The sequence below is a fragment of the Streptosporangiales bacterium genome (genome assembly GCA_009379825.1).
In the GTDB taxonomy this organism is placed as follows: Bacteria; Actinomycetota; Actinomycetes; order Streptosporangiales; family WHST01; genus WHST01.
On sequence record WHTA01000035.1, the window covers coordinates 1 to 54,436 of the forward strand.

The 54,436-nt window shown below is 70.1% G+C and carries 54 protein-coding genes and 1 pseudogene; 23 read left to right on the plus strand and 32 right to left on the minus strand.

Features of this window, described 5'->3' with window-relative positions; translation table 11 throughout:
- Nucleotides 1–406: 406 nt before the first annotated feature.
- Nucleotides 407–1,180, minus strand: a complete 774-nt coding sequence (locus GEV07_17200; protein ID MQA04378.1) for a hypothetical protein — start codon at nucleotides 1,178–1,180, stop codon at nucleotides 407–409.
- Between the two features lie 48 nt (nucleotides 1,181–1,228).
- A complete protein-coding gene (locus GEV07_17205; GenBank protein MQA04379.1) occupies nucleotides 1,229–2,212 on the minus strand; it encodes a hypothetical protein in 984 nt (327 codons plus the stop codon).
- 154 nt (nucleotides 2,213–2,366) lie between these two features.
- Here GEV07_17205 and GEV07_17210 point away from each other — a divergent pair, with 154 nt between their 5' ends.
- Nucleotides 2,367–3,296: a 1,4-dihydroxy-2-naphthoyl-CoA synthase gene (locus GEV07_17210; GenBank protein ID MQA04380.1), complete on the plus strand. Its 930-nt coding sequence runs from the start codon at nucleotides 2,367–2,369 to the stop codon at nucleotides 3,294–3,296.
- A gap of 9 nt (nucleotides 3,297–3,305) precedes the next feature.
- Here the strand turns inward: GEV07_17210 and GEV07_17215 are convergent, their stop codons facing one another.
- The gene (locus GEV07_17215; protein MQA04381.1) at nucleotides 3,306–4,142 is read right to left on the minus strand and encodes a hypothetical protein; all 837 of its coding nucleotides are present in this window, start codon (nucleotides 4,140–4,142) and stop codon (nucleotides 3,306–3,308) included.
- A gap of 21 nt (nucleotides 4,143–4,163) precedes the next feature.
- Here GEV07_17215 and GEV07_17220 point away from each other — a divergent pair, with 21 nt between their 5' ends.
- Nucleotides 4,164–4,529 carry a hypothetical protein gene (locus GEV07_17220; protein MQA04382.1) on the plus strand — a complete coding sequence of 122 codons (366 nt, stop codon included), beginning with the start codon at nucleotides 4,164–4,166 and terminating at the stop codon, nucleotides 4,527–4,529.
- A 254-nt stretch (nucleotides 4,530–4,783) separates the two neighbouring features.
- Here GEV07_17220 and GEV07_17225 read toward each other — a convergent pair whose 3' ends face one another.
- The 4 genes from GEV07_17225 to GEV07_17240 all read right to left on the minus strand — a co-directional run bounded on the left by GEV07_17225 (nucleotide 4,784) and on the right by GEV07_17240 (nucleotide 7,161).
- On the minus strand, nucleotides 4,784–5,056 hold the full coding sequence (locus GEV07_17225) for a DUF4229 domain-containing protein (GenBank protein ID MQA04383.1): 273 nt from the start codon (nucleotides 5,054–5,056) through the stop codon (nucleotides 4,784–4,786).
- A 34-nt stretch (nucleotides 5,057–5,090) separates the two neighbouring features.
- Nucleotides 5,091–5,570 (minus strand): hypothetical protein, encoded by a 480-nt coding sequence (locus GEV07_17230; GenBank protein ID MQA04384.1) that lies wholly within the window; start codon nucleotides 5,568–5,570, stop codon nucleotides 5,091–5,093.
- A 122-nt stretch (nucleotides 5,571–5,692) separates the two neighbouring features.
- Entirely contained in the window at nucleotides 5,693–6,649 is a 957-nt protein-coding gene (locus GEV07_17235; GenBank protein ID MQA04385.1) for a pyridoxal-phosphate dependent enzyme, read from the minus strand.
- A gap of 38 nt (nucleotides 6,650–6,687) precedes the next feature.
- Nucleotides 6,688–7,161 (minus strand): AsnC family transcriptional regulator, encoded by a 474-nt coding sequence (locus tag GEV07_17240; GenBank protein MQA04386.1) that lies wholly within the window; start codon nucleotides 7,159–7,161, stop codon nucleotides 6,688–6,690.
- Nucleotides 7,162–7,473: 312 nt separating this feature from the next.
- Between GEV07_17240 and GEV07_17245 the strand changes: the two genes are divergently transcribed.
- Complete coding sequence (locus tag GEV07_17245; GenBank protein MQA04387.1) at nucleotides 7,474–7,704, plus strand: BldC family transcriptional regulator; 231 nt, start codon at nucleotides 7,474–7,476, stop codon at nucleotides 7,702–7,704.
- A gap of 66 nt (nucleotides 7,705–7,770) precedes the next feature.
- Here the strand turns inward: GEV07_17245 and ccsB are convergent, their stop codons facing one another.
- From ccsB to GEV07_17265, 4 genes are read right to left on the minus strand one after another with little or no spacing between them, the layout of a single operon-like run.
- Nucleotides 7,771–8,778 (minus strand): c-type cytochrome biogenesis protein CcsB, encoded by a 1,008-nt coding sequence (ccsB, locus tag GEV07_17250; GenBank protein MQA04388.1) that lies wholly within the window; start codon nucleotides 8,776–8,778, stop codon nucleotides 7,771–7,773.
- Nucleotides 8,778–10,490 (minus strand): cytochrome c biogenesis protein ResB, encoded by a 1,713-nt coding sequence (locus tag GEV07_17255; GenBank protein MQA04389.1) that lies wholly within the window; start codon nucleotides 10,488–10,490, stop codon nucleotides 8,778–8,780. The genes ccsB and GEV07_17255 overlap by 1 nt, the downstream gene beginning before the upstream one ends.
- Nucleotides 10,491–11,246 (minus strand): cytochrome c biogenesis protein CcdA, encoded by a 756-nt coding sequence (locus tag GEV07_17260; GenBank protein ID MQA04390.1) that lies wholly within the window; start codon nucleotides 11,244–11,246, stop codon nucleotides 10,491–10,493.
- The gene (locus GEV07_17265; GenBank protein MQA04391.1) at nucleotides 11,239–11,952 is read right to left on the minus strand and encodes a redoxin domain-containing protein; all 714 of its coding nucleotides are present in this window, start codon (nucleotides 11,950–11,952) and stop codon (nucleotides 11,239–11,241) included. The genes GEV07_17260 and GEV07_17265 overlap by 8 nt, the downstream gene beginning before the upstream one ends.
- A 430-nt stretch (nucleotides 11,953–12,382) precedes the next feature.
- On the opposite strand from GEV07_17265, the gene GEV07_17270 reads away from it, so the two are divergent.
- The 6 genes from GEV07_17270 to GEV07_17295 all read left to right on the plus strand — a co-directional run bounded on the left by GEV07_17270 (nucleotide 12,383) and on the right by GEV07_17295 (nucleotide 18,930).
- On the plus strand, nucleotides 12,383–13,645 hold the full coding sequence (locus tag GEV07_17270; protein ID MQA04392.1) for a LacI family DNA-binding transcriptional regulator: 1,263 nt from the start codon (nucleotides 12,383–12,385) through the stop codon (nucleotides 13,643–13,645).
- The gene (locus GEV07_17275) at nucleotides 13,627–14,793 is read left to right on the plus strand and encodes a mandelate racemase (protein ID MQA04393.1); all 1,167 of its coding nucleotides are present in this window, start codon (nucleotides 13,627–13,629) and stop codon (nucleotides 14,791–14,793) included. Before GEV07_17270 ends, GEV07_17275 begins: the two co-directional genes overlap by 19 nt.
- The gene (locus tag GEV07_17280) at nucleotides 14,790–15,821 is read left to right on the plus strand and encodes a PhnD/SsuA/transferrin family substrate-binding protein (GenBank protein ID MQA04394.1); all 1,032 of its coding nucleotides are present in this window, start codon (nucleotides 14,790–14,792) and stop codon (nucleotides 15,819–15,821) included. Before GEV07_17275 ends, GEV07_17280 begins: the two co-directional genes overlap by 4 nt.
- 63 nt (nucleotides 15,822–15,884) lie before the next feature.
- Entirely contained in the window at nucleotides 15,885–17,432 is a 1,548-nt protein-coding gene (locus GEV07_17285; protein MQA04395.1) for a C4-dicarboxylate ABC transporter permease, read from the plus strand.
- Entirely contained in the window at nucleotides 17,429–17,875 is a 447-nt protein-coding gene (locus GEV07_17290) for a hypothetical protein (protein MQA04396.1), read from the plus strand. The genes GEV07_17285 and GEV07_17290 overlap by 4 nt, the downstream gene beginning before the upstream one ends.
- Before the next feature lie 8 nt (nucleotides 17,876–17,883).
- Nucleotides 17,884–18,930 (plus strand): tartrate dehydrogenase, encoded by a 1,047-nt coding sequence (locus tag GEV07_17295; protein ID MQA04397.1) that lies wholly within the window; start codon nucleotides 17,884–17,886, stop codon nucleotides 18,928–18,930.
- Nucleotides 18,931–18,932: 2 nt separating this feature from the next.
- Here the strand turns inward: GEV07_17295 and GEV07_17300 are convergent, their stop codons facing one another.
- Both GEV07_17300 and hemL read right to left on the minus strand, forming a co-directional pair.
- A complete protein-coding gene (locus GEV07_17300; GenBank protein MQA04398.1) occupies nucleotides 18,933–19,571 on the minus strand; it encodes a histidine phosphatase family protein in 639 nt (212 codons plus the stop codon).
- Complete coding sequence (gene hemL, locus GEV07_17305) at nucleotides 19,568–20,914, minus strand: glutamate-1-semialdehyde 2,1-aminomutase (protein MQA04399.1); 1,347 nt, start codon at nucleotides 20,912–20,914, stop codon at nucleotides 19,568–19,570. The genes GEV07_17300 and hemL overlap by 4 nt, the downstream gene beginning before the upstream one ends.
- A gap of 157 nt (nucleotides 20,915–21,071) precedes the next feature.
- Between hemL and GEV07_17310 the strand changes: the two are divergent.
- Nucleotides 21,072–21,815, plus strand: a pseudogene (locus GEV07_17310) (lytic murein transglycosylase).
- Between the two features lie 1,329 nt (nucleotides 21,816–23,144).
- Nucleotides 23,145–23,636, plus strand: a complete 492-nt coding sequence (locus tag GEV07_17315) for a DUF4396 domain-containing protein (GenBank protein ID MQA04400.1) — start codon at nucleotides 23,145–23,147, stop codon at nucleotides 23,634–23,636.
- A 14-nt stretch (nucleotides 23,637–23,650) separates the two neighbouring features.
- Here GEV07_17315 and GEV07_17320 read toward each other — a convergent pair whose 3' ends face one another.
- Nucleotides 23,651–24,826 carry a LacI family DNA-binding transcriptional regulator gene (locus tag GEV07_17320; GenBank protein MQA04401.1) on the minus strand — a complete coding sequence of 392 codons (1,176 nt, stop codon included), beginning with the start codon at nucleotides 24,824–24,826 and terminating at the stop codon, nucleotides 23,651–23,653.
- A gap of 17 nt (nucleotides 24,827–24,843) precedes the next feature.
- Here GEV07_17320 and GEV07_17325 point away from each other — a divergent pair, with 17 nt between their 5' ends.
- Nucleotides 24,844–25,959 (plus strand): mandelate racemase/muconate lactonizing enzyme family protein, encoded by a 1,116-nt coding sequence (locus GEV07_17325; protein ID MQA04402.1) that lies wholly within the window; start codon nucleotides 24,844–24,846, stop codon nucleotides 25,957–25,959.
- Between the two features lie 101 nt (nucleotides 25,960–26,060).
- Nucleotides 26,061–27,296, plus strand: a complete 1,236-nt coding sequence (locus tag GEV07_17330; GenBank protein MQA04403.1) for an MFS transporter — start codon at nucleotides 26,061–26,063, stop codon at nucleotides 27,294–27,296.
- 19 nt (nucleotides 27,297–27,315) lie between these two features.
- Here GEV07_17330 and hemB read toward each other — a convergent pair whose 3' ends face one another.
- The 6 genes from hemB to GEV07_17360 all read right to left on the minus strand — a co-directional run bounded on the left by hemB (nucleotide 27,316) and on the right by GEV07_17360 (nucleotide 33,315).
- The gene (gene hemB / locus GEV07_17335) at nucleotides 27,316–28,308 is read right to left on the minus strand and encodes a porphobilinogen synthase (GenBank protein ID MQA04404.1); all 993 of its coding nucleotides are present in this window, start codon (nucleotides 28,306–28,308) and stop codon (nucleotides 27,316–27,318) included.
- A 42-nt stretch (nucleotides 28,309–28,350) separates the two neighbouring features.
- Entirely contained in the window at nucleotides 28,351–29,937 is a 1,587-nt protein-coding gene (locus tag GEV07_17340; GenBank protein ID MQA04405.1) for a bifunctional uroporphyrinogen-III C-methyltransferase/uroporphyrinogen-III synthase, read from the minus strand.
- The gene (gene hemC, locus GEV07_17345; GenBank protein MQA04406.1) at nucleotides 29,937–30,887 is read right to left on the minus strand and encodes a hydroxymethylbilane synthase; all 951 of its coding nucleotides are present in this window, start codon (nucleotides 30,885–30,887) and stop codon (nucleotides 29,937–29,939) included. Before hemC ends, GEV07_17340 begins: the two co-directional genes overlap by 1 nt.
- On the minus strand, nucleotides 30,877–32,184 hold the full coding sequence (locus GEV07_17350; protein ID MQA04407.1) for a glutamyl-tRNA reductase: 1,308 nt from the start codon (nucleotides 32,182–32,184) through the stop codon (nucleotides 30,877–30,879). The genes hemC and GEV07_17350 overlap by 11 nt, the downstream gene beginning before the upstream one ends.
- Nucleotides 32,181–32,912: a redox-sensing transcriptional repressor Rex gene (locus GEV07_17355; protein MQA04408.1), complete on the minus strand. Its 732-nt coding sequence runs from the start codon at nucleotides 32,910–32,912 to the stop codon at nucleotides 32,181–32,183. The genes GEV07_17350 and GEV07_17355 overlap by 4 nt, the downstream gene beginning before the upstream one ends.
- A 151-nt stretch (nucleotides 32,913–33,063) precedes the next feature.
- Nucleotides 33,064–33,315, minus strand: a complete 252-nt coding sequence (locus GEV07_17360; protein MQA04409.1) for a hypothetical protein — start codon at nucleotides 33,313–33,315, stop codon at nucleotides 33,064–33,066.
- A gap of 143 nt (nucleotides 33,316–33,458) precedes the next feature.
- Between GEV07_17360 and GEV07_17365 the strand changes: the two genes are divergently transcribed.
- Nucleotides 33,459–34,703: an MFS transporter gene (locus GEV07_17365; GenBank protein MQA04410.1), complete on the plus strand. Its 1,245-nt coding sequence runs from the start codon at nucleotides 33,459–33,461 to the stop codon at nucleotides 34,701–34,703.
- A 1-nt stretch (nucleotide 34,704) separates the two neighbouring features.
- On the opposite strand, the gene GEV07_17370 is transcribed toward GEV07_17365, so the two are convergent.
- Together GEV07_17370 and GEV07_17375 are read right to left on the minus strand one after the other, a co-directional pair.
- Nucleotides 34,705–35,133 carry a glyoxalase gene (locus tag GEV07_17370; protein ID MQA04411.1) on the minus strand — a complete coding sequence of 143 codons (429 nt, stop codon included), beginning with the start codon at nucleotides 35,131–35,133 and terminating at the stop codon, nucleotides 34,705–34,707.
- Nucleotides 35,130–35,393 carry a glutaredoxin family protein gene (locus GEV07_17375; GenBank protein ID MQA04412.1) on the minus strand — a complete coding sequence of 88 codons (264 nt, stop codon included), beginning with the start codon at nucleotides 35,391–35,393 and terminating at the stop codon, nucleotides 35,130–35,132. The genes GEV07_17370 and GEV07_17375 overlap by 4 nt, the downstream gene beginning before the upstream one ends.
- 358 nt (nucleotides 35,394–35,751) lie before the next feature.
- Between GEV07_17375 and GEV07_17380 the strand changes: the two genes are divergently transcribed.
- The 3 genes from GEV07_17380 (at nucleotide 35,752) to GEV07_17390 (ending at nucleotide 38,906) form a co-directional block, all read left to right on the plus strand.
- On the plus strand, nucleotides 35,752–36,438 hold the full coding sequence (locus GEV07_17380) for a sigma-70 family RNA polymerase sigma factor (protein MQA04413.1): 687 nt from the start codon (nucleotides 35,752–35,754) through the stop codon (nucleotides 36,436–36,438).
- 216 nt (nucleotides 36,439–36,654) lie between these two features.
- A complete protein-coding gene (locus GEV07_17385; GenBank protein MQA04414.1) occupies nucleotides 36,655–37,914 on the plus strand; it encodes a hypothetical protein in 1,260 nt (419 codons plus the stop codon).
- A 59-nt stretch (nucleotides 37,915–37,973) separates the two neighbouring features.
- Entirely contained in the window at nucleotides 37,974–38,906 is a 933-nt protein-coding gene (locus GEV07_17390; protein MQA04415.1) for an HAD-IB family hydrolase, read from the plus strand.
- A 7-nt stretch (nucleotides 38,907–38,913) separates the two neighbouring features.
- On the opposite strand, the gene GEV07_17395 is transcribed toward GEV07_17390, so the two are convergent.
- The 7 genes from GEV07_17395 to GEV07_17425 all read right to left on the minus strand — a co-directional run bounded on the left by GEV07_17395 (nucleotide 38,914) and on the right by GEV07_17425 (nucleotide 43,904).
- Nucleotides 38,914–39,861 carry a glycerol acyltransferase gene (locus GEV07_17395; GenBank protein ID MQA04416.1) on the minus strand — a complete coding sequence of 316 codons (948 nt, stop codon included), beginning with the start codon at nucleotides 39,859–39,861 and terminating at the stop codon, nucleotides 38,914–38,916.
- Entirely contained in the window at nucleotides 39,854–40,852 is a 999-nt protein-coding gene (locus GEV07_17400; GenBank protein MQA04417.1) for an NAD-dependent epimerase/dehydratase family protein, read from the minus strand. Before GEV07_17400 ends, GEV07_17395 begins: the two co-directional genes overlap by 8 nt.
- A 50-nt stretch (nucleotides 40,853–40,902) precedes the next feature.
- A complete protein-coding gene (locus GEV07_17405) occupies nucleotides 40,903–41,004 on the minus strand; it encodes an AURKAIP1/COX24 domain-containing protein (GenBank protein MQA04418.1) in 102 nt (33 codons plus the stop codon).
- A gap of 168 nt (nucleotides 41,005–41,172) precedes the next feature.
- The gene (locus tag GEV07_17410; GenBank protein MQA04419.1) at nucleotides 41,173–41,391 is read right to left on the minus strand and encodes a helix-turn-helix domain-containing protein; all 219 of its coding nucleotides are present in this window, start codon (nucleotides 41,389–41,391) and stop codon (nucleotides 41,173–41,175) included.
- 252 nt (nucleotides 41,392–41,643) lie between these two features.
- Nucleotides 41,644–42,768 (minus strand): hypothetical protein, encoded by a 1,125-nt coding sequence (locus tag GEV07_17415; GenBank protein ID MQA04420.1) that lies wholly within the window; start codon nucleotides 42,766–42,768, stop codon nucleotides 41,644–41,646.
- Complete coding sequence (locus tag GEV07_17420; GenBank protein ID MQA04421.1) at nucleotides 42,765–43,253, minus strand: hypothetical protein; 489 nt, start codon at nucleotides 43,251–43,253, stop codon at nucleotides 42,765–42,767. The genes GEV07_17415 and GEV07_17420 overlap by 4 nt, the downstream gene beginning before the upstream one ends.
- A gap of 114 nt (nucleotides 43,254–43,367) precedes the next feature.
- The gene (locus GEV07_17425) at nucleotides 43,368–43,904 is read right to left on the minus strand and encodes a GNAT family N-acetyltransferase (GenBank protein ID MQA04422.1); all 537 of its coding nucleotides are present in this window, start codon (nucleotides 43,902–43,904) and stop codon (nucleotides 43,368–43,370) included.
- Between the two features lie 146 nt (nucleotides 43,905–44,050).
- Here GEV07_17425 and trpS point away from each other — a divergent pair, with 146 nt between their 5' ends.
- Nucleotides 44,051–45,067: a tryptophan--tRNA ligase gene (gene trpS / locus GEV07_17430; protein ID MQA04423.1), complete on the plus strand. Its 1,017-nt coding sequence runs from the start codon at nucleotides 44,051–44,053 to the stop codon at nucleotides 45,065–45,067.
- A gap of 33 nt (nucleotides 45,068–45,100) precedes the next feature.
- Here trpS and proC read toward each other — a convergent pair whose 3' ends face one another.
- Nucleotides 45,101–45,907, minus strand: coding sequence for a pyrroline-5-carboxylate reductase (gene proC / locus GEV07_17435; GenBank protein ID MQA04424.1), 807 nt, complete (start codon nucleotides 45,905–45,907; stop codon nucleotides 45,101–45,103).
- Nucleotides 45,908–45,928: 21 nt separating this feature from the next.
- Nucleotides 45,929–46,864: a proline dehydrogenase gene (locus GEV07_17440; protein ID MQA04425.1), complete on the minus strand. Its 936-nt coding sequence runs from the start codon at nucleotides 46,862–46,864 to the stop codon at nucleotides 45,929–45,931.
- Between the two features lie 231 nt (nucleotides 46,865–47,095).
- Between GEV07_17440 and GEV07_17445 the strand changes: the two genes are divergently transcribed.
- The 4 genes from GEV07_17445 to GEV07_17460 all read left to right on the plus strand — a co-directional run bounded on the left by GEV07_17445 (nucleotide 47,096) and on the right by GEV07_17460 (nucleotide 51,797).
- Nucleotides 47,096–47,791: an SDR family NAD(P)-dependent oxidoreductase gene (locus tag GEV07_17445; protein ID MQA04426.1), complete on the plus strand. Its 696-nt coding sequence runs from the start codon at nucleotides 47,096–47,098 to the stop codon at nucleotides 47,789–47,791.
- An 87-nt stretch (nucleotides 47,792–47,878) separates the two neighbouring features.
- Nucleotides 47,879–49,522: a CDP-glycerol glycerophosphotransferase gene (locus tag GEV07_17450; protein MQA04427.1), complete on the plus strand. Its 1,644-nt coding sequence runs from the start codon at nucleotides 47,879–47,881 to the stop codon at nucleotides 49,520–49,522.
- Nucleotides 49,523–49,524: 2 nt separating this feature from the next.
- Entirely contained in the window at nucleotides 49,525–50,130 is a 606-nt protein-coding gene (locus GEV07_17455) for a GNAT family N-acetyltransferase (protein ID MQA04428.1), read from the plus strand.
- Between the two features lie 107 nt (nucleotides 50,131–50,237).
- Nucleotides 50,238–51,797 (plus strand): PrsW family intramembrane metalloprotease, encoded by a 1,560-nt coding sequence (locus tag GEV07_17460; GenBank protein ID MQA04429.1) that lies wholly within the window; start codon nucleotides 50,238–50,240, stop codon nucleotides 51,795–51,797.
- A gap of 52 nt (nucleotides 51,798–51,849) precedes the next feature.
- On the opposite strand, the gene GEV07_17465 is transcribed toward GEV07_17460, so the two are convergent.
- Nucleotides 51,850–52,662 carry a TIM barrel protein gene (locus GEV07_17465; protein ID MQA04430.1) on the minus strand — a complete coding sequence of 271 codons (813 nt, stop codon included), beginning with the start codon at nucleotides 52,660–52,662 and terminating at the stop codon, nucleotides 51,850–51,852.
- A gap of 123 nt (nucleotides 52,663–52,785) precedes the next feature.
- On the opposite strand from GEV07_17465, the gene GEV07_17470 reads away from it, so the two are divergent.
- On the plus strand, nucleotides 52,786–53,571 hold the full coding sequence (locus GEV07_17470) for a hypothetical protein (protein MQA04431.1): 786 nt from the start codon (nucleotides 52,786–52,788) through the stop codon (nucleotides 53,569–53,571).
- The last annotated feature ends 865 nt before the right edge of the window (nucleotides 53,572–54,436 follow it).

A 54,436-nucleotide genomic window follows, 5' to 3' on the forward strand; every position in this document is an offset into this window, starting at 1 on the left:
CAGGACCGAATCCCACAACGTCGGCTGATCATTTACAGTACGAAACACGATGGCCTCGACCCCTTCACACCCAAGGGTTCGAGGCCATCCTCTCGACGAACAAACCCCCACTCAGAGACCGCCACGCCCCGACTTTTTCAGGTCGAAGTAGCTACGACCTATCTGACCGGCCGCAGCGTCACGACGAGTGCGCGGTGGTCGCTGCCGCCTGCGGTGGTGACCGCCGCCCGTTCCGCGCGCCAGCTGCCCGCGTCGGTGAAGACGTGGTCGATGGGGGTGGCCAGTGCCGACGGCACCCGGGTCGGCCAGGTGCCGGCCGCGCCCGCCCCGGCCTCGTTCGCGGCGTCCAGGCAGCGGCCGAGGTCGGCCAGCGGGGCGTGGTCGAGGGTGGCGTTGACGTCCCCGGCTACCAGGTCGGCACGCCCGTTCCTGCACAGGTCGACGGCGCGGTCGGCGCCGGCGTGCCAGCTGTCCGCGCCGAGCCCGAGCGGGGCGGCGGCGAGTGGACGGCCGCGACGACCAGTCCGTCCCCGCGCACCGGTGCCGCGACCACGGCCCCGAGGCCCGTCTGCGGCTGACCGGCCGGCCGGTACCTGCCGAGCGACTCGGCCACGAGCAACGACGTCGCGCCGACGGAGAACGGGCTCTGCGCGCCGCCGAACACCTGCATCGGCCGGTCGCGCCTTGCCGTCGTCGCCGCGACCTGTTCGGCCAGCGGCCGCGGCGTCTCCGGCAACGCCACGACGTCCGCGCCCGTACGGACGACCAGGTCCGCGACGTCGCGCGGCGACGTCGCACCGCCGAGCGTGTTGAGCGTGAGCACCGTGGTGGCGCGACCGGCGGCCGGCAGCTGGTCGGTACCGATACCGCGCAAGGCGACCGTCCCCAGGTTGAGCGCGGCGGCGAGCAGCCCCACGAGCGCGAGCCAGCCGACGTACCTCTGCCGCGTCAACAGCACGAACGGCACCATCGTAACTGCGTAGACCAGCCAGCCGATCCCCATCAGCGCGGGGAACGAGACCAGGTGCAGGAACCCGGGCGTGGCCGACAGGCCCACCCAGCCCGGCTTCGTGACCACGAGGGCCAAAGCGGCTGGCATGAGGTACGCGGCGCCGAGCAGCACCGCGCGGCCCGGCGACCTACGTAGCCGGCCAGGCCTGGTGGAGACCGCAGTCGTCATGGCAGGACAGTAGTGGTCGGGTGCTTGCGGTGAACGGCCGCGAGCCGGCTAGGACTGTTCACGACCACCCTGCTGCGGACGCCGCCCGTCGGTATCGGGCCGATGCCTGCCGCCGGCAGCGCGCCCCTGCTGGCCGCCGGTCCTGCGCTCCCCCGGCCGCTGCCCGACCCCCTGCGGGGGCGTGGGCGCCTGGAACGCCGGCGGCGCCGCGTACGGCTGCGGGGTGGCGTACTGCTCCGCCCATCCGGCGGCCGGGTACGGCACCGGTGGCTGGCCGAGCGACGGCGCGTACGGGCCAGGGGTGGGTGGGTGCTGGCCGAGCGTCGCTCCCATCGCCGGTTCGGGGCGCTGCCGCCTGCTTCGCCACGGCCAGCCCTTCCGCGCACGCGACCCATGCTGCCCCGCGGTGTGGCTCCGCTCCGTACGTACCCAAGCGTCGCGGCTCACCTGCTTGGTATCGAGCACCGGCTTCGCGACCTGACCTGTGCGGCCGTGCCGCTTCGCCACCCAGGCGGCCGCGACCACGACGCCCAGCATCCATGCCGCGCCGAGCGTGCCTATCGCGCCGGTGGCGTAGGCGCCGCCCGTGATCGCTGCGCCGCCAGCCACCACGCCGCGCACCAACCACGCCCGCCGCCGGCCCTCAAGTGGTGAGCGGGGCTGTTCCATCAGCTGCCTGCCCTCGGCCCGTGGGTCCAGACCCTGCTCGCGGCGCCCCTTCCACAACGCCTGGATGGCGGCGAGGGCACCGAACTCGCCCTGGTACTTGGCCAACGCGATCTGCGCCAACTGCGGGAAGGTCAGGGCGACCTCCACCGGGACGATGCCCTTGCTGGCGAGAAAACCTCCGGTCGCCGAACCCGTCATGGCGACGGCCGAGCCACCCCACACGACCTTCTGGATCTTCGGGCCTTCCACCCGAGCGAGCTCGCGCCACTCGGCGCGGAACGCGGGGTCGAACAGCAGCGGCACCATGCCCTGAGGCGGCGGGGTGCTCTCGTCCCTGACCCGGCGCTGACGCCGCCAACTCACGAACGTGCCCCTGACCGAGCCGCACCAGCCATCCGGCGCCTCCACTCCACAGTGCGCAACAGCATAGAAGACCAGGACGCGAATTTGGGCTGCTCAGCAGAGCGCAACCGCGGCCGGCACGCCGTGCTCGGCCGCCGTCGGGCACGATGAGCGAATGGATGCGAATCGAGGTACGCCTGAGCAGATCTCCGCGCTCTTCGACGAGACGGCATGGCACCAGGTGGACGGCTTCACCGACCTCACCGACGTCACCTACCACCGCGCAATACGGCACGGCACCGTACGAATCGCCATCGACCGGCCCGAGGTGCGCAACGCGTTCCGCCCGCACACCGTCGACGAGCTCTACCGCACGCTCGACCACGCCCGCATGTCACCGGACGTCGGCTGCGTACTGCTCACCGGCAACGGGCCGTCGCCGAAGGACGGCGGCTGGGCGTTCTGCTCCGGCGGCGACCAACGCATCCGCGGCCGCGACGGCTACCGCTACGCCGACGGCGACTCCCAGGACACCGTGGACAAGGCACGGGCCGGCCGGCTGCACATCCTCGAGGTGCAGCGGCTGATCCGGTTCATGCCGAAGGTGGTCATCTGCGTCGTTCCCGGCTGGGCCGCCGGCGGCGGGCACAGCCTGCACGTCGTCTGTGACCTGACCCTGGCCAGCCGCGAGCACGCGCGGTTCAAGCAGACCGACGCGGACGTGGCCAGCTTCGACGGCGGCTTCGGCTCTGCGTACCTGGCCCGCCAGGTCGGCCAGAAGCGCGCCAGGGAGATCTTCTTCCTCGGCCGCGCGTACGACGCCGAGGAGGCTGCGGCCATGGGCGCGATCAACGCCGCCGTCCCCCATGCCGAGCTCGAGAGCACCGCGCTCGAGTGGGCGGCCGAGGTGAACGCGAAGAGCCCCACCGCCCAGCGGATGCTGAAGTACGCGTTCAACGCAGCGGACGACGGGCTCGTCGGCCAGCAGCTGTTCGCCGGCGAAGCAACCAGGCTCGCGTACATGACCGACGAGGCGGCGGAGGGCAGGAACGCCTTCCTGGAGAAGCGTGACCCGGACTGGGCGAGCTTCCCCTGGTACTTCTGACCGGTCCGCTCATGCCGGCTGCTGCGCCGGATCGAGCGCCAAGTCGAGCTCCGCGAGGACGCTCTCCACGTACTGGCGGTCGGGGTCGTCGATGCCGAGGTCCTGGTGCTCGTCCAGCCACTGCCGCAGGTTCGAACGGGCCTTGCTCGCCTCTTCCACGTAGTCGTACACCGGGTCCTGCTCGATCGCCCCGAGCCGCTGCGCGCGGGCCAGGTCCGCGGCCGCCAGGGCGAAGCCGGTCGCGCCGGCGATCCGTCCGGGGATCTTCACGAGCTCTGCCGGCGCCTTATCGCCCATCTCGGTGGCCGTCCTGGCGATTGCTCTCGAACGCATGGCGATGCCGCGGGCGAGGAGGTTCCGGTAGTCCAGGTTCATCAGCGTCAACAGGCTGTCCGGACTCGTCGCGCGGGCGGCGTCCTCGGTGAACTGCCGAAGCTTGCTCGAGTGGTCGAGTAGCTGCACCATCGGCTGACCGTGTATCGCTTTCAACTCGCTTGGGCCCACCAACGTGCGGTCGACCGCGAGCCAGCCGGCCGACACCTCGAAGATCCGCTGCCGGCCGTCCAACGCGTCCACGAACAGCCCCTTGTTCGTCCGCAGCGCCTGCTCGGCAGCATCCGCGTTGTCGACCACCTCGGGGGCAGCGTCGTACACGACCTCGAGCGCCGCTTTCGTGCTCCTGTCGAGCAGTGTGGCGGTGCTCAGCGTCAGCTGGATCGCGGCCCCGAGGTTGGCCCGGTCGTTCTCGGCCAGCGTGGCGGGGACGGGGATGTCGCCCTCGTCGATCCAGTCGACGGTGCCGTTGTCGTGCACCAGACAGCCCAGCGACTTCGCGTGTCGCTCCAAGCTGGCAGGTTCACCTGGAGCGTGCTGAACCCGAGCGTGGCCGACTGCATGGCGGCAGCACCGGCCTCCATCATTGCCTGGCCGATGTTGAACGCGAGGACGTTCGTGTGCAGCACCTTCTCCGCGTCCGGCTGCCCGACACCACGCCAGCACCGCTCACTCTGGATCGGCCGCCACACAGGTGTCTCGAACGCGCCGAGCGCCTTGGTGATATGTGACCTCGCTTCGCCGAAGCCGGCCGTCGCGCCACCGCCGCTGTTGATGTGGAGCAGCGTCGACTTCCGCATAAGACTCAACGGTCGCCGTTCAGAACTGGTCGGCGGCGTCGTAGTCACCGCGACTGACCGCAGCCGCGCTCGCATGCGGCCTGTCGCCGATCGTGCGTGACGTGTCGCGGTGATCGCAGAAGGTGAAGACCCACTTCTGCCGGCACAACAGGAGCATGCTGCTGAACTCGGGTTCCTACGTGGGGCTCCAGCCGTTCCCGAGCTGGGTCACGGCAGGCTGCACCAGGTCGGCGCTGCTGCGGCTCTTCGTACCAACGCTACGTACCCCGGCGGGGTCCATGTCGAGGGCCATATCGATCACCCAGACGTGCGGCACTGGCCACCGGTTGCATCGCCGCGGAAACTGCGGTCCGGTCAGCTCTCCGGCTCGGCCGGCTTGGCCGTCGCGTCCGTGGCCGGCTCGTCCGACCTGCTCCGCATCCGCTGCCGCAGGCCGCGCACGCCACCGGAGAGCGCGGCGGCGAACCGGTCCCTGATCCGGTGCAGGACGACGTAGCTGAGCAACCCGCTCACGATGAGCCCGAGCAACACCCCGAGCACGCCCTTGGCGCCGAGCAACCACATCAGTCCCCAGCAACCGAGGAAGAGCGCCACTCTGGCGGACATGTACTTCAGGAACGCACCCATCACGTGGAGCCTACGCGGCCGGCCCTGCCGCGACTCAGGTGCCCCGACCCGCCATCACCGGGTGGAACGCGAACTGCGCGACGAGGGCGGACGCGAGCGCGGCGAGCACGGCCGGCACGCCGACGAGCACCAGCAGGCTGAGGTCGGAGAGGTCGATGCCCCGGCTGGTCATGGTGGCGACCAGTGCCACCAGGAGGAACGCGACGACGACGCCGATCGCCGCGGCGACGGCGGCCGCGACCCGCACGGCGAGGCCGCTGCGGTTGGCCGGTTCGTGCGCAAGCCGCGCGTCGACCGCGAGCGTGATCGCACCGGCGAGACTGGACGCCACCCCGTAGCACAGCCCGAGTGCCGCGCCGGCGAGCGCAGCCTGCCCGGTCGGCAGCTCCGCGTACCAGACCCGCCCGGCAAGACCGGGCAGCAACGAGACGACGGTGCCGTACAGCGCACCGAGGATCGCCCCGAGCACGAGACCGAGCAGCATCGCCTGCCACCAGGTGCGGATCCGCACCACCGACGTTCTCCTCGCCAACGACAACACACACCAACCCACTGCTCTGAAGGTTAGGCCGGCATATGTCACAGTTCGGCCGAGGCCGGATTACGTTAGGTAGCCGAGGTCACGATCCGACGAGGTCAGTTGCTTCGCACCGCATCCGCGAGTACTTGCGGCTCGGCGTTGCCGCCGGACAGCACCGCGACCACGGGCCCTGCCGGCAGGTCGGTGGCGTGGTACAGCGCAGCCGCCGGTGCCACCGCACCGCTTGGCTCGGCGACCACCCGGTAGCTACGTGCGAGCTCGCCGATCGCCGCCGTGATCTCGTCCTCCGTGACGGTCACCACCTGGTGTACGTAGCGCTCGATGTGCGCCCAGGTGAGCTCGCCGACGACCGGCACCCGTACGCCCTCCGCGGCGGTCGCGGCGGTCTGCTCGTCGGTCCAGGCGACGCGGCGGCCGGCGGCGAAGCTGTCCGCGGCATCCGCGGCGAGCTCAGGCTCGACGCCGATCACCGTGGCGGTCTTGGCCAGCTCGGCGAGCACCAGCGAGACGCCTGCGATCAGCCCGCCGCCCCCGATCGGCACGAGCACCGTCGACACCTCCGGCAGGTCGGCCGCGATCTCCAGCCCGACGGTGCCCTGCCCGGCGATGACCCGCGGGTCGTCGTACGGCGGCACCAGCTCGGCGCCGCGCTCGGCCGCGATCCTGCACGCCGCCTCGTGCCGTTCGGCCGCGGGGACGAGCACGACCTCCGCGCCGACCGCGCGCATGCCGGCGATCTTCACCTCGGGGACGTTGTCCGGGCTCACCACGACCGCGGGCACCCCGAACGCGCGCGCGGCCCAGGCGAGCGCACGACCGTGGTTGCCGCTGGAGTGCGTCACCACGCCGGCCGCCCGCCGGTCCGCGGGGATCGTCGCGACGGCGTTGTACGCGCCGCGGAGCTTGAACGCCCCGGTCGGCTGCAGCGACTCGGGTTTGATCAGCACCGGCCCGCGGGCCGGTGGCGTACTGGGGGACAACAGCGGGGTACGTACCGCGACACCGGCCAACCGGTCCCTGGCGGCGTACACGTCGTCGAGCGAAACCAACACGTCAGCAGTCACCAGACGACCTTATGCCCGCGCGGCCGTCAGTCGTCGGTGGCGGCCGGCAGCGGGACGGGGCGGTTCTCCCAGCGCGTGGAGAGCACGACGTTCGTCTTCGTCCGCGAGACGCCCTCGATGCCGCGGACCTGCCAGATCGTCTTCTCCAGCTCGTCCACGTCCGCGCACCGCACCACCACGACGAACGACTCGTCGCCGGCGACGAACCAGCAGTGCTCGATGGCGACACACGCGGCCAGGTGGCTGTCGACCACGTCCTGGTTCGCGGAGTCGGAGAGGTAGACGCCGACCAGCGCACTCACCCCGAGGCCGACCGCCTTCAGGTTGACCTCGGCGCGGTACCCGCTGAGCACCTCGCGCTCCTCCAGCCGGCGCAACCGGTCCTGCACGCCCGGCCCGGAGAGGCCGACCAGCCGGCCCAGCTGCGCGTACGACGACCTGCCGTCCGTCCGCAGCGCGTCGATCAGATGCAGGTCGGTGGCATCGAGAGCATCGGACACGCGGAACCCTCCCGCTTCGATTTGCTTGGTGCCTTAGCGGGCTTTCTTCGATTCCGCACAGGTCTTGGCCATCCATTTGGATCTCGCGAGTTTCGCACGTTTCACCGCCGTTGTGCAGCGGAGGCGCAAATTTGCGGCGTCAACTGCGGAAATGCCTCACCAGGCGACAACAGGACGCAACTTACTCTCTGTGCACAGGTGCCGGATGCCATCTACGTACCGTCAGAGTTGTAGCTGCACTTTGCTGACTGCTATCTGTCAGCTTGTCCGGTGCAGCAGACTGGGAGCGTGAGGTCGGACGTGTCCGGGGGGATGAAAGGACGCGCAGTGAACCCAGATGAACACCGGCTCCTGACCGCGACCGAGGTCGCAGAGCTGTTCCGAGTGGACCCACGAACCGTTACCCGTTGGGCGTTGTCCGGACGGTTGAAGAGTATCCGCACCCCAGGCGGGCACCGTCGGTTCTCCGAGCACTACGTGCAGGCGCTGTTGCGCGGCGAGCACGACGGGTCGGCCGAGCGGTCCACGCGGGTAGCCAGCTGACGGCAACCCCCACGGGCCGTCGCCGGTGCCGTACGGCGCCAGGCGGCCCGTGGTGGGCGTGCCCGGCTACGCGTACGAGTGCAGCCCGACGATCCAGATGTTGACGACGAAGTAGTTGACCAGGATCGCGGCGAAGGCGGCCAGCGCGATGATCGCCGCCCGCCGACCGCGCCAGCCGGCCGTCACCCGCGCGTGCAGGTAGCCCGCGTAGATGACCCAGATGATGAACGTCCAGGTCTCCTTGGGGTCCCAGCCCCAGTAGCGGCCCCACGCCGCCTCCGCCCAGATCGCGCCGGCCACCAGAGCGAACGTCCAGATGGGGAACGCCACGGCGATCACCCGGTACGACAGCTTGTCCAGCGCCTCGGGGGCGGGCACCCGGCGCAGCAGCCCGGCCGAGCTGGTGTCGGCACCCTTGGCGACCTTCGCCTGGTGCCGGTCGGCGAACAGGTACAGCGCAGACACCACCGCGCTCACCGCGAACAGACCGATGGCCAGGATCGCCGCGGTGACGTGGATGGCGATCCAGTACGAGTGCAGCGCCGGCACCAGCGGCCCGGCCGACTTGTACAGCAGCGCGCCGTTCAGGCCGAGGCCGAGCACCACGAGCGCCAGCAGGTAGAGGCCGAGGAAGCGCACGTTGCGCTTGACCAGCAGCGCGAGGAACGCGGTCACCGCGGTGAAGCAGATCGTCGAGGTGAACTCGTACATGTTGCCCCACGGCCACCGGTCGGCGGCCACCCCGCGGCTGACGATCTGCACCAGGTGGCACAGCCACGCGAGCACGGTGATCGCGACCGCGGCCCGGCCGAGGAACACCGACCGGGCCCCCGGGTGCGGCACTGCGGTAGCGTCGTCGTCCGGCTCGGGTGCGTCCGCGTCGCCCGCCGCGCCGGACGAGCCGCCGACCGTTGCCCCCACCAGCTCGGGCTGCTTGGCCTGCGCCCGTTCACGGGCCGGCCGCACCTTCGCGGTCAGCATCTCCATGGCGTAGAGCAGCATCGCCACCGAGTAACCCACGATGGCCACGTCCATCAGCAGGTTGGACAGGCTCGCGAAGTCCGCCTGCGACATCACTTCTCCTCCGTGGCGCCGGGGCGTTCGGCCCGGTTCTTCGCCTTCAACTCGGTACGCAGCTCGTCGGCGAGCTCGGTGAACTCGGTCGTGAAGCCGCCGACGCCGTCGCTCCTGGACAGGCCGCCGAACTCGACCACCGTACGCCCCTCGTCGTCGGTGCCGGCGCGCACCCACACCCGCCGGCGCCGCACGAACAGCGACAGCAACAGCGCACCCATCGCCACCACGGCGCTGCCGAGCGCGAGGCCCTTACCCGGGTCGTGGTTCACCTGCAGCGCCGCGTACTCCTTCAACCCGTCGAACCTGACGGTGCCGCGGTCGCCCGGCAGCTTCACCGTGTCGCCCGGCCGGAGCAGCTGGCTGTTCTGCGGCAACCGCACCTGCTTCATCCGCGACGTGTCGAGCGTGAACACCGACTGCGAGGCGCCCTTGTCCAGCCCCAGGTCACCCTCCCAGGCGACGACGAGCAGCGCCGGGTCGAGCGGTGCGGGGAAGGCCGACGTGGGTCCCTGCTTGCTCATCGCGAACGTGGGCAGGAAGAACATCTGGAAGCCCAGCTGCGGGTCCGCCGACGGCGCCTTCACCACGCCCTGGGAAAGGAACGTCTGGTCGTTCTGCGACACGAACGGCACCGCCGCCGAGTGCACCACCTTGCCGTTGCCGTCGCGCACGGTGATCTGCGGCGAGTAGCCGTGCCCGAGCAGGTAGACCTTCGAGCCGCCGACGGGCAGCGGGTCGTTGACCTTCAGGTGGTAGCGCTCCCGCGCGGCACCTGGCTCCTCGCGGTACCTCAGGTACGCGTCGAACCGTTCCGCCGTACCGCGGTCCGGGCCGCGGGCGACGTACGACGCGCTGAACTTGTCCAGCGTCACGGTGAACGGGCTGAGCCGTTCGTCCGAGAACAGCCGCCCCTTCTGCATCGAGTCGTACGCGATGACCGTGTTGGCGAACCCGTCGCCCTCGGTCACCATGACGTTGCCGCGGTAGCCGAACAGGCCACCGAGTGCGACGGCGAACAGCACGACGAGCAGGGCTACGTGAAAGAGCAGGTTGCCGGTCTCCCGCAGATACCCCTTCTCGCCCGCGACGCTGCCGTTGTCCGCGTCGACGTCCACCCGGAACCGGTGCGACCGCAGCACCCTCGCGGCCTTCTCCACCGCGTGCCGCTCGGCGAGCTTCGCCTCGATCCGTTCTGAGTGCGGCAGCCGGTCGAAGTTGCGCGGCGCACGGGGCGGCCGGGCGCGCATCTGCTTCAGGTGGGCACGGGTGCGCGGCACGATGCACCCGATCAGCGAGATGAACAGCAACAGGTAGATCGCGGCGAACCACGGCGCCGCGAACACGTCGAAGCCGTACAGCTTGTCCAGGACGGGCGCCAACTTCGGGTGCTCGGTGAAGTACTGCGCCACCTGCCCCTCGCTGACGCCGCGTTGCGGCAACAGCGACCCGGGGATCGCGGCGAGCGCGAGCAGGAACAGCAGTACCAGCGCCGTACGCATGGAGGTCAGCTGCCGCCACGCCCAGCGCGCGGTGGCGACGAGGCCGCTGCCGCGCGGCCGGCTCGCCACCGGCTCAGCCGGCGTCGTGCCGAGGTCGGCGCCGGGTTCCACGGCGCCGGTCTGATCGGCTGGCGACTGCGTGGCAACGGCGCTGGTGCTTTCTGACTGCTTCTCGTCGGCCACGGGCTCTTCGCGTTCTCCCTCGTTCACCTACACCACCGTCTGGAATCCCGCGAACAGGTCCCGTATCGCCAGGACCACGTGTGCCCACGCTCCGCTGACCAGCAGCACGCCGAGCAGTACCAACAGGCCGCCACCGAACCGCTTCACGAACAGCTGGTGGCTGCGTAGCCACGACACCGCACCGAGCGCCCGCCGGAACACCAGCGCAAGCACCAGGAACGGCGACCCTAGGCCGAGGCAGTACGCGGTCGCGAGGAGTGCGCCGCGACCGGCACTCGCCTCGCTGAAGGCGAGCGTCTGCACGGCGCCTATGGTCGGACCGAGACACGGCGTCCAGCCGATACCGAACAGGATGCCGAGCAGTGGCGCCCCTGCCATCCCGATGTCGGCGGACCACCTGCCCAACGGCCTGGTGTCGCGCTGCAGCTGCGGGACGAACCCGAGGAAGACCACACCGAGCAGGATGGTCACCACGCCGAGCACCCTGGTGATCGGGTCGGCGTACTCCTGGAACAGGTAGCCGATGCCACCGAACAGGGCACCGGCGCTGACGAACACCGCGCTGAACCCCAGCACGAACAGCGCGGACCCGAGCAGCGTCCGCCCGCGCCTGCCGCCCGCCTGCAGGTCGGCGCCGCTGAGCCCGGTGACGTACGACACGTAACCGGGCGCGAGCGGGAGCACACATGGCGACGCGAACGAGACCACGCCGGCCAGCACGGCGATCGGCAGCGCCAGCAGCAGCGAACCGCCGGTGACCAGGGCGACGAGCTCGTCACTCATCGGCGACCTGCCGTACGACCTTGAACAGCTTCGTGTACGTCGTCTCGCCGATCACGCGGGCGGCGATCCTGCCCTCGCGGTCGATCACGATCGTGCTCGGCACGGCGGCCGGCGGCAGCTGGCCGCGGAACGCCAGCGCCGTCTCGCCCGGCTGGTCGTAGATGCTCGGGTAGGTGAGGCCGAACTCGTCGACGAAGACGCCCGCGTTGGTCTTGTTGTCCTTGAAGTTGATGCCGACGAAGCGCACACCCTGCGGCTTGGTCTCGTCGTAGACGGCCTGCAACGGCTCGGCCTCGGAGCGGCACGGCGCGCACCAGGACGCCCAGAAGTTCAGCACGAGCACCTTGCCGTCGTACGTCTTGCTGTCCACCCGCTCGCCGGTCAGCGACGTGCCACGCACCCTGGGCGCCGGCTCCCGGTCCGCCACCGGGACCACCTGCACCTCACCGGAGCCGGAGATGTACCGCTGGTTGTCGCTGTCGGCGCCGCCGCCACCGGCCCCCTCGCTCGCCGAGCAGGCAGTGAGCAGTGCCAGCGCGGCGCACAACAACACCGCGAGGCTCGTCCGGCCACATCGACCCAGCCACCAGCGGGCCAAGACATCGTCCTCTCTACGTGGGAACTCGGTCCATTCTCGGCACCCCCGGCCAGCACCCCACCGGCGGGGGCCGCAGGTCCCGTAGACGCAACCTGGTCTCGCGACCATTAAGCACAAAACGGCGACGCCCAAGGTGAGGCGTGTCACTCTTCGGACCACTCTCGACGAGAGTCTTGGAGGTAACGATGACGGCGCCGCTCGATGTAGCACAGAAGAGCACACCACGGGCCGACCGGCACACGTACTGTCCGACAGCCCGGCAGGCACACCGCCGGCAGCGGCGCGCCACCTCCGGCGGCGACCGGCTGCACGCAGGCACTGACATCTACGCTCCGTAGTCGCCGGGGCGGCGATGTCCCTGGTCGGGCGGGCGGTGCGCACCTCCGCATAAGCGTGTGCTCATATCACCAGGTCATCTGACCACTTACCACTATACTAAGCCGCACCGCGGAGAAACGGACCGTTGACGCGCCGCCCAAACAGTGCTTGCATGACGCAATCCCTTTACACAAACGTTTTCCTGGGATGGGGCGCATCGATGGGCTCTTCAGGTCGCGCGTCGCGGAAGACCGCGAAGCCGACCGCGACCCCTGCCCGGAAGACCGCAGCGCCCGCCCGTAAGAACACGAAGTCGGCCGCGGCGCCCGCGCGGAAGACCGCAAGCGGGACCACGAAGTCGACCGCAGCGCCCGCCCGGAAAGCCACGAGCGGGACCACGAAGGCCACGAGCAGGGCCACGTCGCCGGCTCGGCGGACGACGCCTCCGCGGATCACCGATCTCGCGGCCGAGCTGGGGTACTCGGCGTCGACGATCTCTCGGGCACTCAACGGTGACCCGATCGTGGGTCCGGAGCTGACTGCGCGCATCCGCGCGCACGCGGCGAAGCGCGGGTACGTCGCCAACCGGCTCGCGCAGTCGCTGACCGGGGCGGGTCGTCGGTTCGTCGGCTTCCTGGTTCCCGATGTGGAGAACCGGCCGTACTCCATCGCGGCCAGTGCGGTGGCCAACAGCCTCGCGGCGGCGCAGCACCAGCTCATCGTGGCGATCTCCGGCGACGACCCGAAGCTGGAACAGGAGGCGCTGCGGTCGCTCGTCGGCGCCCAGGTCGCCGCCGTCATCGTCGCGCCCACCGCACGGATGACGAAGGAGTCCAAGCAGCTGCTCGCCACCTGTCCCGCGGTGCAGTTCAACCGCACGTTGCGGCTCGGCACGGCGTCGGTGCTGTGCCACGACCGCACCGGGCTCGCCGCCGCGACCAGGCACCTGCTCACCCTCGGCCACCGCGACATCGCGTACCTCGGTACGAGCACCCGGCTGAGCAACGGGCGCGACCGGCTGCGCGGGGTGACCGACACGCTCGGCACCGAGCTGCCGGCCGCCAGGCAACGCCTCCTCCCGCCGACCGAGGACGACGGGTACGCGGGCACCCGCGAGCTGCTGGAGAGCCGCACGCCGCCGACGGCGCTCGTGGTCGGCAGCAGCAGCCTGTCGATCGGAGCCGCACGCGCCGTGCACGAGCTGGGCGTCTCGATACCTACCGAGCTCTCCCTCGTCGTCTACGGCGACCCCTCCTGGGGTGAGCTCTACGAACCTCGACTGACGACCGTCTCGGTGCCGTACCGGGCGATGGGCCAGCAGGTCGCCGACACCGTCATGGCCATGCTGAACGGCGGCCAGCAGGCGAGCCGACCGCCACGTCACCGACTGGCCGCCGAGCTCATCGTCAGGGAATCTACCGCCCAGCCGGCGAGACGATCCGACCAACGGAGGAAGAGCACCACATGCGCATCACGAACGTAAGGGTTGCCGAAGCGCCGATCGCGTCGCAGATCAGCAACGCGGTCATCGACTTCTCCAAGATGAACGTCACCGTCGTCGAGGTGACCACCGACCGGCAGGTCGACGGCGAGGCGGTCGTGGGCTACGGCTTCCACTCCAACGGGAGGTACGCGCAGAAGGGTCTGCTCGAAGCCCGGTTGCTGCCTCGCCTGCTCGACGCCGACCCGGAGAAGCTGCTCGACGCGGACGGCATCGTCGACCCGGTGGCGTGCCGCGACACCGTCATGCAGAACGAGAAGCCGGGCGGTCACGGCGATCGCGCGGTTGCCGTCGGCGCGCTTGACATGGCGCTCTGGGACCTCGCGTCGAAGGTCGCGCAGCGCCCCGCGTTCCGACACATGCACCACCGCTTCGGCCTCGCGGGCGCGCCGGCGGAGTCCGCGTGGGTCTACGCGGCGGGCGGGTACTATCACCCGGGCAAGGGCGTCGAAGCGCTCCAGGACGAGATGCGCGGCTACCTCGACATGGGTTACTGCGACGTGAAGATGAAGATCGGCGGCGCAACGCTTGCCGAGGACCTGCGCAGGATCGAGGCCGTGCTCGGCATCCTCCCGAACGGCGTGCGGCTGGCCGTCGACGCGAACGGGCGGTTCGACGTGCGCACGGCGCTCGACTACGCCGCTGCGCTCTCCGACTACGAGCTGCTCTGGTACGAGGAGCCGTGCCCGCCGCTCGACTACCTAGGCCACGCCGTCGTCGCCGACCACTACCCCGGCATCGTGGCGACCGGCGAGAACCTGTTCTCCGTCGACGACGTGCGCAACCTGGTCAGGTACGCCGGCCTGCGCACCGACACCGACGTGCTACAGATGGACCCCACGCTCAGCTACGGCATCCCCGAGTTCGCGGAGATGCTGCAGGTGCTCGAGCGTGCGGGATGGAGCTCGGGGAGGTGCTGCCCGCACGGCGGTCACCAGCTGAACCTCGCCGCCACCGCCGGGTTCCATCTCGGTGGTTGCGAGTCTTACCCAGGCGTCTTCGAGCCGTTCGGTGGTTTTGCTGACTCCACACCGATCGAAGACGGCAGGGTCCGGTTGCCAGAGGTGCCAGGACTGGGCGTCGAGGACAAACCAGCGCTGCACGACCTGCTGCGCAGAACGTTCGCATGAGAGCGCCGCTCTCGAGGAGGAGAGAGATGAGAATACGCACCAGCCAGGCACTCCTGGCCTGCGCGGCGATGTCCGCTGCAGTGCTCAGCGGGTGCGCCGAGAAGGGCGACACGGGCGACAAGGCAGCGGAGGACTACCCGTCGAAGTCCATCAGCTACGTGATCCCGTTCGACCCGGGCGGCGAGTCCGACGTGACCGCCCGCCTGCAGCAGAAGCTGTTGGAGAAGGAGCTCGGCCAGAAGGTCGTGGTGTCGAACAAGGAGGGCGGCGGCGGCGCGGTGGCGTGGTCGGAGCTCGCCAACCAGGCCAAGCCGGACGGCCACACCATCATGGGTGCGAACCTGCCGCACGTCGTGCTGCAGCCGCTCGCACGCAAGGACGCGGGTTACGAGACCGACGACATCAAGTGGGCCTACCTGTTCCAGGAGACACCTGGCGCGCTCATCGTGCCGAAGGACAGCCCGTACAAGACGCTCGACGACTTCGTCCAGGCGGCGAAGAAGAAGAAGATGTCGATCGGCGGGAGCGCGACGTTCTCCGCCAACCACATGGGCACCCTGAAGCTCAACAAGGAAGCCGGCATCAAGAGCACCTACGTGCCGTTCAGCGGTACCGCCGCGGTGACGCCGGCTCTGCTCGGTGGCGACATCGACGCCGCGATGGGGTACAACACCTCGGCGCTCGAGATGGAGGACAAGGGCGTGCGGGTGCTCGGCTTCGCCTCGGACGAGCGGCTCGACGCCTTCCCCGACGTGCCGACGTTCAAGGAAGAGGGATACGACCTCGCGACGGCGAGCGCGTGGCGTGGCGTCGCAGTACCTCCGGACACCCCGGACGCCGTCGTGAACAAGATCGCGAAGGCGTTCGAGAAGGTGAACCAGGATCCCAAGCTCAAGAAGAAGCTGAACGAGCTCGGCTACCTGCCCATGGACATGGGACCGAAGGAAGCGAAGAAGTTCGTCGACGAGCGCAAGGCCCCTGAGCGGGCGTTGCTCAAGGAGTACGGCCTGCTGAACAGCGAGGAATAGCGGAACCTGCGCCGGCCGCTCGCCCTCGTGGCGGCGGCCGGCGCACCAGAATCTGGAGCGTGGATGTTCTCAGGTCTCCTCGAAGGGCTCGGCAACCTGTTCTCGCCGATGACCCTGCTGCTCTGTATCGTCGGCACCGTCGCGGGAATGGTCGTCGGTGCCACACCCGGCCTCAGCGCGACCGTCGGGCTCGCGCTGTTGCTGCCGATCACCTTCACCATGGACCCGACCACCGGCCTGGTCCTGATGGGCGCCTTCTACATGGGCGCGATCTACGGCGGTGCGTTCACCGCCATCCTCGTCAACGCACCCGGTACGCCGTCATCGATCGCCACGACGTTCGACGGCTATCCGATGACGCAACAGGGCCGTAGCGAACAGGCGATCATCGGCATCACGGTCGCCTCGGTCATCGGCGGCGTCATCGGTGTGGTGGGACTGGCGTTGCTGGCCCCGATGTTGGCCCAGGTGGTGCTGAACTTCGGGCCGCAGGAGTACTTCTGGCTCGGCGTCTTCGGTCTGACGATGATCGCGTCGCTGGCCGGCAAGTCGTTGCTCAAGGGCCTGGCGGCAGGAATGATCGGCCTGCTCATCGCGGCCATCGGCATCTCCCCGGTCGGCGGCGAGGTCCGCTTCACCTTCGGCATCTCGGAGATGCAGGGCGGCGTCGAGCTCATCGTCGCGCTGATCGGCTTCTTCACCGTGCCGACGATCATCGACCTGATGACGCACCCGGAGAAGCGGGCCGCCTCGATGCGCAAGGAGGCGGAGGAGCGCCAGCGCTCCGGGGTGCTCGCCTCGACGATCCGGCGGGTGCTCAGCCGGCCGGTCAACCTGGTGCGGTCCGGCGCGATCGGCACCGTGGTGGGCATCCTGCCCGGCGCTGGCGGCAACGTCGCGAACCTGATCGCGTACAACGAGGCACGCCGCACCTCCAAGGAGCGCGACCAGTTCGGCAAGGGGAACATCGACGGCGTCGTCGCGCCGGAAGCCGCGAACAACGCGGTCGTCGGCGGTGGGCTGGTTCCGTTGCTCACCCTCGGCATCCCCGGCGCGCCACCCGACGCGATCATCTACGGCGTCCTCGTGCTGCACGGCCTGCGCCCCGGCGTCGACCTGTTCACCAAGCAGGGCCCGCTGGTCTTCACGTTCATCCTTGCGCTGGCGCTCTCCGCCCTGCTGATGGCGCCCGTCGGCATCTTCGCCGGGCGGGCACTCCAGCGAGCGGTGGTACGTGCCCCGACGCACTACCTGGCGGCGATCATCGCGACGTTCAGCGTGGTCGGCTCGTACGCGGTGCGCAACAGCATCATCGACGTGATCGTCATGGTGGTGCTCGGTGTGTTCGGCTACGGGTTACGCAGGATCGGGCTGCCACCACCGGCCATCGTGCTCGGCGTGGTCCTCGGCCCGATCATCGAGTCGGGACTCGGTCAGGGCCTGCTCGCCGCAAGCGACCAGGCGTTGCCGTGGACGTCGTTCTTCACCCGACCGGTCAGCCTGCTGGTCATCGCGTTCGTCGTCGCCGCTCTGGCCTGGACGTTGGTCACCAGGCACAAGGAACGCAAGCAGGAGCGGGCGGCCGGCTCCGAGCAGGAGGTGGCGTCATGAGACGGAGTGTCCTCGTCGGCGCCGTCTGCCTGGTGCTCGCGGTGGTCTTCTGGCTCGACCTCGATGCCTCCGTCGACCCCGCGGGCATCTACCCGGTCGTCGTACTCATCACCCTCGCCGTGCTCGGCGTCGCGATCGTCGCGCTCGCGCTGCTCGACAAGCTGCCGGACGAGGGCAACGGCGACACGCTGCGGTGGCGGGCGCTCGGCGGTTCCGTCGCCGTGCTCCTTGGATGGGCGGCAACCGTCGGCCTGGTCGGCTTCGCGACCAGCTCGGTCGCGGCCTTCCTCGCCATCACCTGGATCATCCGCAGGGGCAAGCTCACCGTGAAGCGGGTCATCCTCGACATCGGGGTCGCGGTGGTCCTCGTGGTCGCGATCGCCCTGTTGTTCTTGAACGTGTTCGCCGTACCGCTACCCGTATCAACGCTGTTCGGAATCTGAGGAGTCGAATGCCCTACGACATCGCAGTCATCCCAGGCGATGGCATCGGCAACGAGGTGGTGCCCGTCGCGCAACAGGTACTCGAGACCGTCGGCTCGTCGCACGGCATCGACTTCACCTGGCACCCGGTCGACTGGGGGTGCGAGTACTACACCCGCACCGGCGAGATGATGCCCAAGGACGGCATGGCGCAGCTGGCCGAGCGCGACGCGATCTTCCTCGGCGCCGTCGGGTACCCGGGCGTGCCGGACCACGTGTCGCTGTGGGGACTCCTGATCCCGATCAGGCGCACGTTCCGGCAGTCGGTGAACTACCGGCCGATCAAGCTGTTCAACGGCCTGGAGTCGCCGCTGCGCACCGCGGGCGATCTCGACTTCGTGGTGGTACGGGAGAACAACGAGGGCGAGTACTCCGAGATCGGTGGCCGCCTTTACCACGGGCTGGACGAGGAGATCGCGATCCAGGAGTCGGTCTTCACCAGGCGCGGGGTGCAGTCGGTCATGCGGTACGCGTTCGACCTCGCCGCCAACCGTCGCGGCGAGCTGGTCTCGGCGACCAAGTCGAACGGCATCATCCACACCATGCCGTTCTGGGACGAGATGCTCACGGAGGTCAGCGCCGAGTACCCGGACATCTCGACGGCCAAGTACCACATCGACGCGCTGTCGGCGTACTTCGTGCTGCGTCCGGAGACGCTCGACGTGGTGGTGGCGTCGAACCTGTTCGGCGACATCCTGTCCGACCTGGGCGCCGCGGTCGCGGGGAGCATCGGCATCGCGCCGTCCGGCAACATCGACCCGAGCCGCGAGCACCCGTCGATGTTCGAACCCGTGCACGGCTCGGCGCCGGACATCGCCGGCCAGGGCATCGCCAACCCGATCGGGCAGATCTGGTCGGGCGCGCTGATGCTCGAACACCTCGGCCACCCGGAGGCCGCGGCGGCGATCATGACGGCGATGGAGCAGGTGCTCGCCGAGGGCGGCCCACGCACACCCGACCTGGGCGGCAACGCCACCACCCGCGAGGTCACCGACGCCGTCCTCGGCGCCCTCTGACCTCAGGCGCCCGACGGTTGGGGCGTCGTCGGGAGCAGGTCGGTGGCCGGTTCCGCGTAGTCGACGGCGACCACCGTGTCGCCCTCGAACGTCACCGAGGTGATGCTGGCCAGCGAGCAGCGACGCCGGTCCGGACGGTGCCAGAGGTGGTCACCCTGCAGTGCACGCCTGGTGACCTCGATCGGCAGCTGATGGCTGACGCAGACGGCTTCGTGCCCGCTGGCCCGTTCGCGCACCCTGCCGATGGCGGCGCGCATCCGCGCGACCACCTCGCGGTACGGCTCGCCCCACGACGGGCGGAACGGGTTGAGCAGGTACGGCCAGTGCTTGGGGTGCCGCAGCGACCCGTCGCCGAACGTCATGCCCTCGAAGTGGTTCCACGGCTCGATCAGCCTGGTCTCCACGCTCACGTCCAGACCGATGCGCTCCGCGACCGGCGCCATCGTCTCCCTCGCCCGGGTCAGCGGCGAGGAGTACAGCGCGACGACGTCACGGCCGGCGAACCAGTCGGCGGCGCGCTTGGCCATCGCCTTGCCGTTCTCGGACAGGTGGTAGTCGGGCAGCCGCCCGTAGAGCACACCTGCCGGGTTGTGCACCTCGCCGTGCCGCAGCAGGTGCACGACGGTACGCGTGCCCGTCATCGCGTCTCCCCCGGCTCGGCGATGAGCGCGTCGCGGGCGGCGTAGGGCACCGCCTCGGCAAACCGGTCGATGGCGTCCTCGTCGTGCGCGGCCGAGACGAACCACGCCTCGAACGCGCTCGGCGGCAGGTAGACACCGAGCCGCAGCATCTCGTGGAAGAACGCGGCGTACCTGTGCGTCTCCTGCTGCTTCGCCGACGCGAAATCGGTGACCTCGGCGTCGGTGAAGAAGACGCTGAACATGTTGCCCGCGGTGCTGATCCGGTGCGGCACGCTCTCCTCGCTCAGCGCCTCGTGCACCAGCTGCTGCAGCCGCTGCGACGTCGCGTTCACCCGCTCGTAGACCTCGTCGGTGCACGCCTGCAGGGTGGCCAGCCCGGCGGCCGCGGCCACCGGGTTACCGGAGAGCGTGCCTGCCTGGTACACGGGTCCGGTCGGCGCCAGCATCGCCATCACGTCCGCGTGCCCGCCGAACGCCGCGGCGGGGAAGCCGCCGCCCATCACCTTGCCGAACGTCACCAGGTCGCCCTTGACGCCGTCGATGCCGTACCAGCCGGACCGCGACACCCGGAAGCCGGTCATCACCTCGTCCATGATCAGCAGCGCGCCGTACTCGTCGCAGAGCTTGCGCAGGCCCTCGTTGAAGCCAGGCAGCGGCGCGATCACGCCCATGTTCCCCGCGGCCGCCTCGGTGACCACACAGGCGATCTCCTCGCCCTGCTCCGCGAACGCCCGCTGCACGGCCTCGAGGTCGTTGTACGGCACCACGATGGTGTCGGCGGCCTGCGCCGGTGTGACGCCCGGCGAGTCCGGCAGCGCGAGCGTCGCGACCCCGGAGCCGGCCGCGGCGAGCAGCGCGTCGACGTGCCCGTGGTAGCAGCCGGCGAACTTCACCACCTTCGCGCGGCCGGTGAACCCGCGGGCCAACCGCAGGGCCGACATGGTCGCCTCGGTGCCGGAGTTGACCAACCGCACCTGCTCGATCTGCGGGGCGCGGGCGAGGATCTCCTCGGCCAGCGCCACCTCGTTCTCGGTCGGTGTGCCGAACGACGTGCCGCGGCTGACCGCCCGCCGCACCGCCTTGACCACGTCCGGATACGCGTGGCCGAGCAGCAGCGGCCCCCACGAGCAGACCAGGTCGACGTACTGGTTCGTGTCCGCGTCCATGATCCACGGGCCCTCGCCCTGCTCCATGAACAGCGGCGTACCGCCCACGGCGCGGAATGCGCGTACCGGCGAGCTGACGCCGCCGGGAATCGCCCGGACGGCGCGCTCCAGCAGGGCGGCCGAGGAGTCGGTGGCAAGACGTGGCTGCGCGTACGGATCCTGTGGAGGTGAAACCATGCCCCCATCATGTCGCGTCGCCCGGCACGGCCGGTGACCGGCACGGGGTGTGCAACCCTGCGAACGTACGGCAACGCTCCGCCGAATCCTGTCGGAATCAGGTTCCGTGATCACCGGAACTGAGGGACGCTGGTGACCTGCTCTCCATTAGGGGCAAATGGGGGCGTGCATGACCGGCAGCGGACGGCGAGTAGCGGCCGCGGCCTGCTGCGCCGCCCTGGTCCCGGCGCTCACCGACATCCCCGCCCCGCAACCAACACGTACGGCGCACTCGGGCGCAGTGGCTGCGCCGACCGTCCGAGCGCCCGTTTCGCCGGCCACAGAACCCGCCACCGGCGGCCGCTACGGCAGCGACATCGCCACGGACGACTTCCAGCCGATCACCCTCGGTGACTCGCAGCGCGGTAGTGCCCGCAGCCCGGTCGGCGCGTCCGTCGGTGACCTGCCCGTGGTCGCGCTGCGCGCGTACAAGGCGGCGGCGGCGAGCCTGCGCGAGACCGACCCGAGCTGCCGGCTCGACTGGGCACTGCTCGCCGCGATCGGCCGGGTCGAGTCCGACCACGGCAGGTACGGTGGCAGCGCGCTCGGCCGCGACGGCACCGCGCAGCTGGCGATCTACGGCCCGACGCTCACCAAGATCACCGACACCGACGCCGGCCGGCTGGACGGCGACAGCAGCTACGACCGCGCCGTCGGGCCGATGCAGTTCATCCCGGGCACCTGGGCGGGCTACGGCAGCGACGGCAACGGCGACGAGCGTGCCGACCCGCAGAACATCTTCGACGCCGCCCTGGCCGCGGGCGGGTACCTCTGCGCCGGCGACGTCGACCTGGCCGCCGACCCCGGCCCGGCCGTCTACAGGTACAACCACTCGTGGAGCTACGTCGCGACGGTGCTCGCCCTCGCCACGGCGTACCGGACCGGCGCGGTGGTCTCGCGCGTGACCTGGCCAGGCGGTGGGCTACCGGTGGACGAGGGCCGCCGCACCGGCCAGGACGACGAGCCACCCGACCCGGGCGCCAACGGAAAGCGGCAACCATCCACGTCGGCGTCGCCGAGCGGGCAGTCGACACCGACCAGGAGCCAGCCACCGTCCTCCACGGCCAGCGCCTCGCAGAGCCCATCGGCGCCGGGCAGCCGGTCAGGCTCACTGAGCCCGCCACCGTCGGGGAGCCAGTCAGGCTCACCGAGCACCTCGGCCTCCCCGTCGCCGAGCGGCGGCACACCGACCATCACGTCACCGTCAGCCAGCACCTCCCCGTCGGGCAGCCAGTTCTCGTCACCCAGCACGTCGCCGTCGTCGTCGGGGAGCCGGTCCTCGTCGCCAGAGGCCACTGCGTGCCCGGAGCCGTCCGAGTCGGTGAGTCGGACGGCTAGCCCTACCCCGACGGCCACCTCGACCGCGTGTCCCGAGCCGGACGACGCGGAGGGCCGTGCGCTGGCGGCGGGGCTGCTGGCGCAGGAGTCCCCCACGCCCACCGGGTCGGCGACGCCCTGCGCGTCGCCAAGTGCCAGTGGTTCCGGCTCGCCGAGCCCGAGCGGGTCGGACAGCCCGTCCCCCACGCCGGACGACTGTGACACCAGCTCACCGGCACCCGAACCGACGCCGAGCCCGTCGGAGCCGGACGAGCGGCCCAGCCCGTCGCCGAGCCGCGCGCCCACCCCGACCAGCTCGGCCGCGCAGCGCGGCGCCCCGGACGACGACCCGGCACCGGAAGACGACACCGACGACACCGGCGGCGGCAACGACGACACCGGGGGGCCGCACCTGCAGGCCGGCAGCACCGGCGGCGGGTCGACGGAGTCCGGCGGGCCCACGTACGCCGCGGCGGTGCCGGTCGGACCGGTCTCCGTCAGCCTGACGCCGCCACCGCTGCGCGACCGGCCGCGGCCGGCGCCGATGCCGATGCTCGGCAGCACGACCACGGCGACGTACCCGAAGGCGCGGCACACCGTCGCCACCGCACCTCGCCTCGACGGCGACCAGACCACGGCACACGCACACAGCACGAGCACGGCCTGGTCGCACGCGCGCTCACCACCGCCGCAGCGACCGGCCGAACGCAGCCCGCCGGCATGACGGGCGAACGAGGAGGGCACGGCGCCGACAGCGGCGGCCGTGCCCTCCTTCGCATACCCGGCCCGCACCAGGGAATCTGCCGGCTGAACTTGACAGCGCGGCCGATCCTGAGCAATATACCCCCTAGGGGTATATACGAGAGAGGACGAAATGTCATCCAAGGCCGCCACCAGCTGGCGCATGGCCACCGCCGCGACCCTGCACTGCTTGACCGGCTGTGCGATCGGCGAGGTGCTCGGCATGGTGATCGGGACGAGCATCGGGCTGCACGACGCGGCGACCGTGGCGCTGTCGGTCGCGCTCGCGTTCGTCTTCGGCTACGCGCTCACCATGCGCGGCGTGTTGCGCGCAGGCGTCGGCTTCCGCGGCGCCCTGCGGGTCGCGCTGGCCGCGGACACCATCTCCATCGCAGTCATGGAGATCGTCGACAACGCGATCATGGTCGCCGTCCCCGGTGCCATGGCGGCCGGCGCGCTGGACCTGTTCTTCTGGGCTGCGCTCGCCTTCTCGTTCGCCGTGGCCTTCCTCGCGACCACGCCGATCAACAAGTGGCTGATCGGCAGGGGCAAGGGGCACGCGGTCGTGCACGCGTACCACGGTCACTCAGACCACAGCGAGCACGAGAACCACACGCACCACTGAACACCGGGGCCGGGTCAGCGCGGCGGAGGTTGGCAACTCTCGCGGGGTAGGTACGTCGTAGGCAGCAGGACCGTCTCCGGCGGTGCACCGTCTACGTTCGCCAGCAGCAGCTCCGCCGCCGCCCGGCCCATTGCGCCGGCGTCGCGCGCGACCACGGAGATCGGCGGCAGCGCGAGCCGGGCCAACGGCACATCGTCACAACTCACCACCGACAGCTCGGGACCGACGTCGATGCCACGCGCACGCAGCACCTCCAACGCGCCGACGAGCAGCAGGTTGCCGCCCAGCACCACAGCCGTCGGCGGTGACCCGGAGTCGAGCATCTCGGCCATCGCCAGCCGACCGTGCTCCACCGACAGCGTGCCGGTGGCCACCACCACGTCGACGCCGGAGGCGGCGTCCGTCTCCACCTCGATGGCGCGGAGTCGCTCGCGGGACGGCCGCACGTCCCGCCCGACCACTACGCCGATGCGCCTGTGGCCGAGCTCGAGCAGGTGCCGTACGGCCGCCCGCATGCCCTCGCCGTGGTCGGAGAGCACGTAGCTCGTCGGCACCTCCGGCGGCATGTCGCGGTCCACCACCACCACGGGCATGCCGACGGCACGCAGTGCCTGGCTTGTGTCGTCGTGCCGCTCGGCCGCGGGCAGCACGATCAGCCCGTCCAGCCGGCGCCGGCTGAGCTGCCGGATCTGGTCGGCGTCGAACTCGGGTGCGTCCTCGGAGTTGGTGAGCAGCAGCGAGAACCCGCTCGCCCGCAGCACGCTCTCCGCGCCATGCACGATCTCGGACAGCAGCGGGTTGGAGATGTCGGAGAGCACGAACCCTACGGAGCGGCTGGTGCGGCTGCGCAGGCTCTGCGCCACCAGGTCCGGCTGGTAGTCCAGCTCGGCGACGGCCGCCTGCACGCGCTCGCGCATCACGTCGCTGACGTCCGGGTGGCCGGACAGCACCCGCGACACCGAGGCGATACCGACGCCCGCGCGCTCGGCCACCTCGCGCATGCTCACCCGGCCAGGCACGGCCGTGCCGTCGCGCGCCCCGCCGTCGACGCGTTCCGCTCTACTCGGCACCCACACCCCTTCCGTGCCACGAAGGGTATCAACGCCGCCGCCGTTCATTGACCGCCAGAGCGGGCGTCCGTTACGGTCGCTGGAACCGATACCGGAAACGTTACCAGGATTCGCCGTCATAAACCTCAGAGCCCGCTATGCCACTGACCATCCACGCGATCGAGGCCGTCGCGCTGCGTGCGCCGCTGGCCCGCACCTACCGCGGCAGCAACTACTTCATGACCCACAGGTCCACGATCCTCACCAGGGTCTACACCGAAGAGGGCGTCGTCGGCGAGGCGTACGCCGGCGACGAGGACGCCACCAACGCCGAGATCCAGCAGGTCATCAGGGACGAGGTGACGCCCAAGCTGATCGGCGAGGACGCGTTCGCCGTCCAGCGGTGCTGGGAGCTGACCCGGCCGGCCACCGAGAACATCCTGCGCGACCGCAGGGTCGGCCTGGTCGCCACCGCCTGCGTGGACGTGGCGATCTGGGACGCCATCGGCAAGGCGCTCGGCCAGCCGCTGTGGCGGCTGTGGGGCGGCTACCGCGACCGGCTGCCGGTGATCAGGACCGGCGGTTACTACCACACGGACCTGGACATCCCCGAGGAGATGACGCTGGCTAGGGAGGCCGGCATGGGCGGGATGAAGTTCAAGGTCGGTGGGCTCAGCCCCGCCGAGGACTCCGAACGCTTCAAGCGCGCACGCAAGGCGGCCGGCGACGACTTCATCCTGGTCGCAGACGCGAACCAGGGCTACACCCCGGACGAGGCCGTGCAGTTCGCCCGGCTGGTCGCCGACGACGAACTGTTCTACTTCGAGGAGCCTTGCGGCTGGCACAACGACAGGCGCGCGATGCGCGACGTCCGCTACCGGTCGGGCGCGCGGGTGTGCGCGGGGCAGAGCGAGCTCACCGCCACCGGCTGCCTGGAGCTGATGACGTCAGGCGCCGTCGACTTCTGCAACTTCGACTCGTCGTGGTCGGGCGGCCCGACCGAGTGGCTGCGCGTGGCGGCGATGGCGCAGGCGCTCGACGTCACCATGAGCCACCACGAGGAAGCACACATCGGCGCGCACCTGCTCGCGGCGATCCCCAACGGGACGTTCGCCGACACCTTCCACCCCGACCGCGACCCGATCTGGTGGGAGCTGATCGCGAACCCGCCGAAGATCCAGGATGGCATCTTCCACCTGCACGACCGGCCGGGGCTCGGCTGGGAGCTCGACGGGGACTTCATCGAGAAATGCACCGTCGTCTTCGACAACTGAGGAGCGCGCCATGACGTCAACGGAGACACCTCGCCGCTCCTCGCTCGCCTCGATCATCGGCGCGACCGTCACCGGTACGGCGATGGAGTGGTACGACTTCTATCTCTACGCCACCGCGTCCGCGCTGGTGTTCGGCAAGGTCTTCTTCCCGAAACCTGGACGGGGTGGCCGGCACCATCGCGGCGTTCGGCACGTTCGCGGCCGGCTTCCTCATCCGGCCGCTCGGCGGCATCGTCTTCGGCCACCTCGGTGACCGCATCGGCAGGAAGACCGTACTCAGCCTCACGCTGATCCTGATGGGGGTGGCGAGCACGCTCATCGGGGTGGTGCCCAGCTACGCGGCCATCGGCGCGGCGGCGCCCATCCTGCTGACTTTGCTGCGGCTGGTCCAGGGGTTCGGCGCCGGTGCCGAGTACGCCGGCGCGGTGATCACGACGGCGGAGAACTCACCCACCAAGCGGCGCGGCTTCTACACCGCGCTGCCGTACACCGGCGTGTCCATCGGGCTGCTGATCTCGACCGCCGCGATGTCGGCCGTGTCGAACCTGCCGGACGAGGCGCTGATGAGCTGGGGCTGGCGGATACCGTTCCTCGCCAGCGCCGTGATCGCGATCGTCGGGATCTTCCTGCGGTTCCGGCTGCTGGAGACCCCGGTGTTCGAGGAGGCGAAGAAGCACGGCGCGCTGACCAAGGTGCCGTTCGTCGAGCTGTGGAAGCACTCCCGCCGCGAGCTGCTGTGCTGCTGGGGCGCCCGGTTGGGGGACAACTCGCTGGCGTACAGCTTCGAGTCGTTCGTCGTCGTGTACGTCACCACCACGCTCGGGCTGCCGAAACAGATGATCCTCAACGGCGTGTTCGTCGCCGGCATCGTCGCGATCGTCACCGTGCCGCTGTTCGGCGCGGTGTCCGACCGGGTAGGGCGCCGAATCGTCTACGCCGGCGGGGCGATCGCGTCGGCGGCGTTCGCGTTCCCGTTCTTCTTCCTGATGGACACCGAGAGCACGGTGCTGATCTGGCTCGCCGTGATCGTGGCGGCCGGCGTGTTCAAGTCGGCGATGACCGGTGCCCAGGCGGTGTTCTTCGTCGAGCTGTTCCCGGCCCGCTACAGGTACAGCGGGTTCGCGATCGGCCGCGAGGTCACGTCACCGATCGCCGGTGGTCTCACCCCGCTCGCGGCGACGGCGTTGTTCGCGGCCGTGGGTGCGGTCTGGCCGGTGGCGCTGTACCTGATGGCGCTGTGCGCGATCACGGCGGCGTCGGTGCTGCTGGCACCGGAGACCCGCAAGGCCGAGCTGGGTGTCGTCGGCGAGCAGCAAGCCAGCGTGCCGCAGAGCTGACGGGGGTAGCCAATCCGCGTCAGCCCGCGGTGAGGCGGCGGGCGACCTCGGCCGCCCAGTACGTGAGCAGGATGTCCGCGCCGGCGCGGCGGGCCGAGGTGAGGATCTCGTGCACGATGCGCTCCCGGTCGAGCCAGCCGTTCGCCGCGGCCGCCTCGACCATCGCGTACTCGCCGGACACCTGGTACGCACCGACGGGTACGTCCACCTCGTCGGCCACCCGGCGTACGACGTCGAGGTAGCTGAGCGCCGGCTTCACCATCACCATGTCGGCGCCCTCGGCGAGGTCCATGCGCACCTCGCGCAGCGCCTCGTCGCTGTTCGCCGGGTCCTGCTGGTACGCGGACCTGTCACCGAACTGCGGCGCGCACTCAGCGGCGTCGCGGAACGGGCCGTAGAACGCGGACGAGTACTTCGCCGAGTACGACAAGATCGCGACGTCGTCGTGGCCGGCGCCGTCGAGCGCGGCGCGGATCGCGCCAACCTGGCCGTCCATCATGCCGCTCGGCCCGACCACCTGCACGCCCGCGCGGGCCTGCGCTACGGCGATCGACGCGTAGCGCTCCAGCGTCGCGTCGTTGTCGACGGTGCCGTCGTCGCGGACGATGCCGCAGTGCCCGTGGTCGGTGTACTCGTCGAGGCACAGGTCGGCCATCAGCACGGTGTCTGAGCCGACCTCGCTCGCCAGGTCGGCCAGTGCCAGCTGCACGATGCCGTCCGGGTCGTCGGCCGCACTACCCCTGGCGTCCTTCGCAGCGGGGATGCCGAACAGGATCAGCCCGCCGACGCCCGCCTGCACGGCGTCGAACGCCGCCTTGCGCAGCGACTCCCTGGTGTGCTGGACGACCCCAGGCATCGAGCCGACCGGCTGCGGCTCGCGGACGCCTTCCTTGACGAACACCGGCAGTACCAGGTCGGACGGACGCAGCGTGGTCTCGGCGACCAGCCGGCGCAGCGCGGGCGTACGCCGCAGCCGCCGTGGACGCGCGACGGGGAAACGGGGCTCGCTCATACCGTCCAGGCTACGCCGCACCGGCGACCGCTGCCGCGTCGGCTACTTGTTGCGGCGCCTCGCTCCCCGGCGCATCTCGCTCGGGCGGCGGAACGGCTGGCCGGCCTCCAGCATCTCGTCGCGGCGGTTCGCGGCGAACTCGGCGACCTCGTCGGCGAGCAGCAACGCGTTCGGCGTGGACGCCGTCACGTCGACGCGCAGGCCGAACTCCGCCGCGGTCTCCGCGGTCTGCGGGCCGATGACGCCGACCACCGTGGTGGCGTGCGGCTTGCCGGCGATGCCGACCAGGTTCCGTACGGTCGAGGACGACGTGAACAGCACCGCGTCGAAGCCGCCGGACTTGATCGCCTCGCGGGTCTCCGCCGGCGGCGGCGCGGCACGCACGGTGCGGTAGGCGGTGACGTCCTCGGCCTCCCAGCCCAGCCGCTCCAGCCCGGCGACCAAGGTCTCCGTGGCGATGTCGGCGCGGGGCAGCAGCACCTTGTTGATCGGGTCGAACACCGAGTCGTAGGGCGGGAACTCCTCGAGCAGACCCTCGCTGGACTGCTGCCCGGACGGCACCAGGTCGGGCCTGATCCCCCACGCCTCGATGGACGCCGCGGTCTGCTCACCGATCGCCGCGATCTTCACGCCCGCGAACGCGCGCGCGTCGAGGCCGTACTCGGTGAACCTCTCCTTCACCGCACGCACCGCGTTGGCGGAGGTGAACACCAGCCACTCGTAGCTGCCGTTCACCAAGCCCTTCACTGCACGCTCCATCTGCTGCGGCGTGCGCGGCGGCTCGACCGAGATGGTCGGCACCTCCTCGGGCACCCCGCCGTACCGGCGCAGCCGGTCGGTCAGCGGCGCGGCCTGCTCCCTGGTGCGTGGGATCAGCACCCGCCAGCCGAACAGCGGCTTGGTCTCGAACCACGACAGCCGCTCGCGCTGGCCGACGACGTCGCCCACCACGAGCACCGCGGGCGTGTCGGTGTCGCCGTCCTTCGTGTCGGCGGCGACGCTGCCGAGCGTGGAGACGACGGTGCGCTGCCTGGTGCTGGTGCCGTGCCAAGTCACCGCGACCGGCGTGGCCTCGTCCCTGCCACCGGCGACGAACGCGGCGGCCGTGGCGGGCAGCACGGACTGCGCATCGACGGCGACGACCGTGGCGTTCGACGCCTCGACGATCCCGGCTTCCGCGACGTCGGCGGCCGACAGCACGCGCACCTCACGCCGCTTCGACGTGGTCAGCGGCACCCCGGCGTACGCCGGCACCGCGATGCTGCTGCTGATGCCTGGTAGCAGCTCGTACGGCAGGCCGGCCTTCGCACACGCGGCCGCCTCCTCGGCGTACGGCCCGAACACCGCCGGGTCGCCGCTGACCAGCCGCACGACGGTCCTGCCCGCCTTGGCCTCGCGCACGACGAGCTTGCCGTTCGCCGCGGCGTCAGCCTCCGCCTGATGCACCTCGACGTCGCTGGGACAGCGGGCGAGGAACGTATCGGCGGGGACGTCCGCGTCGATGACGACGACTTCGGCGTCTGCGAGGGCCGCGACGCTGCGCAGCGTCAGCAGCTCAGGGTCGCCGGGACCTGCACCGACGAACCAGATCTGGCCTCTTACCTTCTTGTTGGCGCGAGCCGGGCTCACTAGACGTGCTCTCCCATCAGGGCTGCGACACCCTCGGCGAGCATCTCGGCCGCAAGGTCACGACCGAGCTGGGCTGCCCCATCCGAGGATCCGGTGGCGGTCCTTCTTATCGAAACGGTGCCGTCGAGGGCAAATGCGGCGGCCTGCAGCTCGAGCTGGCCGGCGCCCCGGACGGTCGCGAGCGCGCCGACGGGAGCCGCACATCCGGCCTCCAGCTCGGCGAGCAGTGCTCGCTCGGCGGTCACCGCCGACCTGCTTTCCTCGTGGTCCAACGCCGCGAGCAACCGCGCCGTTCCCACGTCGTCCGCGCGACACTCGACGGCGAGCGCACCCTGGCCGGGCGCGGGCAGCACGACCTCGGGCGCCAGTACCTCGGTACCCACGTCGCCGCGGCCGAGCCGGTCGAGGCCGGCCTTGGCGAGGACGACCCCGTCGAGCAGGTCGGCCGGGTCGACCCCGGGCCCGCCGAAGACCCGGCCGAGCCTGGTGTCGACGTTCCCGCGGATGTCGACGACGTCGAGGTCGGGCCGCGCGGCCCGCAGCTGCGCCGCCCGCCGTGGCGACCCGGTGCCGACCCGCGCACCACTTGGCAGCCCGGCGAGGGTGCCGGCGCCTGACGCGACGAGCATGTCGCGCGAATCGGCACGCTCAGGCACGGCCGCGAGCGTCAGGCCCTCGGGCGCCGCGGTCGGCAGGTCCTTCAACGAGTGCACGGCGACGTCGACCTTGCCGTCGAGCAGTTCGTCGCGCAACGCGCTGACGAACACCCCGGTGCCGCCGATCTGCGACAGCGGCGCGCGGTTGGTGTCGCCGTGCGTGGTGACGTCGACGAGCTCGACCTGCCGGCCGCTGGCCCGTGCCAGCCCGGCCGCGACGAGCTCGGCCTGCGCCCTGGCCAGCGCACTGGCCCTGGTGCCGATCCGCAGCGGCATCGCGCTTTCACCGCTCATCGCGCGCCTCCCCCGTCTCGCCGGGGTCGACCCGCGCGACGGCCTCCGCCTTCGCCGGGTCGAGGTCGAACAGCTCGCGCAGGGCGGCGGCGTAGGAGCCGCCCTCGGGCCCGGCCGCGAGCTGCTTCACCCGCACCGTCGGCTTGTGCAGGAGCTTGTCCACGATCCGATGGACGGTACGTGCGACCTCGGTCTGCGCCTTCTCGTCCAGGTCGGGTACGCGGCTGCGCAGCCGCTCCATCTCGTGCTCCACGACGCGCGCCGCGGCACCGCGCAGCGCGGCCACGGTCGGCGCGACCTGCGCCTCCTCGACACTGACCCGGAACGCCTCGGCCTCCTCGCCGACGATGCGCTGCACCGCCTCGACGGCGTCCGCCTCCACGTCGGGACCGACGAGCTGGTCGACGCCGAGCACGGTGACGTCCGGCAGCTCGGCGACCCCGCGCGCCACGTCCCGCGGCACCGCGAGGTCGATCAGTACCAGCGGCCGACCGTCCCGGCCGGCCATCGCCTCGGCGACCCCGGCCGCGGTCAGCACGGGCTCCACCGCGCCGGTGCAGGTCACGACGGTGTCCGCGGCCCGTAGCGCCTCGCCGACCTCGGTCAGCGAGTACGCGCGACCGCCGCCTTCCGCCGCCAGCCGCTGCGCGGCGTCGACGCCGCGGTTGGCGACGGACACCTCGGCGCCCTCGCGCCGCAATGCCGCGACGGCGATACCGCCCATCGCGCCGGCGCCGATCACAAGCGCGGGCCGGCCAGCGAGCGCACCGATGTGCTGCCGGCCGGCGTCGAGCGCGACGCTCACCAGCGACGCACCCGCCGCGTCGATGCTCGTCTCCGCGCGGGCCCGCTTGCCCGCCCGCAGCGCACGGCGGAACGCGTCGCCGAGCCCGCGGCCGAGCGTGCCGGCCGCTTCCGCGTCGTGCATGGTGCGCCGCACCTGGCCGACGATCTGCTGCTCGCCGACCACCATCGAGTCCAGGCCGCAGGCCACGGAGAACAGGTGGTGGATCGCCCGGTCCTGGTAGTGCACGTACAGGGCGGGCGTCAGGTCGTCGCCGGCCACGCCGCTGTGCCGCTCGAGCGCGGCGGTCAGCGCGGCCACGCCGACGTGGAACCTGGTGACCTCCGCGTACAGCTCGACCCGGTTACAGGTGACGAGCACCGCGGACTCGAGCACGTGCTCGACGTCGCTCAGCTCGGCGGCCAGCTTGCCTTCCGCGTCCGCCGCGACCGCCCGCTCCAGCACGTCCACCGGGGCCGTGCGGTGGTTCAGGCCCACCACGAGGAGAGTCATGCGTCGCCTCCTCCGCGGTCGGCTGTCAGTGGGCGCCCGTCGGGCGGGGGCGGCTCGGCCGCCGTCGCCTCCACCACGTTGTTGCGCTGCACGTGGAAGGCGAGGATCTGCAGTTCCATGGAAAGGTCGACCTTACGTATCTGTACGCCAGGCGGCGTCTGCAACACGGCGGGGGCGAAGTTCAAGATGCTACGCACACCCGCGCGGACCAGGCGGTCGCACACCTCCTGCGCGGCCTGCGGCGGGGTCGCGATGACCCCGATGGCGATCTTCGACTCGCGGACGATCGACTCCAGCTTGTCCACGTGCTGGACGGTGAGGTCCGCGACCTGGGTGCCCACCTTCGTGGAGTCGACGTCGAGCAGCGCCGCGACGGTGAACCCGCGGGAGACGAAGCCGCCGTAGTCGGCGAGCGCGCGGCCGAGGTTACCCACGCCGATGATGGCCACCGCCCAGTCCTGGGTGAGCCCGAGCTCCCTGGAGATCTGGTAGACGAGGTACTGCACGTCGTACCCCACCCCGCGGGTGCCGTACGAGCCCAGGTGCGACAGGTCCTTGCGCAGCTTCGCCGAGTTGACGCCCGCGGCGGTCGCCAGGTCCTCGGAAGAGACGGTGGGCGTACCCCGTTCGTTCATCCCGATCAGCGCGCGCAGGTAGAGCGGGAGGCGCGCCACCGTGGCCTCCGGTATGCCGCGGTGTCGGTGCCCCTGGGCACGACCGCCACCCACCGCGGGCGGGTTGGACGAGGACACGGATCTCCTGAGACTGACCTGACTGGAGTGGGGCGCGGACGTCCGCCGCGGCCCCGGTGACTCCCAGACTACGTGTTTGTGAACACTCGCACAAAGTCGAGCCGCCCCGGCCGGCACCGGGCCCGGCTCAGTTGACGCCGAGCAGTACGCCGAGGCCGAGCACGCCGAGCGTCCAGGCCACTGCGAGGTAGAGCCACCCCCTGAACCCACCCCGTGCCCGGGCGAGCATCCCGAGCGCCGCGACGGGAAGCATGAAGACGAGGATCATGCCGAGCTGGCTGTTGTCCTGGCCGTAGAGGAAGATGCCGGTGAACGCGGCCGCCACCGCGGTGACCGCACCCAAGGTCTTCTTGGGCTCGAGCAGCTTCGACGTCGCCATGTAACCAAGGTACGTGAGCCCGGCCGCTGCCGCCCGGTTCGGCCCGTTTTCGCAAGCGTGCACACTAGCGCCATCGACTTCGTACAGTCAGGTTGGGGATTACCACAGCGACGTGGGACCGCTGGCGCTAGTCTCCCTTCCTAATGTCGGACGGGGACACTCCTCCCTCACACGCTGCCTCCCAGGATCGCACAGCGCGCTTCGGGGAGGCATTCGCCGTGCGCGAGTTCCAGATCCTCTGGCTCGCGCTGGCGCAGTCGGGCATCGGTGACCAGCTCGCCAAGGTCGCGTTGTCCGTGCTGGTCTTCGAGCGCACCGGCTCGGCGTTCCTCACCGCCGCCACGTACGGGGTGACGTACATCCCGTACCTGATCGCCGGGCCGGTGCTCTCGCCGCTGGCGGACCGGTACCCCAGGCGGGGGGTGCTCGTCGCGACGGACCTGATCCGCGGCGCGCTGGTGGCGCTGATGGTCATCCCCGGCATGCCGCTGTGGTCGCTGTTCGTCCTGGTGTTCTGCGTCGGGCTGGCGCGACCGCCGTTCGAGGCGGCGCGAACCGCGTCGATGCCGGACGTGCTGCCGGGGGACATGTTCGTGCTCGGCAGCGCCATCACGCAGACCACCAACCAGGTCACGCAGGTGCTCGGCTTCGCCGTCGGCGGCATCACCGTGAGCCTGATCGGCGCACCCTGGGCGCTCGCCCTCAACGCGGCCTCGTTCTTCCTCGGCGCGCTGATGTTCCGGGTGGGGCTGGCCGCCCGGCCGGTACCTACCGGCCCCGGCCGGCCGGGGATGCGGCAGGTGATCGGCCAGGGCACGAAGGTGATCCTCGGCGACCGCAGGATGCGCACCCTGATCGGCTTCGGCATGCTGGCCGGCTTCTACATCGCGCCCGAGGTGCTCGCCGTGCCGTACGTACGCCGCGAGCTCGACCTGGACGCCAGCCACGCGGGCATCATGCTGGCCGCCGGGCCGCTCGGGCTGTCCATCGGCTCGGTGCTGATCACCCGGCTGCTGCGGCCGAGCAGACGGATCAACGTGCTCGGGCCGCTCGCCGTACTCGGCCTGCTGTTGCTGCTGCCGTTCTGGTTCACCCCCGGCTTCTTCGTCTCGTGCCTGCTGGTCTTCCTCTCCGGCATGGCCGGCGGCTACAACCTGGCGGCGAACCAGGCGTTCATCGCGATCACCCCGCACGTCGCACGGGGCCAGGCCCTGGGGCTGGCGCAGACGATGCTGATGCTCGCGCAGGGCATGGCCACGATCCTCGCCGGCGCGATGGCCAAGCTGGTGACGACCGCGGGCACCATCGCCATCGCCGGCGCCGCGGGCGCCGTCGTAGCCGCGTTCCTCTGGCTGGCCTGGGCCCGCACCGAACGCAGCCGCGGCTGACCTACTCGATGCGGCCGGCCGCCGGTTGGCGCGCGAGGAACTCCAGCCGGTTGCCGTGTGGGTCGGCGGCGTAGAACCTGCGGTGTCCGGGGAAGTTGTCGTCCCAGTACACGGCGATGGCGTGGGCGTGCAGGCGGTCGGCGAGGGCGTCGAGGTCGGCGACGCGGATGCCCGGGTGGGCCTTCACGGCGGGACGGAAGTCCGGCTCCACCCCGCAGTGGATCTCCAGGTCGTCCGCGCGCACCCAGAGGCCGCCGCGGGCGGCGAGGGCGGGTGGCTTCGCCACCTCGGTCATGCCGAGCACGCCGACGAAGAACTGCCGCGCAGCGTCCTCGCCGCCGGGTGGGATGGCGAGCTGTACGTGGTGCAGCTGGAAGCCGTGCGCCGTGGGGTGGCTGTCGCCGTAGCCGAACCGCTCGTCGCGGGTCACCGCGCCCGCCCGCGCAGGGCGCGCCGCAACCGGTCCGGGTCGACCCGCCAGTAGTTGTGCACCTCGCCGTCGACCAGGGTCACGGGGATCTTGTCCCACCACTTGGTCAGCGCGTCCTGGTCGGTGCTCAGGTCGCGCTCCTCCCAGGCCACACCGAGCTCGGCGCACACCTCGGCCACCACTGTGCGCGCATCGTCACAGAGGTGACATTCTGGCTTTCCGAGTAGGCTGACCCGTGGTTGGTCGCCGTCCGCCACCATGAAACTCCTTTCGGACACTGTACGGAGCCAAAACGCCTGGTTCGACCGGCAGGACCCGATATATACCTCACGCTCTGCTCACGCCACGCCCGTTAGCCTCTAGCCCCGGAGGACCGTCATTCCCTACCATGGGCGACGCATCGTGAACGAACGACACGGATGTCAACGCAGCAGCCGGGGCCACGCGACACGAATTGCGGCCATTCCCCGGTACAGGGGGGCCATGGAGATGCCAGGACCGGGAAGCACGCCGCGCGGGCACACCGCGCTGCGTACCACGCTCAATGCGATAGCCAGGCAGGTCGCAGCGATCTTGGAGCCCTTTTCTCTTCCGCAGGTGCAGCCGGCCGGGGTGCCGATGCCGGTGGGCGCGCACGTCGCCGCCGCAGAGGCCGCGGACCCCGGCGTGCTGCTGCGCGGATTCGCCCCGCCGGTACGGCTCCGCCGCAAGGCCGCCAAGCGCGAGACCGCGTCCCCACGCGCCGTCACCGACGCCGAGCAGCAGGAGCTCCTCGCCGTCATCCACGCTGCGCAGGCCGGTGACGCCGAGGCGTTCGGCAGCCTCTACGACCGCTACGCGGACCTGGTCTTCAGGTACGTGTACTTCCGGGTCGGCTCGCACCAGCTCGCCGAGGACGTGGTCAGCGAGACGTTCCTCCGCGCGCTGCGGCGGCTCGACAGCTTCACCTGGCAGGGCAAGGACTTCGGGGCCTGGCTGGTCACCATCGCCAGGAACATCGTCGCCGACCACTTCAAGTCCTCCAGGTACCGGCTCGAGGTCACCACGGCGGACATGCTGGACAGCGACCGGCTCGAGGAGAGCCCCGAGCACATGGTGCTCAAGTCATTCACCAACGTGGCGCTGCTCGAAGCGGTCAAGCAACTGGGCCCTGAGCAGCAGGAATGCATCGTGCTGCGGTTCCTGCAGGGGCTGTCGGTCGCCGAGACGGCACGCATCATGGGCCGCAACGAAGGCGCAGTGAAGGCCCTCCAGTACCGGGCGGTACGCGCGCTCGCCAGGCTGTTACCTGACGACATGCGCTGATCACTGACGCGCGCGCTTGGCCCACCTTCTGCCCGTAACCTAGCAGGTAGACCTATCGTTTGTTGTGTAGAGCACGAGTGAGGACGCCTCTCCCGATGCCGTTCCGCCGGTGAGACGTCCACGGGTGGCACGACGGGCGGGGCGGCCGGCGGCCATGGTGGGCGCCGCTCGACCGGTCCTCGGGAGATGCTACTGAGGGCATAGCGGAAGGTCGGTATGAGCAAGCGTCCGGGTCGGCATCGCGCGCGCGAGTTCGCGCGCAGCGTCGACAGCACCGGCACGCCGAGCTCGTCCGTGTCCCGGCTGGTGTCGCTGGCGAACGCCCTGCGCAACGTGCCGCTGCGCCCGCTGGACGGCCCGCGCGGCTCGCTGCGCAAGCAGCTGGTCGACACCGCGGCCGCGGGCGTGCCGCGGGAGGGCCGGCCCTCGCTGCTCAGCTTCCTCAGAGAGTTTCGCCTGCCGCGCGGCCTGGCCTCGGCGGCCATCATGTGCACGGCGCTGATCACCATCGTGGGGCTCGGCCTCGGCACCGCGAACTCGCTGCCCGGCGACACGCTTTACGGCATGAAGATGCGCGGCGAGACCGTCCAGCTCGCCCTGATCGGCTCGGACGAGGACCGCGGCAGGAAGAACCTCCAGTTCGCCAGCTCCCGGCTGGGCGAGGTCGACCGGCTGGTCACCAACCGCGAGGACTGGCCCGCGCTCGCGAACACCTCGCCGGCGGGTCGGTCCGCCAAGGTGGCCCGGCTGATCAACCGCACGCTCAGCGCCATGGACGACAACACGGCGATCGGCGCCGAGGCCATGCGGCAGGCGTTCGACGAGACCGGTGACACCGCCCCGCTGGCCTACCTGGACCAGTTCACCGAGAAGCAACAGCAGACGCTGCGCTCGCTGCTGCCCAAGCTCCCGCAGGAGTCCCGGCCGAGCGCCGAGCACTCGATCGCCTTCGTCAGCGATCTCGGCGAGGAGGCGAAGGAGCTGCTGCGGGCCAAGTGCGGCACCGCGACGAGCTGCGACGACGGCGAGACCACCGCGGCCACCAACTCCTCGACCGAACCGCACGACCCGACCAGCTCGACCGCGTCCGCGAGCGACTCGGACGACCCGAGCACTCCGGGCCGCACCAGCGAGGGCTCCGAGTCGTCGTCCCAGCACAGCTCGTCCAGCGAACCTACCACCGGCGGTGGCTCGCTCACCGGCAGCGACCCGTCAAGCGGCAGCAGCTCGAGCGAGAGCGGCTCGTCCAGCACCTCAGAGAACACGCCAAGCGAGACCGAGACGCCGTCCGACTCCGGCACGTCGACCGAGGAAGACTCGTCCAGCCCACCTGAGCCCACCGGGGTGCCATCGTCGCCGTCGGACTCGTCGCCGCGCAGTGCGGAGAACGAGGACGGCAGCACCAGCAGCAGCTCGACCGACGACGCGAGCTCCGCGGAGTCCAGCTCCGCACCGGCCGAGAGCACCAGCGAGTAGGCGGACCTACCCGGTGTGCCAGGCACAGCCGCACAGCGATTGCGGCTAGGCTCAACGCCATGGCGAAGTCGCGGCGAGCACGGAACGCCAACTCCGATGACGCTACGCCACTGGCCGAAGCGGTCGCACCCGCCGTCGAGGCGGCCGCGCAGGCCGACCACATGAGCCTGCTGTCCCAGGGCCCGGGTGCCGCGGCGTTCTTCGACGTCGACAACACCGTCATGCAGGGCGCCTCGCTGTACTTCATCGCCCGCGGCCTCGCGGCGCGCGACTTCTTCACCACCGGCGACATCGCGCGCTTCGCCTGGCAGCAGGCGCATTTCCGGATACGCGGCGAGACCGACAAGACCATCTCCGACGCCCAGGAAGCCGCGCTGTCGTTCATCGCCGGTAAACGGCTGATCGACGTCGTGCATCTCGCCGAGGAGATCTACGACGAGCGGATCGCGGACCGCATCTGGCCGGGCGCGCGGGCGCTGACCAACCTGCACCTGGACGCCGGCCAGCCGGTGTGGCTGGTGACGGCGACGCCGGTGGAGCTGGCCGAGATCATCGCCAAACGGCTCGGCCTGACCGGCGCGCTCGGCACCATCGCGGTCACCGCGGACGGCGTCTACACCGGCCGGCTGCAACAGTTCCTGCACGGCGAGGCGAAGGCCGTCGCCGTGCAGGAACTGGCCGAGCGGGAGGGCCTCGACCTGGCGAAGTGCACCGCGTACAGCGACTCGATCAACGACCTGCCGATGCTCGAGGTCGTCGGCCGCGCGGTCGCCGTCAACCCGGAACCCGCACTCGCCGACTACGCCAGGCAGCACGGCTGGCCGGTCTACGACTTCCGCACCACCAGGCGCGCGCTGCGCATCGCCCTGCCCGCCGCGGCCGTCACGGGGGCAGCGGTCGGCGCACTGTACGCGGGCCTGCTCGTACGCCGCCGGCGCCGGCGGTCCCTCGCCGAACGCGCCCTGGACGAGCTGGACCGCCTCCGCCGCTAGGACCTCGTCAGGTAAAGACGGAGCGGCGGCGCAGCAACATGGCGTAGAGCGTGTGCTGGATCGTCTCCCGCACGTGGTCGGTCAGCTCCAGCACCAGGGTCGGGTCGTCGGCGGCCGACGAGTCGTACCTGTCCGTACGGATCGGCTCGCCGACCTGCACGTACCACTTGGACGGCAGCGGCACCAGCCCCAGCGGCCCGAGGAACGGGAACGTCGGCGTGACCGGCACGTACGGCGCGCCGAACAGCCGCGCCAGCGGCCGCAGGTCGGTCAGCATCGGGTAGGTCTCCTCCGCGCCGACGATCGAGCACGGCACGATCGGCCGGCCGGTGCGCAGGGCGGCGGAGACGAAGCCGCCCCGGCCGAACCGCTGCAGCTTGTACCGCTCGCTGAACGGCTTGCCGATGCCCTTGAAGCCCTCGGGGAAGACGCCGACCGTCTCGCCCTCGGTGAGCAGCCGCTCGGCGTCGGCGTTGCACGCCACGGTGACGCCGCTGGCCCGCGCGAGCTGCCCGAAGACCGGCCAGCGGAAGACGTAGTCGGCACCGAGCAGCCGCAGCCGCCGGTTGTCCGGGTGGTGGTCGTGCAGGGCGACCTGCAGCATCAGCCCGTCCAGCGGCAGCACCCCGGAGTGGTTGGCTACCAGCAGCGCACCCGAGTCTGCGGGGACGTTCTCCAGGCCGCGCGCCTCGACGCGGAACCAGCCCTCGTAGAGCAGCCGCAGCACCGGCAGCACGACCGCGTCGGTCAGCTCGGCGTCGAAGCCGGTGTCGTCCACCGTGTACGCGCCGCTGAGCCGCCGCAGCAGGAAGCCCAGGGTGTCGCGGACGCCGCCCGCACCGCTGTCGGCCGACTCCTCGGTTCGCGGTTCCTCGGCCACGTCCGGCTCCTCGGCCGCGGCGGCCGCGCGTCTGGACCGGTCGCCGTCGAAGGGAATCACCTGGGCGTCAGGCACGCAGCACCTCCCCGATCCGTTCGAACAGCGTCCGCGGCAGCACCGGCTCCAGCCCGGCCTCGGCGACGAAGTCGAGCAGGGCCTGCCTGGTCGACCGCACCGGCTGCCAGCCGAACTGCCGCTGCAACCTGCCGGTGTCGGCCACCTGCGAGTGCCGCATGGTCTCCGCCAGCTCCGGCGTGAGGTAGGTCAGCCGCGCCCGGCGCAGCAGGTCTGCGGCCGGGCCGACGGCGAGGCCGGGCACCGGCAGCGTCATCCGGCCGGCCAGGTGCGCGGCCTGCGAGGCGGTGACCACGCCAGTCCCGGCGACGTTGTAGGTGCCCGGATGGTCCTCCACGGTCGCGCGGCGCAACGCCTCCACGACGTCCTCGTGGTGCAGCAGCTGCAGCCGCGCGTCGTAGCCGAGGACGGTGGGCACGACCGGCAGCGCGAGGTACCGGGCGAGCGCGGACTCCGCGGTGAGCACATACGCGAACCGCAGCGTGGTCACCGTGACGTCGGCGCGGCGGCGCGCGAACCCGCGCGTGTAGCCCTCGACCTCGACGATGTCCTTCGCGAACCCGCCGGTCGGCGCCTTGCGCGGCGGCTCGTCCTCGGTGAAGAGGGCGGGATTGCGCTCGGACAGCCCGTAGACCGTGGTGCTGGACCGGATGACGAGCTTGCGCACGCGCTCGGCCCGCTGGCACGCAGCAAGTAGCTGCATCGTGCCGATGACGTTGACTTCCTTCTGCGCTGCCCGCCCACCGGCACGGTTCGGGCCGGTCAGCACGCCGGCGTGGACGACCGTGTCGACCTGGTACGCGTCGAGCAGCCGGCTCAACGACGTCCCGCGGACGTCGGCGCGTACGAACTCCGCAGGTGCCAGGCTGTGCCGCGGCGGCACCATGTCGATCCCGATCACCCGCTCGACGGCGGGCTGGTCAGCGAGCAGCTGCGCGAGGCCCGTACCGGGCTGCCGCGCTACGCCTGTGACGAGGACGACGCGTCCCACTGCCAAACCTTCCCGCCGATGAGTTCACACCTACGGTAAGGCCGCGGTCGTTACTTGCCCAGCTTGCGCCGCTGCACCCGCGTGCGCTTGAGCAGCTTGCGGTGCTTCTTCTTGGCCATACGCTTACGACGCTTCTTGATGACAGAACCCACGGATGTTTCCCTTACCGGTGGCGGAACCCAGGCGAGCCGGGACGAACGAGGTGGCACGCGGAAAACCGCAGCCGACATAACAGACTACCGTCGGCCTTGTGGTTGCGGACGATCGAGGGGGCTACAGGCACGGATCGCGCCGCAGCCGTGACGGGACGGTTGTGCGCGTTACGAGGCGGTGTCCGCCGGCCGCGACGCCGGCGAGTGCCTGAAGTAGTCGTAGACGGCCTGCTCGGGGACCCGGAACGAGCGCCCCACGCGCACCGCGGGGAGCTCACCGGCATGCAGCAGCCGGTAGACGGTCATCTTGGACACGCGCATGACCGTGGCGACCTCGGCCACGGTGAGGAACTTGACCTCACTGAGCGGTCGTTCTCCTGCACCCATCGAGCACCGTTACTTTCTCCACGCTCTGCGAGAGCGGCCGTCGGGCTTCCCCACCCGGCGAGCGACTTCGCCCCCGTGCGTCCGTAGAGGCTACTACGCAACGTTACCAGTGGTGAAGGCCGAACATAACGAAACCAGTGTGATTGAAACTCATATTAGTTAACCAACGACCGATTTGTCGGCTGTGCTCCGCTCGGACGGAACCGGACGGCCCCGGGCGGTACCCGGGGCCGTCCGTCGATCGCTGCCGGGTCAGGCGTCGGCGAGCTGGATCTCCGGCAGGACGACGAACCCGAACGGGTCGACCCGCACGTTCTTGATCCGCTCGGAGTACGCCTGCGGCGAGTTGTGGTAGAAGAGCGGGATCCCCGGCATGTCCTCGAGGACCTGGTCCTCCGCCTTGTAGTAGTCGGCGTAGCCCTTCGTCACGGTCGGCTGCCGGTTGCCCTGGTCGACGTACTTGTCGACCTGCTTGTTGGTGTAGAACGTCCGGTTCGCCGAACCACCTGTGCCCCAGATCGGCTCCAGGTAGTTCTGCATGGACGGGTAGTCCATCAGCCAGGAGTTCCGGAACGGGCCGGTCATCTTCTTCTCCTCCTGCGCTGTCAGGTATTGCGCCTGCTGCTGCTTGCGCAGCGCCACCTTGACGCCCAGGTTCTTCCGCAGCTGGTTGGCGACGGCCGTCATCCACTGCTCGTGGCCGCCGTCGGAGTTGTACCAGAGCTCCAGCGTGCCGTCGAAGCCGCCGGCCTTGTCGTACAGCTGCTTCGCCTTCTTCGGGTCGTACTCGCAGTACTCACCGCACGGGTTCTCCCGCTGGCCGGCGACGACCGGGCTGATCAACGACGTGGCGGGCTCGTGGGCGCCGTCGAAGATCTTGTCGATGATCTGCTGCCGGTTGATGGCCATGGAGAACGCGTGCCGCAGGTCCTTGTTCTGGAACTTCTTCTCGTACATCGGGAAGTCCAGCCGGGTCAGCTGCGACGTCTTGGCCTGGAAGTACCGGTCGCCGAGCGTGCTCTTCGCGTCGCTGATCTTCGTCGGGTCGACGGCCGCCTGGTCCAGGTTGCCCGCGATGAGGTCCTGGTACGCGGTGTCGAGGTTCGCGTAGATCTTGTAGTTGACGTTGTCGACGTGCGCCTTGTTCTCGCCCTTGTAGCCCTTGTGGCGCTCGAGGTTGATCTGCTCGTTGTGCTCCCACTCGCCGTCCATCTGGTACGGCCCGTTGCCGACAGGAGACTTCTCGAACTCCTTGTACTTCTTGCTCGTCGGGCCCGCCTGCGCGGCCTCGACGCCTTCCTTCGGCAACGGCGTGAAGGCGTTGTAACCCAGCACGAGCGGGAACTGCCCGAACGGCGCGCTGAGCGTCACCTTCATCGTGTAGTCGTCGACCTTCTCCAGGCCGGAAAGCTCCTCGCCTTCGGGTCACCTTCGAGTGGACTGGTCTCGCCGTAGCCCTCGATCTTCTCGAAGAAGTAGTTCGCGTCGTACGCGTGCGGCCCATAGGCGTAGGCGTTCCACGCACCGATGTACGAGTCGACGGTGACGTCTTCGCCGTTGTGGAACTTCCAGCCCTTCTTGATCTTGATCGTCCAGACCTTCTGGTCGTCGGACTCGATCGACTCGGCCATCCGGTTCACCGGCTCGTTCTTCTCGTCGAAGCTGATCAGGCCGGTGTACATGTACTGCAGCATCTGGCTGCCGCACAGCTCGGTGCTGTGACCGGGGATGAAGTGCTTGGGCTCGCAACCTTGCAGGGAGAAGCTCGACTCCTCCTCGCCGCCTCCGCCGCCACCACACGACGCGACGAGCGCCATCGCCACTGCCCCCGCACCCAGGCGTGGCAGGATTCCACGTCTCATTAAACGCCTCCGAAGGTTTGCTACACGTCTCCCCGGAGGGTGCCTGCAATCCGCCGGGCCCGCTATCGGGTCGAAACCTTTGTGGCCGATTCGCAACCTGCCGACTGCGCGCAGTCAGGAACCCGCAGGTCGGTAGGCCATCTGGAACTCCATCCGGGCACCGTTCCCCGGCACCGGCTGCCGGCTACCGGTCGGGACGAACCCGCACCGCTCGTACAGCCGCTGCGCCGCGTCGTTGCCGTCCACGACCCACAGCACGCAGTCGAGCGCCTGCCGCCCGCACCAGTCGACGCAGAACGCGACCAGCGCATCGCCTACGCCGCGTCCACGGTGGTCCGGAGCCACCCACATCCAGATGATCTCGCCGACGCCGCCGTGGTCGAACGCGCCGACGACACCCGCAGGCAGCCCGTCGTACTCGGCGAGGGCACGCACCCCGCGCTCCGGGGTGAGCATCGCGCGCCACTGCGCCTCGGCCTGCCCGCGCGCCTCGGCGAGCGTGGTGACGAACGCGTCCGGGGCGTCCGCGAGCGCGCTCAGCCGGACCGCCCGCGTCTGCTCCCAGTCGTCCGGTGTGAGCGCCCGCACCGTGATCTCGCCACCCATGGCCGGGAAGGCTACCGAGCGCCCGCCGGACGCACGCGGTAGCATCGATGTCGTGCGTACGACGGTTCACCGCTGCTGGCTCACCTCACCGAGGCGAGCCGCGTAACGCACCCCACCTACAGGCCGTCTCGTCGAGGCGGCCTGCGTCGTGTTCCGGCCGCTCGGCGGGGCCGGAACACGACGGAGGATCGATGGCACGTCACCGGCGGATCTTCAGCGGCACCGCGCCGAGCGGGCGGCTCAGCCTGGGCAACCTGCTGGGGGCGGTCGGCCGCTGGACAGTGCAGCAGTACGAGGCCGACTGCCTGTTCGCCGTGGTCGACCTGCACGCGGTCACCGTCGAGCACGACCCGCGGGACCTGCGCGCCAGGACCCGCGAGTTCGCCACCACGTTGTTCGCCGCCGGCCTGGACCCGAACGTGTGCACGGTGTTCGCGCAGAGCCACGTGCCCGCGCACCGCGGGCTGACCTGGCTGCTGGAGAGCACGGCGACGGACGGCGAGCTGCGCCGGATGATCCAGTACAAGGAGAAGGCCGCCGCCCAGCAGACGGTGCGGGCGAGCCTGCTCACGTACCCGGCGCTGATGGCCGCCGACATCCTGCTCTGCGACACCACCGAGGTGCCCGTCGGCGAGGACCAGCGGCAGCACGTCGAGCTGGCCAGGAACCTGGCGCTGCGGTTCAACGCGAAGTACGGCGAGACGTTCGTGCTGCCCGAGGTCCGGCTGCCCAGGGTCGCCGCGCGGCTGTACGACCTGCAGGACCCGACGCGGAAGATGAGCAAGTCGGAGCCGGACGACGCGCTGGGCGTGATCCGGCTGCTCGACCCGCCTGACGTGGTGCGGAAGAAGGTCGCCCGTGCCGTCACGGACAGCGAACGCGAGGTGCGCTACGACCCGGCCGCCAAGCCGGGAGTAGCCAACCTGCTGACCCTGCTTGCGGCGTTCGGCGAGGACCCGCCTGAACAGCTCGCCGAGCGGTACCCGGACTACGGCACCCTGAAGGCCGACGTCACCCACGCCGTGGTCGACGCCCTCCGCCCGATCCAGCACCGGTACGCAGAGCTGCAAGCCGACCGCAGCTACGTGGACACCGCCCTGGCCCTGGGCGCCGAACACGCGAGCGACCTGGCCCGCCCCGTCCTCACCCGCGCCGAACGCGCCTTCGGCCTGCTACCGCTGCCCGCACCGGCCCCGGTGCCCACCTGACCCAGGGTCGGGGGACGCGAGCTGGCGGCGGGGCTACTTGCCCGTCGCCAGTTCGCGGGAGCGGTCGCGGGCGGCGACTATCGCGTCGAGGACGGCGGCGCGGACTCGGTGGCTCTCCAGCTCGCGGATGGCGCTGCTCGTCGTGCCGGCCGGGGAGGTGACGTTCTCCCGCAGGGTCACCGGGTGCTCGCCGCTCTCCACCAGCATCGCCGCGGCGCCCTTGATCACCTGCACCACGACGTCGTGCGCGACGTTGCGGGGGAGGCCGAGGAACAGCCCGGCGTCGGTCATCGCCTCGACCAGGAAGTAGAAGTACGCGGGACCGCTGCCGGCCAGCGCCGTCACGGCGTCCTGCTGCGACTCGGGCACCCGGATCACCTTGCCGACCGGGCGCAGGATCTCCTCCGCACGCTGCAGGTGCTCCGCCTCCGCGTGCGAGCCGCCGGAGATCGAGCTCATCGCCTCGTCGACGTGCACCGGCGTGTTCGACATCACCCGTACGCACGGGGTGTTGGCGGGCAGCTTCGCCTCCACCGTGGCCGTGGTGATGCCCGCGGCCACCGAAACCACCAGCTGGTGCGGCAGCACGTGCGGCCCGATCTCGTCCAGCAGCACGCCCATGTCCTGCGGTTTCACCGCGAGCAGCAGGGTGTCCGACGCGGCCACCGCGTCGGCGTTGCTCACCATGGAGACGCCGTAGCGCTCCTCGAGCATCTTCGCCTTGTCCGCGCTGCGGGTGGTGCCGTAGAGCTGCCCCACCGGCTTGCCGGCGCGCAGCATGCCGGACAGCAGCGCCTCACCCATCTTGCCGACGCCGAGTACGGCCACCGTGTCAGTCATCGTTCCTCACTATCTCGCCGATCAGCGCTTGGTCGTCAGCGCCCGCAGGAAGACCGCGGTGTTCGACGGTCGCTCCGCCATCCGCCGCATCAGGTATCCGTACCACTGCACGCCGTACGGCACGTAGATGCGCATCCGCTCACCGCGCTGCGCGAGCCGTCGGTGCTCCTCCGGCCGCACCCCGTACAGCATCTGGAACTCGTAAGTCCCGGGGTCGCGGTGGAACTGCACCGCGAGCGACGTGCTGATCTCCACCAGCCGCGGGTCGTGGGTGGCGACCATCGGGTACCCGTCGCCGTGCATCAGCAGCTTCAGGCAGCGCACGTACGCCCGGTCGATGTCGCGCTTGGTCTGGTACGCGACGGACTCCGGCTCGTTGTACGCGCCCTTCACCAGCCGCACCCGCGACCCGGCGCCGGCCAGCTCCCTGCAGTCGCCCTCGGTACGCCTCAGGTAGCTCTGCACCGCCACCCCGGCCCAGGGGAACTCGCGCCTGACCTCGCTGATGATCTCCAGCGTCGAGTCGGTCGTGGTGTGGTCCTCCATGTCGAAGGTCACCGTGGTGCCTGCGGCCTTGGCCGCCGCGCAGATCCGGTGCGCGTGCTCGAGCGCGATCTTGTGCCCGTCGCCCACGATCGACAGCGACTGGCCGACGGCGGAGAGCTTCACCGCCACCTCGCCCACCTCGCTGAGCCCCTCCGCGGCGAGCCGGTGCAGCAGCGCCACGTACGTGTCCGCCGTCTGCGCCGCCTGCTCGAGGTCGGTCGTGTCCTCGCCGAGGTGGTCCAGCGTGATCGACAGGCCCGCCCCGGCCAGCTCGTGCGACGCGGCGATCGCGTCGTCCTCGTGCTCCCCCGCGACGAACCTCCGCACCACGGTTCGCGACACCGGCGCCGTCTCGATGGCCCGCTTGAGCCGGTCGGAGTCGGCAGCTCTCCCTAGCACCTTGCCCAGCACGAGAAGCTCCTCACCTCGGAAGACGACGTGGCCGCCTGCTCGTATCCCATCTTTCACCCACCCGCTGCGAGCAGCGGCGCTGGCCCGGCGGGCAGTGACGTTGCGACCCCGCCTTGCCCGACCAGTAACACAGGCACGCTACGCTCGGTGCGTTCATGCAGCTGACACTCGTCGTTTACTACTCCTAGTGGCCGCAGGAGGGCCAGCCTACTGATGTCGAAGCCACAGACGATGCTGGTGACGGGAGCTTCGAAGGGGATCGGCAGGGCGACCGTCCGCCGCTTCTTCGCTGCCCCCGACGGGGCCACCGAGTTCATCCTGCTCGCGCGGAAGTCCGACGACTTCGACGAGCTGGTCCAGGAGCTGGAGTCGGATAATCCGCACGAAAAGCGCGTATACCGGTACGACATCGATCTGGCCGACCGCGAGGCGCTGATCGAGCTCGCCGCCGAGATCATGCGCAAGCACCAGCGCGTCGACCTGGTGGTCAACAACGCCGGGTACACGGACCCGAAGGCCATCCAGCAGATCGACTTCACGTCGTTCGAGCGCACCATGGCGGTCAACCTGTACGCACCGTTCACGATCGTCCAGGAACTCCTGCGGCACGGGAACACGTTCGAGCTGATCGTGAACATCGCGTCGACAGCGGGCCTGGGCGGCCGGCCCGGCTGGCTCACCTACTCCGCCTCCAAGTCGGCGCTGATCACCATGTCCGAGGTGATGAAGGAGGAGCTGAAGATCTTCGGCACCCGGGTCTGCTGCATCTCGCCGGGACGCTGCGCCACCGACCTGCGCCGCACCCTGGCACCGGACGAGGATCCGACGACCATCATGCAACCTGAGCACGTCGCCGGTGTCATCGAGATGCTCGCCTCCGAGGCCGGGCCCTACGTGGACAGCCAGAACCTCGTCGTCCGGATGTGACATGCCGATGATGGACGACCAGACTCCAGCGGCCAGCTCGACTGGCAGGAAGGCCCGCTGAACGTGCTTCGCCGTCTTCGTATCCTGATGCGCCGGGTTCGCATGCTGAGCAGGCTGTTCGGCCTGAACGCGATGGCCATCGTGTCGTTCCTGCTGCTCACCTTGAGCCCGATCCCCTGGCTCGGCTTCGTCACCAGCGCCCTCACCCTCGGTGCCGCCTGGTGGCGCAACCGCAAGTCCGGCATGGGCAAGGCGGTCAGCGTCCGGATCCTGCTGGTCGGTGGCCTGATCGCGCAGTACCTGCCGAACCTGCAGGACACCAACGACTACAGCCTGCTGGCCACCACGGCGATGCTCGTGATGTTGATGATGCACGAGGGACTCGTCCAGCGGGTGGTGAGCAAGGCGCGGCTGCAGTTCGGCCAGCTGCCGAACTTCGCCACGCGCACGGACGTACACGTCGCACCGCAGTACGTCTTCCACGCGAACACCCTGATGATCGTGTTGCTCGGCGTCTTCGCGGTGCCCGAGTTCCCGTCCTGGCCGCTGGTCGTCGCCGCCGGCCTGCTTTCTGCGGGCGTCGCCGCGCTGCTGTTCGACGCCCGCGCGCTGCTGCGCGGCAACGGCCGCGCCTGGGCACGGTTCAGCGAGGCGCTGCAGGAGTACGAACCGACGTTCGCCGTGTACTTCAGCGGCCCGCCAGGGATGGTGTACCAGGTGTCCATGTGGCTGCCGTACCTGGACCGGCTCGGCAAGCCGTACGTGGTGGTGCTCCGCGAGGGCGCTGTGTTCAACCACATGCTGCAGCTCACCGACCAGCCGGTGGTCGTCTGCAACACCATCGGCAACCTCGACCAGGTGGCGGTCGACGGTCTGCATGCCTGCTTCTACGTGAACAACGGCATGAAGAACAGCCACTTCGTGAAGTTCAGGGACATCACGCACATCCAGCTGCTGCACGGCGACAGCGACAAGCCGCCGAGCTACAACGCCGTCACCGGGATGTACGACCGGGTGTTCGTCGCCGGCCAGGCCGGGATCGACAGGTACCACAAGCACGGCGTGAACATCCCCGAGTCGAAGTTCGAGATCGTCGGGCGCCCCCAGGTGGAGGACATCGACGTCACGAGGACCCACATCGGGGACCGCAGCAACAAGGCGGTGCTCTACGCCCCGACGTGGGTGGGCTTCTCCGACACCGTCAACTACTGCTCGCTGCCGGTCGCGCACATCTTCGTGCAGAAGCTCATCGAGCGCGACGTCACGGTCATCCTGCGCTCGCACCCGTACACCGGCAGGGACAGCCAGTCGCTGCAAACCCTGCACGAGCTCGAGCACCTGCTCGCGCAGGACAGGCAGCGCAGCGGCCGCAAGCACGTCTTCGGCAGCGCCGCGACCGAGGAGCTGACCATCGTCGAGTGCTTCAACGCCGCGGATGCGATGATCTCCGACGTGTCAAGCGTGGTCTCCGACTTCCTGTTCTCCGAGAAGCCGTTCGCGATCACCGACATGGTCGACGAGCAGGACGAGTTCGTGGAGTCGTTCCCGCTGGCGCGGGCCGCGTACGTGCTCCGCAAGGACATGTCCAACGCCGACGACGTGCTCGACCAGCTGCTCAAGACCGACCCGCTCGAGCAGACCCGCAAGGAGGCCCGGGCGTACTATCTCGGGGACTACCCGGCGGAGACGTACGTGGACGCGTTCGTCGCGGGCGCGAACAAGTACATCTGACCGTGGCCGGCACAGCGCTGAAGAAGGTGGCCGACCGCACCACCGTGCGGGAGATGGCCGTCGTGCTGGCGAGGTCGCTGTTCGACGACCCGTCGATGATCTTCCTGATCCCCGACGACGACGCACGGGCGAAGCAGCTCCCGCGGCTGTTCGACGTGATCCTGCGCAAGAGCCTGCCGTTCGGCGTGTGCAGTGCGGTGGCCGACGGCGCGGAGATCCTCGGCGTCGCCGCGTGGCACCCGCCGGGCGCGATGCGCTCGCGGACGCAGGAGTGGGCGACCACGGCGGGCTACGCATGGGCGTTGCGCGGCCGCACCCGCCGGGCGGAGACCTTCGGCGAGGCACTACGCGAGGCGCACCCGACCCAGCCGCACTGGTATCTCTCCGTGCTGGGCACCGACCCGTCCGCGCAGGGACGCGGCGTCGGCACGAAGCTGCTCACCGACCGGCTGGCGGAGTGCGACAGGGCCGGCGAGCCGGCGTACCTGGAGACCAACAAGGAACGCAACGTCCGCTTCTACGAGCGGTTCGGCTTCCACGTACTGCAGGAGATCGAGATCCCCGAGGAAGGCCCGCGCACCTGGGCCATGTGGCGCGACCCGAAGTAGCAAACCACCACGAGTCGTAACAACTGAGCCGGTGCTCATCAGGCAGCACCCTGCGCAGGTGAACCGGCGGGCCCGTACCCGGGGGTGGGCCGCTAGGGTCAGGGGCCATGAGTACGCCTCAGGCCGTTTCGCGTGCCCTGCTCGAGGGCCGCCGACCGGGACGTGCCCCGGTCTCGCTGATCATCGCGCTGGCCGTCGCCGGCCTCGCCCTGCTCGCCGTCATGGCGCTGTGGATCCTGAGCACCGTCGGCATCGCGATCATCTTCTTCTTCATCGCGCTGCCGACCGCCGTGCTGTACCTGTCGGTGATGCTGTGGCTGGACCGGTTGGAACCGGAACCGAAGCTGCTGCTGCTGGTGTTCCTGCTGTGGGGCATGGGCGCGTCGATCCTCCTCGCCGGCTACCTGAACTCGTGGTCGCAGGAGGCCCTCTGGGTGCCCGCGTTCGGCAAGGCGATCGGCAGCCAGCTCACCGCGTCGATCAGCGCGCCCGTCACCGAGGAGACGCTGAAGGCGCTGCCGCTGCTCTTCTTGCTGTGGCGGCGTAAGCACGAGCTGAACGGCCTCACCGACGCGGTCGTCTACGGCTCCACGGTCGCGCTCGGCTTCGCCCTGGTGGAGAACGTGCAGTACTACATGCGCAGCTTCTTCACCGGCCTGGAAGCCACCGAGAACGCCGTCGGCGCCGTCGTCACCACGACCATGACGATCCTGTTGCGCGGCGTCGCTTCGCCGCTGTGCCACCCGCTGTTCACGGTGATGACAGCCGTCGGCGTGCTGTACGCGGCGAACCACCGTGGTGTCATGCGCGTCTTCGCCGTACTCGGTGGCTGGTTGGCGGCCATGTTCCTGCACGCGCTGTGGAACAGCGGCACCACGCTCGCTGTGCTCGCAGGCATCCCGCCGACCTCGTTGATCGGCTTCGGCCCGCTGGTGCCGCAGTACCTGTTCTTCATGGGCCTGATCGCCGTGTGGGTCTGGCTGCTGGTCAAGGACCGCGGCAAGACCATCGCGCTGATCAAGACGCACCTGCCGCAGTACGCGGGCACCGGCGCGGTCACGAACGCCGACGTCGAGATGCTCAGCAGCATGTCCGGCCGGAAGGCCGCCCGCCGGTACGTCAGCAGGCAGTACGGCAAACCGGCGGTACGCGCCATGCGCAACTACCAGCTGGCCGCCACCGAACTGGCGATCGCACACGACCGCGCCATCAAGGGCGGCAGCACGGCACAGCAGTTCGAGGAACGCAGGGACGGCCTGCTGCACGTGCTGACCACCTCGTACCAGGCGGCCATAGGCGGCCCCGGCGTAGGCGCGGCCCCCTGGCAAACCGGCGCCCCGGGCGTCCCCGGCGGCCCGCCACAGGGCCCACCGCCGGGCGGTCCAGGCGGCCCACCGCAGGGTCCACCACCGCATGGTGCACCGCCGCCGCAAGCACCGCCACCGCAAGGTGCACCGCCGCAGGGCCCACCGCCGGGCGGTCCAGGCGGTCCAGGCGGCCCACCGCAGGGTCCACCACCGCAAGGTGCACCGCCGCCGCAGGGCGCGCCGCCGCAGCGGTCGCCTCAGCCACCGCCGCCGCCGATTGCGCCGGGCACGCCGCCGCGGCAGGGTCCGCCACCGCAGGCGCCACCACCGCCGCAGGGCCCACCGCAGGACCCGCAGTAACCACGACGACTACGGCCGGGCACCACAGGTGCCCGGCCGTAGTCGTTTCGCGCTAGCTGCGGCGCCAGGCGGTGTGGTCGGTGTCGTGCGCGGCGGCGAGGTGCAGGCGGGAGAAGGCCAGCGACTCGGCGAGGTCGGCCTCGCGGTCGGCGCGGCTCTCCGCCTTCCTGGTGTTCAGCTCGAGCACGACCATGCCCCGGTACGACGACGACGCCACGTACTCGAGCACCTCGCCGCACGGTTGGGTGCCACGGCCTGGCACCAGGTGCTCGTCGCTCTTGCTGCCGGTGCCGTCGGCGAGGTGGACGTGCGCCAGCCGGTCACCGAGCTCCTTCGCCATGTCCAGCGAGTTCGAGTGCGAGACGGCGGCGTGCGAGAGGTCCAGCGTGACGTTCGCGTAGTCCTGGTCGACCGGCGACCAGTGCGGCGCGTACGCGCCGGTGCTCAACCCGACCGGGCCACGCCACGGGTACATGTTCTCCACGGCCAACGCCACCTCGGTCGTGTCCTGCAGCCGGCCGACCTTGCCGACGAAGTCGCGTGCGTAGTCGAGCTGCCAGCGGAACGGCGGGTGCAGCACCACCACGTCGGAGCCGAGGGCGTCGGCCGCCTCGATCGACCGTTCCACCTTCGCCCACGGGTCGTTGCCCCAGACGAACTGGGTGATCAACAGGCAGGGCGCATGGATCGCTCGTACGGCCACCTCGTGGTAGTCGGACAGCCGCTTCAGCGCGTCGACGTCCTGGCTGACCGGGTCGGTCGACACCATCACCTCGACGCCGTCGAAACCGAGCCTGGAGGCGATCTCGAACGCCGTCGCCGTCGACTCCGGGTAGACGGATCCGGTCGCGAGTACGACGTCCATCGCGGGGACGTCAGAACCTTCGTGCACGCTGACACTTTAATGGTATTTGACCGACGGTGAGTAACGCCGCACTGCCCGAACCCGCTGGCGAACCGTCGAAGGCATCGCCGTATCGTGTGAGAGGTGCCCGAGCTAGGACTGGATTTCCCGCGCGAGTGGATCGAGTTCGTCGATCCGGACGACGACGAGCAGGTGTTCCGCTGCGACCTCACCTGGCTGTGTTCGCGCTACACGTGCATCTTCGGCAACGGCTGCAAGGGTACGTACGGCAACCCGGTCGGCGAGGGGTGCTGCAGCCTCGGCGCGCACTTCACCGACAAGGCCGACCGCAAGCGGGTGAAGAAGTACGTCAACCAGCTGACCCCCGAGCTCTGGCAGTACCACGACGAGGGTCACCAGCGCGGCTACACGATGCGCGACGAGGACGACGGTGAGCTGCAGACCCGGGTCGTCGACGGCGCCTGCATCTTCCACAACCGACCGGGGTTCGCCGGCGGGGCCGGCTGTGCACTGCACAAACTGGCGCTCGAGAACGACCAGCCGATCCACGAGACCAAGCCCGACGTCTGCTGGCAGGTGCCGATCAGGCGCACGTACGACTGGGTGGAGCGCAACGACGACACCCAGGTGCTGATGATAACCATCACCGAGTACGACAGGCGCGCCTGGGGCCCCGGTGGCCACGACTTCCAGTGGTGGTGCTCCGCCGCGACGGAGGCGCACGTCGGCGCCGACCTGCTGTACGTCTCGTACGAGCCCGAGCTGCGCGAGCTGATGGGCGACAAGGCGTACGAGCGGCTGCGCGAGACGTGCGAGGAGCGGCTCGCCCAGGGCCTGGTGGCACCGCACCCGGCGGATCCGCCGTCGCCGAACGGCAAGAAGATGCTGCCGATCGTGGACGCCAGCTAGCCCTAGATGGTTGATTCCTTGGTCAGTGGTCGTAGGCGGTTAGTGATCATTTCAGGATGCGACGCCCTGACCTGGTCGGATAGGCCAGGCTGCCTTGTGACCTGCGGAAACTGTGCCGGACTGTACCGGTCGGTACTGGGCGTTTCTGAGCCTGGTGCGCCCCCGGTGCGCCCCGGCGGCGGGGGACTGGGCTGCCCTCTTTCACCAGTATCGGGCAGGACGGACACGACGACGTCGTCGACATGACCCGCCGGTGTTGATCCCGGTACCCCGACCGAGTGGGCGGCGGTCACGCCCTGCTACGCGAGGGCAAGCTCAGCGGCGCTTCATCAAGGAACACTGGATCATCCGACGTACCGAAGTCCAACGTCGGATACGAAAAGGAACACCTGACCGCCGGACCGCTCCTCAACAACCCGCCGCCCGCCTCGCCATACGTGATACCCGGCCTCTACGACGGTAAGTCGGGCCAACCACCGGTCAACCCGACAGCCCGGTTCACCAGCTCATATCCGACTGCAAGGCTCGACAGCTCTGGGCGGTCGATCGACTTGCTAACCGTCCTGCCGACCAGTTGTCCGATCCTGTCCGTGCTAAGGATCGCGATGGTTGGTGATCGTCTTGCTACTTGACCGCCACGTCGCCTGCGCGGTCTTGTCGCTGGCCACGTCCCCGGTGACTGGATCGCCGGTCACAGCAGCGTCCTGTTACGTACGGTAGTGAGAAATTGGTCGCGGTAGGGACCGCCCTTGCGGGCGGCCCCCCGCGCAGATCCCAGCGTGCGGGACTACCGCACTGGGCTCCTACCTTGGGTGTGTGGCGGCGAAGCGGACTTCGGGGAAAGGGTGCATTGGCCGGACTCGGG

Coding starts and splice junctions, on each gene's coding strand:
- GEV07_17200 (MQA04378.1), bottom strand. CDS start 1,180: ATGACGACTGCGGTCTCCACCAGGCCTGGCCGGCTACGTAGGTCGCCG.
- GEV07_17210 (MQA04380.1), top strand. CDS start 2,367: ATGGATGCGAATCGAGGTACGCCTGAGCAGATCTCCGCGCTCTTCGAC.
- GEV07_17225 (MQA04383.1), bottom strand. CDS start 5,056: ATGGGTGCGTTCCTGAAGTACATGTCCGCCAGAGTGGCGCTCTTCCTC.
- GEV07_17245 (MQA04387.1), top strand. CDS start 7,474: ATGAAAGGACGCGCAGTGAACCCAGATGAACACCGGCTCCTGACCGCG.
- ccsB (MQA04388.1), bottom strand. CDS start 8,778: ATGTCGCAGGCGGACTTCGCGAGCCTGTCCAACCTGCTGATGGACGTG.
- GEV07_17260 (MQA04390.1), bottom strand. CDS start 11,246: ATGAGTGACGAGCTCGTCGCCCTGGTCACCGGCGGTTCGCTGCTGCTG.
- GEV07_17265 (MQA04391.1), bottom strand. CDS start 11,952: ATGGTCGCGAGACCAGGTTGCGTCTACGGGACCTGCGGCCCCCGCCGG.
- GEV07_17270 (MQA04392.1), top strand. CDS start 12,383: ATGGGCTCTTCAGGTCGCGCGTCGCGGAAGACCGCGAAGCCGACCGCG.
- GEV07_17275 (MQA04393.1), top strand. CDS start 13,627: ATGCGCATCACGAACGTAAGGGTTGCCGAAGCGCCGATCGCGTCGCAG.
- GEV07_17280 (MQA04394.1), top strand. CDS start 14,790: ATGAGAGCGCCGCTCTCGAGGAGGAGAGAGATGAGAATACGCACCAGC.
- GEV07_17285 (MQA04395.1), top strand. CDS start 15,885: ATGTTCTCAGGTCTCCTCGAAGGGCTCGGCAACCTGTTCTCGCCGATG.
- GEV07_17290 (MQA04396.1), top strand. CDS start 17,429: ATGAGACGGAGTGTCCTCGTCGGCGCCGTCTGCCTGGTGCTCGCGGTG.
- GEV07_17295 (MQA04397.1), top strand. CDS start 17,884: ATGCCCTACGACATCGCAGTCATCCCAGGCGATGGCATCGGCAACGAG.
- GEV07_17300 (MQA04398.1), bottom strand. CDS start 19,571: ATGACGGGCACGCGTACCGTCGTGCACCTGCTGCGGCACGGCGAGGTG.
- hemL (MQA04399.1), bottom strand. CDS start 20,914: ATGGTTTCACCTCCACAGGATCCGTACGCGCAGCCACGTCTTGCCACC.
- GEV07_17315 (MQA04400.1), top strand. CDS start 23,145: ATGTCATCCAAGGCCGCCACCAGCTGGCGCATGGCCACCGCCGCGACC.
- GEV07_17320 (MQA04401.1), bottom strand. CDS start 24,826: ATGACGGCGAATCCTGGTAACGTTTCCGGTATCGGTTCCAGCGACCGT.
- GEV07_17325 (MQA04402.1), top strand. CDS start 24,844: ATGCCACTGACCATCCACGCGATCGAGGCCGTCGCGCTGCGTGCGCCG.
- hemB (MQA04404.1), bottom strand. CDS start 28,308: ATGAGCGAGCCCCGTTTCCCCGTCGCGCGTCCACGGCGGCTGCGGCGT.
- hemC (MQA04406.1), bottom strand. CDS start 30,887: ATGAGCGGTGAAAGCGCGATGCCGCTGCGGATCGGCACCAGGGCCAGT.
- GEV07_17350 (MQA04407.1), bottom strand. CDS start 32,184: ATGACTCTCCTCGTGGTGGGCCTGAACCACCGCACGGCCCCGGTGGAC.
- GEV07_17360 (MQA04409.1), bottom strand. CDS start 33,315: ATGGCGACGTCGAAGCTGCTCGAGCCCAAGAAGACCTTGGGTGCGGTC.
- GEV07_17365 (MQA04410.1), top strand. CDS start 33,459: ATGTCGGACGGGGACACTCCTCCCTCACACGCTGCCTCCCAGGATCGC.
- GEV07_17375 (MQA04412.1), bottom strand. CDS start 35,393: ATGGTGGCGGACGGCGACCAACCACGGGTCAGCCTACTCGGAAAGCCA.
- GEV07_17380 (MQA04413.1), top strand. CDS start 35,752: ATGCCGGTGGGCGCGCACGTCGCCGCCGCAGAGGCCGCGGACCCCGGC.
- GEV07_17385 (MQA04414.1), top strand. CDS start 36,655: ATGAGCAAGCGTCCGGGTCGGCATCGCGCGCGCGAGTTCGCGCGCAGC.
- GEV07_17390 (MQA04415.1), top strand. CDS start 37,974: ATGGCGAAGTCGCGGCGAGCACGGAACGCCAACTCCGATGACGCTACG.
- GEV07_17410 (MQA04419.1), bottom strand. CDS start 41,391: ATGGGTGCAGGAGAACGACCGCTCAGTGAGGTCAAGTTCCTCACCGTG.
- GEV07_17415 (MQA04420.1), bottom strand. CDS start 42,768: ATGAAGGTGACGCTCAGCGCGCCGTTCGGGCAGTTCCCGCTCGTGCTG.
- GEV07_17420 (MQA04421.1), bottom strand. CDS start 43,253: ATGAGACGTGGAATCCTGCCACGCCTGGGTGCGGGGGCAGTGGCGATG.
- GEV07_17425 (MQA04422.1), bottom strand. CDS start 43,904: ATGCTACCGCGTGCGTCCGGCGGGCGCTCGGTAGCCTTCCCGGCCATG.
- trpS (MQA04423.1), top strand. CDS start 44,051: ATGGCACGTCACCGGCGGATCTTCAGCGGCACCGCGCCGAGCGGGCGG.
- proC (MQA04424.1), bottom strand. CDS start 45,907: ATGACTGACACGGTGGCCGTACTCGGCGTCGGCAAGATGGGTGAGGCG.
- GEV07_17445 (MQA04426.1), top strand. CDS start 47,096: ATGCTGGTGACGGGAGCTTCGAAGGGGATCGGCAGGGCGACCGTCCGC.
- GEV07_17450 (MQA04427.1), top strand. CDS start 47,879: ATGCGCCGGGTTCGCATGCTGAGCAGGCTGTTCGGCCTGAACGCGATG.
- GEV07_17460 (MQA04429.1), top strand. CDS start 50,238: ATGAGTACGCCTCAGGCCGTTTCGCGTGCCCTGCTCGAGGGCCGCCGA.
- GEV07_17465 (MQA04430.1), bottom strand. CDS start 52,662: ATGGACGTCGTACTCGCGACCGGATCCGTCTACCCGGAGTCGACGGCG.